This is a genomic window from Mesorhizobium sp. M0037 (genome assembly GCF_040323635.1).
GTDB lineage: Bacteria > Pseudomonadota > Alphaproteobacteria > Rhizobiales > Rhizobiaceae > Mesorhizobium.
This window is the reverse complement of the sequence record NZ_JAMYVB010000003.1, coordinates 112,928-167,190: the sequence shown is the minus strand read 5'-3', so window position 1 is coordinate 167,190 and position 54,263 is coordinate 112,928. Positions and strand designations below refer to the sequence as shown.

60 protein-coding genes (1 of these 60 cut by a window edge) are annotated in these 54,263 nt (G+C 63.4%); 17 read left to right on the top strand and 43 right to left on the bottom strand.

What is annotated here, in order from left to right; all coding sequences use genetic code 11:
- A protein-coding gene (locus NKJ78_RS07760; RefSeq protein ID WP_352459637.1) for an AMP-binding protein crosses the window boundary here: on the top strand, positions 1-440 show its final stretch. The gene continues 1,783 nt to the left of window position 1, outside the view; only the last 440 of its 2,223 coding nucleotides appear in the window; the start codon falls outside the window, past its left edge; its stop codon occupies positions 438-440.
- 160 nt (positions 441-600) lie between these two features.
- On the opposite strand, the gene pssA is transcribed toward NKJ78_RS07760, so the two are convergent.
- Together pssA and NKJ78_RS07750 are read right to left on the bottom strand one after the other, a co-directional pair.
- A complete protein-coding gene (gene pssA / locus NKJ78_RS07755; RefSeq protein WP_023672701.1) occupies positions 601-1,416 on the bottom strand; it encodes a CDP-diacylglycerol--serine O-phosphatidyltransferase in 816 nt (271 codons plus the stop codon).
- 3 nt (positions 1,417-1,419) lie between these two features.
- Positions 1,420-2,202 carry a phosphatidylserine decarboxylase gene (locus NKJ78_RS07750; protein ID WP_352562408.1) on the bottom strand — a complete coding sequence of 261 codons (783 nt, stop codon included), beginning with the start codon at positions 2,200-2,202 and terminating at the stop codon, positions 1,420-1,422.
- Positions 2,203-2,382: 180 nt separating this feature from the next.
- On the opposite strand from NKJ78_RS07750, the gene NKJ78_RS07745 reads away from it, so the two are divergent.
- A complete protein-coding gene (locus NKJ78_RS07745) occupies positions 2,383-3,048 on the top strand; it encodes a lysozyme inhibitor LprI family protein (protein WP_198018624.1) in 666 nt (221 codons plus the stop codon).
- A gap of 111 nt (positions 3,049-3,159) precedes the next feature.
- Entirely contained in the window at positions 3,160-4,032 is an 873-nt protein-coding gene (locus tag NKJ78_RS07740; protein WP_031253539.1) for an SMP-30/gluconolactonase/LRE family protein, read from the top strand.
- Here NKJ78_RS07740 and NKJ78_RS07735 read toward each other — a convergent pair.
- From NKJ78_RS07735 to NKJ78_RS07720, 4 genes are all read right to left on the bottom strand, one after another.
- A complete protein-coding gene (locus NKJ78_RS07735) occupies positions 4,011-4,346 on the bottom strand; it encodes an antibiotic biosynthesis monooxygenase (RefSeq protein WP_023685667.1) in 336 nt (111 codons plus the stop codon). The genes NKJ78_RS07740 and NKJ78_RS07735 overlap by 22 nt on opposite strands.
- Positions 4,347-4,631: 285 nt before the next feature.
- Positions 4,632-6,512, bottom strand: a complete 1,881-nt coding sequence (locus tag NKJ78_RS07730) for an ABCB family ABC transporter ATP-binding protein/permease (protein WP_023738590.1) — start codon at positions 6,510-6,512, stop codon at positions 4,632-4,634.
- A 24-nt stretch (positions 6,513-6,536) separates the two neighbouring features.
- The gene (locus NKJ78_RS07725) at positions 6,537-6,872 is read right to left on the bottom strand and encodes an ArsR/SmtB family transcription factor (RefSeq protein ID WP_352459640.1); all 336 of its coding nucleotides are present in this window, start codon (positions 6,870-6,872) and stop codon (positions 6,537-6,539) included.
- A gap of 231 nt (positions 6,873-7,103) precedes the next feature.
- Entirely contained in the window at positions 7,104-8,789 is a 1,686-nt protein-coding gene (locus NKJ78_RS07720) for a LysM peptidoglycan-binding domain-containing protein (protein ID WP_352459641.1), read from the bottom strand.
- A 125-nt stretch (positions 8,790-8,914) separates the two neighbouring features.
- Here NKJ78_RS07720 and NKJ78_RS07715 point away from each other — a divergent pair, with 125 nt between their 5' ends.
- Positions 8,915-9,526, top strand: coding sequence for an LOG family protein (locus tag NKJ78_RS07715; protein WP_023705376.1), 612 nt, complete (start codon positions 8,915-8,917; stop codon positions 9,524-9,526).
- Between the two features lie 31 nt (positions 9,527-9,557).
- Here NKJ78_RS07715 and NKJ78_RS07710 read toward each other — a convergent pair whose 3' ends face one another.
- From NKJ78_RS07710 to cysS, 9 genes are all read right to left on the bottom strand, one after another.
- On the bottom strand, positions 9,558-10,244 hold the full coding sequence (locus NKJ78_RS07710) for a glutathione S-transferase family protein (protein WP_023738589.1): 687 nt from the start codon (positions 10,242-10,244) through the stop codon (positions 9,558-9,560).
- An 11-nt stretch (positions 10,245-10,255) separates the two neighbouring features.
- The gene (gene rarD, locus NKJ78_RS07705) at positions 10,256-11,185 is read right to left on the bottom strand and encodes an EamA family transporter RarD (RefSeq protein ID WP_023743784.1); all 930 of its coding nucleotides are present in this window, start codon (positions 11,183-11,185) and stop codon (positions 10,256-10,258) included.
- Positions 11,186-11,323: 138 nt separating this feature from the next.
- Positions 11,324-12,940, bottom strand: coding sequence for a citramalate synthase (gene cimA, locus NKJ78_RS07700; RefSeq protein ID WP_023738587.1), 1,617 nt, complete (start codon positions 12,938-12,940; stop codon positions 11,324-11,326).
- 187 nt (positions 12,941-13,127) lie between these two features.
- Positions 13,128-14,084 carry a prolyl aminopeptidase gene (gene pip, locus NKJ78_RS07695; protein ID WP_023738586.1) on the bottom strand — a complete coding sequence of 319 codons (957 nt, stop codon included), beginning with the start codon at positions 14,082-14,084 and terminating at the stop codon, positions 13,128-13,130.
- 8 nt (positions 14,085-14,092) lie between these two features.
- Positions 14,093-14,569: a GFA family protein gene (locus NKJ78_RS07690; protein ID WP_023687309.1), complete on the bottom strand. Its 477-nt coding sequence runs from the start codon at positions 14,567-14,569 to the stop codon at positions 14,093-14,095.
- Positions 14,566-15,072, bottom strand: coding sequence for a GFA family protein (locus tag NKJ78_RS07685; RefSeq protein ID WP_023687308.1), 507 nt, complete (start codon positions 15,070-15,072; stop codon positions 14,566-14,568). The genes NKJ78_RS07690 and NKJ78_RS07685 overlap by 4 nt, the downstream gene beginning before the upstream one ends.
- A 22-nt stretch (positions 15,073-15,094) precedes the next feature.
- On the bottom strand, positions 15,095-15,481 hold the full coding sequence (locus NKJ78_RS07680) for a VOC family protein (RefSeq protein WP_352459642.1): 387 nt from the start codon (positions 15,479-15,481) through the stop codon (positions 15,095-15,097).
- On the bottom strand, positions 15,478-15,882 hold the full coding sequence (locus NKJ78_RS07675; RefSeq protein WP_023738584.1) for an endonuclease domain-containing protein: 405 nt from the start codon (positions 15,880-15,882) through the stop codon (positions 15,478-15,480). Before NKJ78_RS07675 ends, NKJ78_RS07680 begins: the two co-directional genes overlap by 4 nt.
- A gap of 283 nt (positions 15,883-16,165) precedes the next feature.
- Positions 16,166-17,599 (bottom strand): cysteine--tRNA ligase, encoded by a 1,434-nt coding sequence (cysS, locus tag NKJ78_RS07670; protein ID WP_023738583.1) that lies wholly within the window; start codon positions 17,597-17,599, stop codon positions 16,166-16,168.
- Positions 17,600-17,989: 390 nt separating this feature from the next.
- On the opposite strand from cysS, the gene NKJ78_RS07665 reads away from it, so the two are divergent.
- Entirely contained in the window at positions 17,990-18,145 is a 156-nt protein-coding gene (locus NKJ78_RS07665; protein WP_023673568.1) for a hypothetical protein, read from the top strand.
- A gap of 136 nt (positions 18,146-18,281) precedes the next feature.
- Here NKJ78_RS07665 and NKJ78_RS07660 read toward each other — a convergent pair whose 3' ends face one another.
- The gene (locus NKJ78_RS07660) at positions 18,282-19,040 is read right to left on the bottom strand and encodes an SOS response-associated peptidase (protein ID WP_352459643.1); all 759 of its coding nucleotides are present in this window, start codon (positions 19,038-19,040) and stop codon (positions 18,282-18,284) included.
- 125 nt (positions 19,041-19,165) lie between these two features.
- Between NKJ78_RS07660 and NKJ78_RS07655 the strand changes: the two genes are divergently transcribed.
- The 4 genes from NKJ78_RS07655 to NKJ78_RS07640 all read left to right on the top strand — a co-directional run bounded on the left by NKJ78_RS07655 (position 19,166) and on the right by NKJ78_RS07640 (position 21,514).
- Positions 19,166-19,573 carry an NUDIX hydrolase gene (locus NKJ78_RS07655; RefSeq protein ID WP_023698665.1) on the top strand — a complete coding sequence of 136 codons (408 nt, stop codon included), beginning with the start codon at positions 19,166-19,168 and terminating at the stop codon, positions 19,571-19,573.
- 67 nt (positions 19,574-19,640) lie between these two features.
- Entirely contained in the window at positions 19,641-20,018 is a 378-nt protein-coding gene (locus NKJ78_RS07650) for a TIGR02301 family protein (protein ID WP_023692875.1), read from the top strand.
- A 328-nt stretch (positions 20,019-20,346) separates the two neighbouring features.
- Positions 20,347-20,604 (top strand): hypothetical protein, encoded by a 258-nt coding sequence (locus tag NKJ78_RS07645; protein WP_023673564.1) that lies wholly within the window; start codon positions 20,347-20,349, stop codon positions 20,602-20,604.
- Positions 20,605-20,710: 106 nt separating this feature from the next.
- Positions 20,711-21,514, top strand: a complete 804-nt coding sequence (locus NKJ78_RS07640) for a hypothetical protein (RefSeq protein WP_023687301.1) — start codon at positions 20,711-20,713, stop codon at positions 21,512-21,514.
- Positions 21,515-21,535: 21 nt separating this feature from the next.
- On the opposite strand, the gene NKJ78_RS07635 is transcribed toward NKJ78_RS07640, so the two are convergent.
- The 3 genes from NKJ78_RS07635 to NKJ78_RS07625 form a co-directional block, all read right to left on the bottom strand.
- The gene (locus NKJ78_RS07635; RefSeq protein ID WP_023684480.1) at positions 21,536-22,264 is read right to left on the bottom strand and encodes a nucleotidyl transferase AbiEii/AbiGii toxin family protein; all 729 of its coding nucleotides are present in this window, start codon (positions 22,262-22,264) and stop codon (positions 21,536-21,538) included.
- A 62-nt stretch (positions 22,265-22,326) separates the two neighbouring features.
- Positions 22,327-22,554, bottom strand: coding sequence for a hypothetical protein (locus NKJ78_RS07630; RefSeq protein WP_027049982.1), 228 nt, complete (start codon positions 22,552-22,554; stop codon positions 22,327-22,329).
- 54 nt (positions 22,555-22,608) lie between these two features.
- On the bottom strand, positions 22,609-23,940 hold the full coding sequence (locus NKJ78_RS07625; RefSeq protein ID WP_023727576.1) for a dihydroorotase: 1,332 nt from the start codon (positions 23,938-23,940) through the stop codon (positions 22,609-22,611).
- A gap of 82 nt (positions 23,941-24,022) precedes the next feature.
- Between NKJ78_RS07625 and ygfZ the strand changes: the two genes are divergently transcribed.
- From ygfZ to NKJ78_RS07610, 3 genes are all read left to right on the top strand, one after another.
- Positions 24,023-24,883, top strand: a complete 861-nt coding sequence (ygfZ, locus tag NKJ78_RS07620) for a CAF17-like 4Fe-4S cluster assembly/insertion protein YgfZ (protein WP_023727575.1) — start codon at positions 24,023-24,025, stop codon at positions 24,881-24,883.
- Positions 24,883-25,521: an HD domain-containing protein gene (locus tag NKJ78_RS07615; protein ID WP_023727574.1), complete on the top strand. Its 639-nt coding sequence runs from the start codon at positions 24,883-24,885 to the stop codon at positions 25,519-25,521. Before ygfZ ends, NKJ78_RS07615 begins: the two co-directional genes overlap by 1 nt.
- A 67-nt stretch (positions 25,522-25,588) precedes the next feature.
- Positions 25,589-27,721, top strand: a complete 2,133-nt coding sequence (locus tag NKJ78_RS07610; protein WP_352459644.1) for a putative bifunctional diguanylate cyclase/phosphodiesterase — start codon at positions 25,589-25,591, stop codon at positions 27,719-27,721.
- On the opposite strand, the gene NKJ78_RS07605 is transcribed toward NKJ78_RS07610, so the two are convergent.
- On the bottom strand, positions 27,690-28,469 hold the full coding sequence (locus NKJ78_RS07605; RefSeq protein ID WP_050593978.1) for an AraC family transcriptional regulator: 780 nt from the start codon (positions 28,467-28,469) through the stop codon (positions 27,690-27,692). The two genes, NKJ78_RS07610 and NKJ78_RS07605, sit on opposite strands and share 32 nt — an antisense overlap.
- 160 nt (positions 28,470-28,629) lie before the next feature.
- Between NKJ78_RS07605 and NKJ78_RS07600 the strand changes: the two genes are divergently transcribed.
- Complete coding sequence (locus NKJ78_RS07600) at positions 28,630-29,796, top strand: amidohydrolase (RefSeq protein WP_023727571.1); 1,167 nt, start codon at positions 28,630-28,632, stop codon at positions 29,794-29,796.
- Between the two features lie 12 nt (positions 29,797-29,808).
- On the opposite strand, the gene NKJ78_RS07595 is transcribed toward NKJ78_RS07600, so the two are convergent.
- Positions 29,809-30,726: a fatty acid desaturase family protein gene (locus NKJ78_RS07595; RefSeq protein WP_023692868.1), complete on the bottom strand. Its 918-nt coding sequence runs from the start codon at positions 30,724-30,726 to the stop codon at positions 29,809-29,811.
- An 87-nt stretch (positions 30,727-30,813) separates the two neighbouring features.
- On the opposite strand from NKJ78_RS07595, the gene NKJ78_RS07590 reads away from it, so the two are divergent.
- Positions 30,814-31,713 carry a LysR substrate-binding domain-containing protein gene (locus NKJ78_RS07590; protein WP_023753089.1) on the top strand — a complete coding sequence of 300 codons (900 nt, stop codon included), beginning with the start codon at positions 30,814-30,816 and terminating at the stop codon, positions 31,711-31,713.
- Between the two features lie 12 nt (positions 31,714-31,725).
- Here NKJ78_RS07590 and NKJ78_RS07585 read toward each other — a convergent pair whose 3' ends face one another.
- The 8 genes from NKJ78_RS07585 to NKJ78_RS07550 all read right to left on the bottom strand — a co-directional run bounded on the left by NKJ78_RS07585 (position 31,726) and on the right by NKJ78_RS07550 (position 39,759).
- A complete protein-coding gene (locus NKJ78_RS07585) occupies positions 31,726-31,998 on the bottom strand; it encodes a DUF3303 domain-containing protein (protein WP_023727570.1) in 273 nt (90 codons plus the stop codon).
- A 38-nt stretch (positions 31,999-32,036) separates the two neighbouring features.
- A complete protein-coding gene (locus NKJ78_RS07580; RefSeq protein WP_023692866.1) occupies positions 32,037-33,500 on the bottom strand; it encodes a RimK family ATP-grasp domain-containing protein in 1,464 nt (487 codons plus the stop codon).
- A gap of 5 nt (positions 33,501-33,505) precedes the next feature.
- Positions 33,506-34,603 carry a peptidase C39 family protein gene (locus tag NKJ78_RS07575; RefSeq protein WP_023692865.1) on the bottom strand — a complete coding sequence of 366 codons (1,098 nt, stop codon included), beginning with the start codon at positions 34,601-34,603 and terminating at the stop codon, positions 33,506-33,508.
- 206 nt (positions 34,604-34,809) lie between these two features.
- Positions 34,810-35,601, bottom strand: a complete 792-nt coding sequence (locus NKJ78_RS07570) for an anti-sigma factor family protein (RefSeq protein ID WP_023687291.1) — start codon at positions 35,599-35,601, stop codon at positions 34,810-34,812.
- Positions 35,598-36,116, bottom strand: a complete 519-nt coding sequence (locus tag NKJ78_RS07565) for an RNA polymerase sigma factor (RefSeq protein WP_023670250.1) — start codon at positions 36,114-36,116, stop codon at positions 35,598-35,600. Before NKJ78_RS07565 ends, NKJ78_RS07570 begins: the two co-directional genes overlap by 4 nt.
- Positions 36,117-36,278: 162 nt before the next feature.
- Positions 36,279-36,695: a type II toxin-antitoxin system VapC family toxin gene (locus NKJ78_RS07560; protein ID WP_023692861.1), complete on the bottom strand. Its 417-nt coding sequence runs from the start codon at positions 36,693-36,695 to the stop codon at positions 36,279-36,281.
- Entirely contained in the window at positions 36,695-36,937 is a 243-nt protein-coding gene (locus tag NKJ78_RS07555; RefSeq protein WP_023670248.1) for a type II toxin-antitoxin system VapB family antitoxin, read from the bottom strand. The genes NKJ78_RS07560 and NKJ78_RS07555 overlap by 1 nt, the downstream gene beginning before the upstream one ends.
- Before the next feature lie 47 nt (positions 36,938-36,984).
- Positions 36,985-39,759 (bottom strand): DUF2339 domain-containing protein, encoded by a 2,775-nt coding sequence (locus NKJ78_RS07550; protein WP_023738569.1) that lies wholly within the window; start codon positions 39,757-39,759, stop codon positions 36,985-36,987.
- A gap of 247 nt (positions 39,760-40,006) precedes the next feature.
- Here NKJ78_RS07550 and NKJ78_RS07545 point away from each other — a divergent pair, with 247 nt between their 5' ends.
- On the top strand, positions 40,007-40,471 hold the full coding sequence (locus tag NKJ78_RS07545) for an NUDIX hydrolase (protein ID WP_023670246.1): 465 nt from the start codon (positions 40,007-40,009) through the stop codon (positions 40,469-40,471).
- 101 nt (positions 40,472-40,572) lie between these two features.
- Here NKJ78_RS07545 and recO read toward each other — a convergent pair whose 3' ends face one another.
- The 11 genes from recO to rpoZ all read right to left on the bottom strand — a co-directional run bounded on the left by recO (position 40,573) and on the right by rpoZ (position 49,975).
- Positions 40,573-41,364 (bottom strand): DNA repair protein RecO, encoded by a 792-nt coding sequence (gene recO, locus NKJ78_RS07540; RefSeq protein WP_023738568.1) that lies wholly within the window; start codon positions 41,362-41,364, stop codon positions 40,573-40,575.
- A 102-nt stretch (positions 41,365-41,466) separates the two neighbouring features.
- Complete coding sequence (locus NKJ78_RS07535) at positions 41,467-42,360, bottom strand: aminoglycoside phosphotransferase family protein (RefSeq protein WP_023738567.1); 894 nt, start codon at positions 42,358-42,360, stop codon at positions 41,467-41,469.
- Positions 42,361-42,404: 44 nt separating this feature from the next.
- Entirely contained in the window at positions 42,405-43,331 is a 927-nt protein-coding gene (gene era, locus NKJ78_RS07530; RefSeq protein ID WP_023670243.1) for a GTPase Era, read from the bottom strand.
- Complete coding sequence (gene rnc / locus NKJ78_RS07525) at positions 43,328-44,044, bottom strand: ribonuclease III (RefSeq protein ID WP_023738566.1); 717 nt, start codon at positions 44,042-44,044, stop codon at positions 43,328-43,330. The genes era and rnc overlap by 4 nt, the downstream gene beginning before the upstream one ends.
- Positions 44,044-44,793 (bottom strand): signal peptidase I, encoded by a 750-nt coding sequence (gene lepB / locus NKJ78_RS07520; protein ID WP_023670241.1) that lies wholly within the window; start codon positions 44,791-44,793, stop codon positions 44,044-44,046. The genes rnc and lepB overlap by 1 nt, the downstream gene beginning before the upstream one ends.
- Positions 44,794-44,883: 90 nt before the next feature.
- Entirely contained in the window at positions 44,884-45,297 is a 414-nt protein-coding gene (gene acpS / locus NKJ78_RS07515; protein WP_023738565.1) for a holo-ACP synthase, read from the bottom strand.
- Complete coding sequence (locus NKJ78_RS07510) at positions 45,294-45,878, bottom strand: DUF2062 domain-containing protein (RefSeq protein ID WP_023670239.1); 585 nt, start codon at positions 45,876-45,878, stop codon at positions 45,294-45,296. Before NKJ78_RS07510 ends, acpS begins: the two co-directional genes overlap by 4 nt.
- A gap of 264 nt (positions 45,879-46,142) precedes the next feature.
- Complete coding sequence (locus tag NKJ78_RS07505) at positions 46,143-46,523, bottom strand: VOC family protein (RefSeq protein WP_023692854.1); 381 nt, start codon at positions 46,521-46,523, stop codon at positions 46,143-46,145.
- An 11-nt stretch (positions 46,524-46,534) separates the two neighbouring features.
- The gene (gene pyrE / locus NKJ78_RS07500) at positions 46,535-47,113 is read right to left on the bottom strand and encodes an orotate phosphoribosyltransferase (RefSeq protein WP_023687283.1); all 579 of its coding nucleotides are present in this window, start codon (positions 47,111-47,113) and stop codon (positions 46,535-46,537) included.
- A 101-nt stretch (positions 47,114-47,214) separates the two neighbouring features.
- Entirely contained in the window at positions 47,215-49,446 is a 2,232-nt protein-coding gene (locus NKJ78_RS07495; RefSeq protein WP_023670236.1) for a RelA/SpoT family protein, read from the bottom strand.
- A 127-nt stretch (positions 49,447-49,573) separates the two neighbouring features.
- Positions 49,574-49,975 (bottom strand): DNA-directed RNA polymerase subunit omega, encoded by a 402-nt coding sequence (gene rpoZ / locus NKJ78_RS07490; RefSeq protein ID WP_023670235.1) that lies wholly within the window; start codon positions 49,973-49,975, stop codon positions 49,574-49,576.
- Positions 49,976-50,307: 332 nt separating this feature from the next.
- On the opposite strand from rpoZ, the gene NKJ78_RS07485 reads away from it, so the two are divergent.
- Entirely contained in the window at positions 50,308-50,889 is a 582-nt protein-coding gene (locus NKJ78_RS07485) for a LabA-like NYN domain-containing protein (protein ID WP_023670234.1), read from the top strand.
- On the top strand, positions 50,886-51,545 hold the full coding sequence (locus NKJ78_RS07480) for a uracil-DNA glycosylase (RefSeq protein ID WP_352459648.1): 660 nt from the start codon (positions 50,886-50,888) through the stop codon (positions 51,543-51,545). Before NKJ78_RS07485 ends, NKJ78_RS07480 begins: the two co-directional genes overlap by 4 nt.
- 266 nt (positions 51,546-51,811) lie before the next feature.
- Here the strand turns inward: NKJ78_RS07480 and NKJ78_RS07475 are convergent, their stop codons facing one another.
- The 3 genes from NKJ78_RS07475 to dapA form a co-directional block, all read right to left on the bottom strand.
- Positions 51,812-52,519, bottom strand: coding sequence for a glycoside hydrolase family 25 protein (locus tag NKJ78_RS07475; protein ID WP_502901618.1), 708 nt, complete (start codon positions 52,517-52,519; stop codon positions 51,812-51,814).
- Between the two features lie 82 nt (positions 52,520-52,601).
- Positions 52,602-53,081 (bottom strand): SsrA-binding protein SmpB, encoded by a 480-nt coding sequence (gene smpB, locus NKJ78_RS07470; RefSeq protein ID WP_023687280.1) that lies wholly within the window; start codon positions 53,079-53,081, stop codon positions 52,602-52,604.
- A 25-nt stretch (positions 53,082-53,106) separates the two neighbouring features.
- Positions 53,107-53,988, bottom strand: coding sequence for a 4-hydroxy-tetrahydrodipicolinate synthase (gene dapA, locus NKJ78_RS07465; RefSeq protein ID WP_023822747.1), 882 nt, complete (start codon positions 53,986-53,988; stop codon positions 53,107-53,109).
- Between the last annotated feature and the right edge of the window lie 275 nt (positions 53,989-54,263).

The following is a 54,263-nucleotide window of genomic DNA, read 5'->3' as shown; positions in this document are numbered from 1 at the left end:
GCTACATGACCGCTGACCGGCCCGGCGAATTGCAGCCGCTGGACGGCTGGCACGACACCGGCGACATCGTCTCGGTAGACCGCGAAGGCTTCATCACCATTCGCGGCCGGGCAAAACGCTTCGCCAAGATCGCTGGCGAGATGGTGTCGTTGGGCGCCGTCGAGATGCTGGTGCAGTCGCTGTGGCCGGAAGAGCGCCACGCCGCGGTGGCGGTGCCGGACAAGAGGCGCGGCGAGCGCATCGTGCTGGTCACCACCGCCGACGACGCCGATCCGGAAGAACTGCGCGCCTTCGGCAAGAAGGCAGGTGCGGCCGAACTGATGGTGCCCAACGACATCGTCAAGGTCGAGGAGATCCCGGTGCTGGGTTCCGGCAAGACGGATTATGTCTCGACGCGGAACCTGGCGATCGAGAAGCTGGGGCTGGGCCTGGCGGCTTAGCGTATCTCCCTCCTTGAGGGGGAGATGGCCGGCAGGCCAGAGGGGGTCGCCTCGCGTGAAGCGCCGACGTCCTCTTCGCTCAAACGAGGTCGCGTCCGGGGCGTACCGACCCCCTCTGTCGCCTTCGGCGACATCTCCCCCTCAAGGGGGGAGATAACAACTACCCAATATCCGACGGCGGCACTTTTTCGCCCTCGCGCTTGGCGCGCTTCGAATACGCCCGCACGCTGAAAGGCAGGAAGATGAGATAGCCTGCGACAGAGGCGGTCAGCGTGTACCAGGGATAGGTCATCAACAGCAGGACGTAGAGAACGACCGCCAGGATGATCGGCAGCACCTTGTCGCCCGGCACTTTCAGGCTTTTGCCGGAATAGACCGGCAGCCGGCTGACCAGCAGGAAAGCGACCAGCACAGTGAAGCCGGTGGCGACGAATGCCGTCAGGCGGTCCGGCTCGAGACCGAGCCGCAGGAAGGACAGATAGAGCGGCAGCATAACCAGCACGGCGCCGGCCGGCGCCGGCACGCCGACGAAGTATTCGCTCTGCCAGATCGGCCGGTCATGGTCTTCGTCGAGCACGTTGAAGCGCGCCAGCCGCAGGCCACAGGCGATGGTGAACAGAAGGGCTGCGATCCAGCCGAAGGAGCCGGCGCGGTCGAGCAGGAAGGCGTAGAGCACCAGTGCCGGCGCGACGCCGAAATTGACGATGTCGGCCAGCGAATCCATCTGCGCGCCGAATTTGGATGTCGCCTTCAACATGCGCGCCAGGCGCCCGTCTATGCCGTCCAGGAAGGCGGCGAGCAGCACCATCACCACGGCCGGCTCGAAACGGCCCTCGAAGCCGAAGCGGATGCCAGACAGGCCGGCGCAGATGGCAAGCACGGTGACCAGATTGGGCAGCACCATGCGCATCGGAATTTCGCGGATGCGCGGGCCGCCGCTGCCATGGGCCTCGAACTTTTTGAACGGCGCGCCCACCGCTTACGAAATCCTGACGAGCGGGGTTGCGGCGACGCCGCCGAATTCGGCGAGCACGGTTTCGCCGCCGACCGCCGTCTGGCCGACGGCGACGCGCGGCACCGCGGTCGACGGCAGGAAGACATCGACGCGCGAGCCGAAGCGGATCAGGCCAAAGCGTTCGCCGACTGCAATGGAGCCGCCGGTCTCGGCCCAGCAGACGATGCGGCGCGCCACCAGGCCGGCAATCTGCACGGCGACAACGATGCCGTTGGGACTGTCTATGACCAGCCCGTTGCGCTCGTTCTCCGAGCTTGCCTTGTCGAGTTCGGCATTGAGGAACTTGCCCGGCCGGTGCTCGATTTTGGTGATGCGGCCGCGCACCGGAGCGCGGTTCACATGGCAGGAAAAGACGTTCATGAACACCGAGATGCGGGTCATCTCGGTGTTGCCGAGGCCAAGCTCGCGCGGCGGCACGGCCGGGCCGACCGCCGAGATGACGCCGTCGGCGGGACTGACCACCAGCCTGTCATCGACGGGGGTGACACGCTCGGGGTCACGGAAGAAATAGACGCACCAGGCGGTCAGGATCAGGCCGATCCAGAACAGCACCGAGGAGAAATAGCCGAGGAACAGCGTGCCCGCACCAAAGGCGGCAATGAACGGATAGCCCTCGCGATGGATCGGAACGAAGGCATTCTTGATCGAATGGACAAGGCTCATCGGCTGGGGCTCATGGGATGGGGGCGGTCCCTGTTTCAGGTCCGGCCTCAATACCGGAAAGGCTCCGCTGCCGCAACGCAACATTGGGCAAGGCCGCATCGTCCGCAGCCGGCAGAAACGGTGACGTGCCTGCCTGTCGGCTGCTTTGCCGCCAGAATTCGGGCCAACGCCGGCTGAACGCGCGGCGAAAAGGCCGACTGGCATGGCGCCGAATTCAGGCAAAACGTATCTTGTTGCCATACGATCGTCAGCCGTGGGTGCCGTTTGACCGTACTTGTGGCAGCGAGCGACCACGCAGTTGCGCAAGGCAAGCCATCCTTCGACTGCGCCAAGGCCGCCAGCGTGGCGGAAAAGGCCATTTGCGCCGATCCGGTCCTGGCGCAAGCCGATGCCGACGTCGCGAAGAATTATACCGCGCTGCTGAAGAGGCTCGATGCTCATGCCGGCAAGGCGCTGCGGGACGACCAAAGCGATTTCATCGCCTATCGCGACCAGATCGCCGGCTTCAACGAAAGTTCGCCCAAGAACCAACAGACTTTCGATCTCGGCGAATTCCTGCGCGACCGCGCAACCTTCCTGTCCGGCATACGCAAGCCCCCCGATGCAGGTTTGATCGGCACATGGAGCAGCGTGCGCGGCAGCGTCGACATCAAGGCTGTTGGCGGAGGCAAGGTCGAAATCTCGGAAGATGTCGTTTCCAATCCAGTCTCGGGAAGTGGGTCATGCGAGATCGACGGCACGGTCGAGGAGCGCAACACTCTGCGGCTGGTCGACCGTGCCGTCGACAACGACAACCCAACCGGTTTTGTCTTTACCTTCCGACGCGACGGCGATGCGCTTGTCGTCGAGCAGAGCGACGCCGGCAAGGATGGCAGATCGGAGCCACCGTCATGCGGCGCCACGGCCATGCCGATGGAACGTTCCTCCTGAGCGAAAAACAGTAAACCTGCTGTCGGCAAAACCACCCCTCACCCGTCCTTGGTGAGACGGCGATCATGGTTCCTTGCCATGATTGCGCACCCAACAAGGAGTTACCTCAAAATGCTGAACCAGACGCGTCTCGTTGCCGCCGGCCTCGCGTTCGGGGAGTCGCCGCGCTGGCATGACGGACGGCTGTGGCTCTGCAATTGGGGCACCGGCGAGATCGTCGCCGTCGATGCAGACGGCGACAGCGAGATCCTGCTCAAGATACCAGCCACCCTGCCCTATTCCATCGACTGGCTGCCGGACGGGCGGCTGCTGGTCATCTCGGGGCGTGAAGGGCTGCTGCTGCGGCAGGAGGCGGACGGGACGCTCGCCACCCATGCCGATTTGAGAGAACTGTCAAAGAGCCCGTGGAACGAGATCGTCGTCGACGGGCGCGGCAACACCTATGTCAATGGCGGCGGGTCGGCGCCTGCACCGGGCGAGCATTTCGGGCCCGGCACCATCGTGCTGATCACGCCGGACGGCTCGGTTCGACAAGTGGCCGAGAACATCGCTTTCGCCAACGGCATGGCGGTGACGCCGGACAACAGGACACTGATCGTGGCGGAGTCGCATGCCAACCGGCTGACCGCCTTCGATATCGCGGAGGATGGCGGGCTTTCCAACCGCCGGGTCTGGGCCGATCTCGATGGCTTTCCCGACGGCATCTGCCTCGATGCCGAAGGGGCTGCCTGGTACGCGGATGTTCCCAACAAGCGCTGCGTGCGGGTGCGCGAAGGTGGCGAGGTGTTGCAGACAGTCGATGCCGATCGCGGCTGCTTTGCCTGCATGCTGGGCGGGCCGGATGGCACGACACTGTTCATCGTCGCCGCCGAATGGCGTGGTTTCGAGAACATGATCAGCGATGCCCGCACCGGCCAGGTGCTGAGCGTCGAGGCGCCAGCACCTGGCACGGGCTGGCCCTCCTACATCTCAGGCAGACGCTGATAGTTGGCGATATCGGCCTTCACACCCAACCGGGCAATGGTCTCCTGCGGGTTGAAGCCCGCCCGCTCGTGGGCCGCCTTGACGATCGGCACGACATTGTCGACGGCCGCCTGGTTTTCCCATTCGACAATGGTGACCAGGTTGAACTCACCCGGACCCGAAAATTGCTCGAGCACGAAATCCTGGACGAAGCCTTGCTGCAGACGCAGCAATTCATGAGTCGCCCTGACCTTGCGAAGGATTTCTTCACGGGCCTCGGCAGGAACGACGAATTTGTCGACCCTGAACACGGCTGCCTCGGCAAGTTTATCCATTTGAATCTGTCTCCGTTCTTGAACGACTTGGGTTCGGTGGCTCAGGAAAGGGTTTGCGATCTCAACTTAGGTTGAGGTCAAGGGGAAATTTTCGGTGGTGATGATGGCGACGACGCTGCGTATCTCCCCCCTTGAGGGGGAGATGGCCGGCAGGCCAGAGGGGGTCGGTTCGACTGGATGCGCCCCCCTTGCGACCGATGAAGGTTAGCGCTCCACGCGCGGTGAGCCCCTCTGTCGCCTTCGGCGACATCTCCCCCTCAAGGGGGGAGATCGGCGCTCCGCCGCCTAGCTCACCTCCGAAGTCCTTCTGCGCACAACCACACCCAACTCATCGCTCTCCCTGGCAATCCGAAGCCTCTCTTCGGCTTCCGTCGCCTCGCGCTGGCGATCCCACATCGAGGCGTAGAGGCCATGTTGGCGCATCAGCTCGGCATGGGTGCCGCGCTCGGCGATCTCGCCGTCCTTGAGTACGATGATCTCGTCGGCGGTGATCACCGTCGACAGGCGGTGGGCAATGACGATGGTGGTGCGGCCCTTGCTGACTAGGTCGAGGGCGGCTTGGATCTCCTGTTCGGTGTGGCTGTCCAGCGCCGAGGTCGCCTCGTCGAGCATCAGGATCGGCGGCGCCTTCAAAATCGTGCGGGCAATCGCCACGCGCTGCTTTTCGCCGCCCGACAGCTTTAGCCCGCGCTCACCGACCATCGAGCGATAACCTTCCGGCAGCCGTTCGATAAACGGGCCGATCTGGGCAAGCTCGGCGGCTTTCTGCATATCCTCTTCGCTGGCACCGATGCGACCGTAACGGATGTTGTAGGCGATGGTGTCGTTGAACAGCACGGTGTCCTGCGGCACCATGCCGATGGCGCCGCGCAGGCTCGCCTGCGTCACATCACGGACATCTTGGCCGTCGATCAGCACCTGACCGCCCTGGACGTCGTAGAAGCGGAACAAGAGCCGCGAAATCGTCGACTTGCCGGCGCCGGACGGGCCTACGATGGCCACCGTCTTGCCGGCCGGAACCTCAAAGGAGACGCCCTTCAGAATCTTGCGGCTGGGGTCGTAGGCGAAGTGCACGTCGCGGAACTCGACCTTGCCGGCTGTAACAGCGAGCGGCTTGGCATCCGGCTTGTCGGTGATTTCCTGCGGCACATCGAGCAGGTCGAACATCTGCTCGATGTCGGTCAGCCCCTGGCGGATTTCGCGGTAGATGAAGCCGATGAAATTGAGCGGCACCGAAAGCTGCATCAGCATGGCGTTGATGAAGACGAAGTCGCCGACCGTCTGCGTGCCGGCCTGCACCTCCAGCGCCGACATGCACATGACGATGACGGTGCCGAGACCGAAGATGATGCCCTGGCCGAAATTCAGCCAACCGAGCGAGGTCCATATCCTGGTCGCCGCCATTTCATAGCGCGCCATCGAACGGTCGAAGCGCTCAGCCTCCATACCCTCGTTGTTGAAGTATTTGACGGTCTCGTAGTTGAGCAGCGAGTCGATCGCCTTGGTGTTGGCGTCGGTGTCGCTGTCGTTCATGTCGCGGCGGATCGAGATGCGCCAGTCGCTGGCGCGCACCGTGAACCAGACGTAGAGCCACACCGTGGCCGCCACCACGACCACATATTTCCAGCCATAGGTGTAGGCGAAGATGCCGGTGGTCAGCGCGAATTCGAGGATGGTCGGCGCCGTGTTCAGCATGATGAAGCGCACGATCGTCTCGATGCCCTTGGTGCCGCGCTCGATGATGCGCGACAGGCCGCCGGTGCGGCGCTCGAGGTGAAAGCGCAGCGACAGCTGGTGCATGTGAACGAAGGTGCGGAACGCAAGCTGGCGCACCGCATACTGGCCAACGCGGGCAAACAGCGCATCGCGCAGCTGGTTGAAGCCGAGTTGCACCAGCCGCACGACATTGTAGGCGACGACCAGCATCACCGGCGCCAGCAGGAAGGACGGCAGCGGCGGCGGCGATTTGGCGTCACCGGCCAGAGAATCGGTCGCCCATTTGAAGAAGTACGGCCCGGCAACCAGTGTCAGCTTGGCAACGACCAGAAGCAGCGTTGCCCAGGTGACGCGTGCCCTGAGATCGGCGCGGTCGGCCGGCCACATATAGGGCCACAGATTGCGCAAGGTGCTGAAGGTCGAGCTATCGGAAACGGTTTTTTCTGCCACTTGTCTTGCCTTTTGGGTGAGAAATCAGCGGCCGGAGCAGCAGGAATTGACGAGTGCGGTCAGCGATGCGGAAACGTCGGCGAGCGCGGCGCGGTCGACTTCGTAGCGCGAGCGCTGACGGTCGGATTGGAAGCGGACCAGCCCGGCTTCGACCAGGATCTTCAGATGCTGGGACACGGTGGACTGCGCCAGATCGAGATGATCGACCACCTCGCGGCAGCAGCAGGAATTGCTGGCCGAGAGATGTCTAAGGATCTCGATGCGCGCCGGATGCGAGAGTGCCGCGAAGCGGGCGGCAACGGCGCGGCTTTGGGGCGGTGCGCAGTTTGCGTGGTCTGGTTCAGCGAGCGAGTCTGCCATCGTTCATCGGCGATAGACGATGAACGGGTGCGTGGCAAGCTAACCCGATGGGTAGAGCGACCTAATCTCCCCCCTCGAGAGGGAGATGTCGCCGAAGGCGACAGAGGGGGTCGGTACGTCCTGACGCAACGTCGTTTGCAGCAAAGAGAAGGTCGGCGTTCTATGCGCGGCGACCCCCTCTGGCCTGCCGGCAATCTCCTCCACTCGGGGGGAGATTAGCCAATCGCCAAACTACTGCGTCTTCGTCTGCGCCGTCGTCGCTTGCTCGCCCATCGCCTTGAGGTCGGCGGCTTCGCCTTCCTTGGACTTTTCCGGAACCTTGAACACCTGCCCCGGCCAGATGCGGTCGGGATCGCTGATCTGGTCCTGGTTGGCGAGATAAATGGTCGAGAAGCGCACGCCGTGACCGTAGACGCGCCGCGAGATCCGCCACAGCGTGTCGTGCCTGCGGATGATGACCGCGCCGTCGGCATGTTCGAGCTTTGGCGCCACCGTCTCGGGCACGTCGGGCGTTGCCGCCGCGACGACGGCTGGAGCCTCAGCGGCGGGCGCTGCCGGTGACGCAGGTGCCTCGGCAACCGCCGGGGCAGCCGGAGCCGGGGCTTCAGCCGCCGGTGCGGCTGGTGCGGATGCGGCAGCAGCCGGTGCGGGCTTTGCAGGGGCAGCCGCGACATTGGCTGGCGCAGGCTCCGGAGCGGCTGGTGCTTCGGCAGCAGCCGGTGCGGCCGGCTCAGCAAGCTTTGCTTCGGCGGGCTTGGTCTCGGCGGGCTTGGCCTCCGCGGGCGCCACGGCGGCGATCGCCTCGCCGGGTTCGCGCTCGAACGGCACGGCGGCACGCGCTACCACCTTCACGCCGTCCGCATCGAGACCGTCGACATGGATGGTGTAGTTGCCGACCGGGATATCGCGCGTCGCCTCGACCAGGAAATGACCGTCGGGCGAGGTCACCGCATCACCAAGCAGGATATCGTTGGCATAGGCGCGCACCTTGCGGCCGGCGTCAGCCAGACCGGCAACGAAAATTTTGTCGCCGTCGATCTCGACCGCTTCGACGACGATCTTGGGTTCAGCCACGGCGGCAGCCGGCGGCGTCGCCGGTGCCGGCACCGGTGTTGCCGGAGCGGCGGCGGCTTCCACAGCCGGAGCTGCAGGCGCGGTTTCAGCGGGAGCGGCGGGTGCGGTCGCGGCAGGTGCATCGGCGGCCGGGGCAGCAGCCTGATCGCCGGCGGCCGGTGCCGCGGGCTTGGTCTCAGGCGCCGGGACGCTAAGCAGCTCGGCCGGCTTGCCGGGTTCCTCGACCATCGCCAGCACCTGGCCGGCGGCGTCCTTGGGAACCGAAACGACGGCGGTCTGCACGGAAGGGGTAACCACATCGTCGGCCGTCGCGCGCAACGCAATCGTATAGTCGCCGGGCTTCAGCGGATCGTCGAGAACGATGACGAAGGCGCCGTCCGGACCGGCGACAGTCGAGCCAAGCACCGAGGAGCCGTTGAGGATCTCGATCTTCGAATTGGGCGCAGCATTGCCGGCAACGACGATCGAGCCGTTGCTTTCGACGCGCACGACGTCGAAGCTCGGCGCAACCGGGCCGGCCGCGGCCGGCGCTGGGGTTGTTGGGGCAGCAGCGGGCGCGGCAGGTGCCGCCGGAGCCGCAGCTTCGGTCGCGGGAGCCGTTGCGTCGGCAGGCGCGGGTGCTGCGGGAGCCTTGGCATCGGTGGGCGCGGCGGGCGCCGGCGGCAGCCTTCCCTCGGTCCCCGGATCGGCCGGCTTTTCAGCCGGCGGCGTCAGCGATGCAATCGCCGCAGGCGGCGTGGGATTCAGATACGGGTCGAGTGCGCCCGATACATAGGCGGTTCCGACGACCGCGACGGTCCCACCGGCCGCGAACAGAAACGCCTTCAATGGATTAACAGCCATATTTCCCCTACCCCTTAGCCACCTGAAGCCGGTCTAGCGTGTTTTGCCGGCACCGACAAGAAAAAGCCCGGGCTTGTCAGCCCTTGGGGCTTGACCCCGCATTCAGACCCAATCACCAATCACGAATGAACACGATTCGATCCGTCTGCGTCTATTGCGGCTCGTCTCCGGGCCGCGATGAAATCTATGCCAAGGCCGGGCACCTGCTTGGCCGCTCGCTCGCCAAAGCCGGCCTGCGGCTGGTCTATGGCGGCGGCACCAAAGGCATTATGGGCGCAGTCGCCGAAGGCGCGCTCAAGGCCGGCGGCAAGGTAACGGGCATCATTCCGCGCTTCCTCATCAACAAGGAGGCGACCGAAACCGCGCTTGACCGGCTCGACGAGTTGCTGATCACCGACAACATGCACGAGCGCAAGCACAAGATGTTCGAGAAATCCGACGCCTTTGTGGCGCTGCCCGGCGGCATCGGCACGGTCGAGGAAATCGTCGAGATCATGACCTGGGGCCAGCTCGGCCATCACCGCAAGCCGATCGTCTTCGCCAACGTTCAAGGGTTCTGGGATCCGATGCTGGCGCTGCTCGACCATATGGCCAGCGAAGGCTTCATCCACACCGCACAGCGGGTCAGGCCGCTGGTGGTCGAAGACCCCGAGGCAATCGTCGCCGCCATCATGGTGGCGGGGTCGTCGGTCGATGCCCCGACGGAAGGCGTGCAGTCGGTGATTGATAAGATGTGATAGTGAATAGTGAGAGAGGCCCCGCTGCCCATCACGCCGTAGCGCGAAGATCCTCGACGATAGTGCCGGAGGCAGCGACCTCCGCTTCATGGTCCGGCTCCCGCCAGGTCTCGGCGAGACCCGCCGCATACCAGTCCTGCATCGCCGGCAGGCCGAGCAATTGCGCGGGATAGGCGGCAGCAGCACCTTCGAAAGACAATCCATAGGACTGGACGCGGAACGCCACCGGGGCGAAGAAGGCATCGACTGCGGTGAAATGGCCGCCGGCAAGGAACGGCCCGCCGAACCGGGCAAGGCCATCGTTCCAGAGATCGCCCAAACGGAACAGATCCTGCTTAAGCGCGTCCGACATCGGCAACGGTTTTACCCGCAAGCCGCAATTCATCGGGCATGCGCCGCGCAAGGCCGTGAAACCAGAATGCATTTCGGCGGCGGCCGAGCGCGCCCAGGCTCGCGCCTTGGCCTCGGCAGGCCACACGCCATGGTGGCGCTCGGCGAGATACTCGGCAATAGCCAGCGAATCCCAGACAGCCCAGCCGTCATCCACCAGGCAAGGCACGCGCCCGCTGGGCGAGAACGCCCGGTAGAGATCGAAACTGGGCCCGGTCGGAAACGGCGTCAATTGCTCCTCGAACGGAATGTCGAGGGTGCACATCAGCACCCATGGCCGCAGCGACCATGACGAATAGTTCTTGTTGGCGATATGCAGCACGTACATCGAAAGGCTCCCTACTTCGGGGCCAACGCCACCGGGCGGATTTCACGGCCACGAAACATCGACCAGGAATACATCGCCAATGCCGCCCAGATCAGCGCAAAGGCAATTGCTTGCGTGGTGCCGAACGGCTCGTCGAAAATCAGCACGGCGATCAGGAACACCATGGTCGGTGCGATGTACTGCATGATGCCGATGGTGGAGAGGCGCAGAAGCTTGGCGCCGAAGGCGAACAGAAGCAGCGGCACCGAGGTGACTGGCCCGCAGCCGATGAGCAAAGCCATATCGGTGCCGTTGCTGGAGATGAAATGGTCCTGGCCGTTGACGACTAGGAAGACGATGTAGGCAAGCGCCGGCACCGACAGCAAAAGCACTTCGAGCAGAAAGCCCTGGCTCGGGCCGATCGGCAGCGTCTTGCGGAAGAACCCATATGCAGCGAAGGAAAACGCCAGCGCCAACGATACCCAAGGCAATTTGCCGGCATCGACGGTCAGAACGGCAACTGCGACCGCCGCCAGCAACACGGCCGCGATCTGCAGCCGGTCGAGCTTCTCGCCGAGCAACAACGCGCCGACGACGATGCTAACTAATGGGTTGATGTAGTATCCGAGCGCGGTCTCGACGGTGCGGTCAACCGAGATCGCCCAGACATAGATGGCCCAATTGACGGAGATCAGGGTCGCCGTCAACGCCGCCATGGCGATGCTGCGTGGTGAGCGGATTGCCCCCTTGAAATCGGCGGTCCGACCGGCCCAGACCAGCACTGCAGCAGCAATCGGCACCGACCAAACGATGCGGTGGGCGATCACCTCGATCAGCGGCAGATGCGCAACCGCCTTCATGTAGAAGGGCAACAGCCCCCATAGCAGATAAGCGCCGAGCGCGAGGAGAAAGCCGTTGCGGGCTTTGGAGTCGGCGTCGGGCTGGATCGTGTCGCTGGCCATGGCAAACGCTATGGCCCAGTGGGCCATCCAAAACCATCGCAAAATTATGATGGATCAATGGACTTCCGCTGATGGTTCAAGGGGCGGCGCCAGTTCCTCGCCCCACTTCGGGGGGCGAGAAACCCACGTCTTGCAACCCTACTCCGCCGCCACCAATCCCGCCATGTCGCGGTTCTTCATCAGCTTGTAGACAATCGAATCCATCAGCGCCTGGAAGGAGGCGTCGATGATGTTTTCCGAGACGCCGACCGTCCACCAGCGTGCGCCGGTGCCGTCATGCGATTCGATCAGGACGCGAGTGATCGCCTCGGTGCCGCCATTGAGGATACGCACCTTGAAATCGGCGAGCTCCATGTCGGCGATCTCGCTCTGGAACTTGCCGAGGTCCTTGCGCAACGCGATGTCGAGCGCGTTGACCGGGCCGTGGCCTTCGGCCACCGACATTTTCTCCTCGCCCTCGACCATCACCTTGACGATGGCTTCGGAGACCGTCTTCAACTGGCCGTTGGCATCGAAGCGGCGCTCGACCATGCAGCGGAACGAAGTGACGTTGAAGAACTCCGGCAGGCCGTGCAGCATTTTGCGCGCCAACAGCTCGAAGGAGGCATCGGCCCCCTCATAGGCGTAGCCCTCGGCCTCGCGCTCCTTGACCACCGAGATCAGCTCATCGAGACGATGGTCGTCTCTGGGCACATCGATGCCGCGCCGCTTCAGCTCGGCGAGGAAATTGGCCTTGCCACCCTGGTCCGAAACCATAACGCGGCGGCGGTTGCCTACCGCCTCGGGCGGCACATGTTCATAGGTCGCCGGCTCCTTGGCCAGTGCGGAGGCATGGATGCCGGCCTTGGTGGCGAAGGCTGAGGCGCCGACATAGGGCGCCTGCGCTTCCGGAGCGCGGTTCAGCAATTCGTCGAAGGCGCGGGAAAGCCGGGATATCCCGGTCAGCGCCTCGGCCGAGATGCCGGTTTCAAACCGATCGGCGAAGGCCGGCTTCAGCGCCAGCGTCGGTACGATCGAGACCAGATTGGCGTTGCCGCAGCGCTCGCCGATGCCGTTCAGCGTGCCTTGGATCTGGCGCACGCCGGCCTCGACGGCGGCGAGCGAATTGGCCACCGCTTGGCCGGTGTCGTCATGGGCATGGATGCCGAGATGGCCGCCCGGAATACCTGAAACAATGACCTTGTCGACGATGGCGCGCACTTCCGAGGGCTGCGTGCCACCATTGGTGTCGCACAACACCACCCAGCGCGCGCCGGCATCATAGGCGGTCCTGGCGCAGGCCAGTGCGTAGTCCGGATTGGCCTTGAAGCCGTCGAAGAAATGCTCGCAATCGACCATCGCTTCCTTGCCGGCGGCAACAGCTGCTTCGACCGACGCGTTGATCGAGTCGAGGTTTTCCTCATTGGTGCAGCCGAGCGCGACGCGGACATGATAGTCCCAGCTCTTGGCGACGAAGCAGATGGCGTCGGACTTGGACTGCACGAGCGCTGCCAGGCCCGGGTCGTTGGATGCCGACACGCCTGCCCGCTTGGTCATGCCGAAGGCGACGAACTTTGCCTTCGCCGTGCGCTTCTGCTGGAAGAAGGCGGTGTCGGTCGGATTGGCGCCGGGATAGCCGCCTTCGACATAGTCCATGCCGAACTCATCGAGCAGCTTGGCAATCGCGATCTTGTCCTCGACGGAAAAGTCGATGCCCGGCGTCTGCTGGCCATCGCGGAGGGTTGTGTCGAAGAGATAGAGGCGTTGTTTGGTCATTGTTCTGTTGGCGCGCGAGCACCCCCCTCTGGCCTGCCGGCCATCTCCCCCTCAAGGGGGAAGATCGGCAGCTTTAGCGTCGGATCGTTTCCTGCAGCGACGGAGATTTGCGAAAGCGCCGATGACAGCCAATCTCCCCCCTTGAGGGGGAGATGTCCGGCAGGACAGAGGGGGGTGCCACGCGCTGTCATTTCCCCGCAAACCCATCCGTCGCGCGTATCAGCCGATCCAGAATCCCCGGCTCCGAATAGGAATGGCCGGCGCCTTCGATGAGGTGGAAATCCGCCTTCGGCCAGGCCTTGTGCAGGGCCCAGGCATAGCGCGCCGGGCACGGCATGTCGTAGCGGCCGTGGACGATTGTGCCGGGAATATCCGCGAGCTTATGGGCATCGCGCAGAAGCTGCCCCTCCTCCAGCCAGCCGGCGTGGACGAAATAGTGGTTCTCGATGCGGGCAAAGGCGATGGCGAAGTCGTCCTCGCCGAACTTGTCGCTGGTCTCCGGCTCCGGTAGCAGCGTGATCGTCTCACCTTCCCACAGGCTCCAGGCAAGGGCGGCTTCCAGCTCCGCCTTGCCATCGGCGCCGACCAACCGCCTGCGGTAAGCGGCCATCATGTCGCCGCGCTCGGCTTCAGGAATTGGCGCCAGGAAACGCTCCCATTTGTCGGGGAACATCTCGGAGACGCCGAACTGATAGTACCATTCGAGTTCGGCGCGGGTCAGCGTGTAGATGCCGCGCACGACAAGCTCGCTGACGCGATTAGGATGCGTCTCGGCATAGCCCAGCGCCAGCGTCGAGCCCCACGAGCCGCCGAACACCAGCCATTTTTCGAAGCCGCACATCTCACGCAGCCGCTCGATGTCGGCAACCAGGTGCCAGGTGGTGTTGGCCTCGAGCGAGGCGTTGGGTGTCGATTTCCCGCAGCCGCGCTGGTCGAACAGGATGACGTCGTAAAGCTTCGGGTCGAACAATTGCCGATGTTTTGGCGAGAAGCCGCCGCCGGGACCGCCATGCAGGAAAACGGCCGGCTTGGCGCCCCTGGTTCCGGAGCGCTCCCAGTAGATATGATGGCCGTCGCCGACATCGAGCATGCCGGACTCGAACGCCTCGATCTCTGGATAAAGAGTACGAAGTTCACTGTTCATTTCATTGCTCATATTTTCAGGCCGTGCGCGGGCCAGTCCGTGGTTTCGTGGTCGGGATGCTGGAAGGAGATGATCTGCTCCTGGCGGGAGTAGAAATCCGGATCCTGATGCATGGGCTGGTCAAAGATCGTTTCCACCCAAGGCAATCGGACCGCGTAGTTGACCTGGATCTGCGGCGCCAGATCGGAGCGGTCGTCGAAGGCGCCGATGGCGATCTCCAGTGCGCCAGGTTGGCGATAGGTCAGCGGTGTACCGCAGCGGGCACAGAAGCCGCGATCGATGTTGACCGACGACTGGAAATAGGTGGGCTCTTCGCGCATCCATTCGACGCCATCCTTGGGCACTGTCACCAGCGCGCCGAAAAACGAACCGAACTGTTTCTGGCACATGCGGCAATGGCAGATGGACGCCCGGCCGAGCTTGCCCTTGATGCGGAAACGCACGGCACCGCACTGGCAGCCGCCGGTTCGAACTTCATCGGTCATGATTTTCCCTCTGGCGGCCGGTGTTCGGTGTCCCATTGTTCGGTGTCATGGTCGGGATGCTGGTAGGAGACGAGCTCGGCGAGATAAGGCGCCGACGACATGTCGGCCATGGTGTCCTCGCCCGGCAATTGCGGGATGGTATCGACATAGGGAAGTTTTGCCTCCGTGCCCCACTGGATCAGCGGCACGATATCAGCCGGATTGTCGAAGGCGCCGATGGCGAGGCCGATGCCGTCGGGCGCGGTAAAGGTCAGCGGCGTGCCGCAATTGGCGCAAAAGCCACGATCGACATGGCTGGACGAGGCGAAATATTTCGGTTCGCCGCGCGTCCAGTCGAGTTTGGCGCCACGCACCGAGACCAGGGGCGCGTAAAATGAGCCGAACGCCTTCTGGCACATGCGGCAATGGCAGATCGAGGCGTCACCCAGCGCACCCTCGACGCGAAAGCGCACCGCGCCGCACTGGCAGCCACCGGTGTAGATCGGCCGGTTGTCGAGGCTCATGGCGTCTCACTCCGTTTCATAGTCATTCGGGCGCATGGCAGACGGCCTCGACATTGTTGCCGTCGGGATCCAAGACGAAGGCGCCGTAATAGTCCGGGTGATAATGCGGGCGCAGCCCCGGCCCGCCATTGTCCTTGCCGCCGGCGGCGAGCGCCGCGGCATGGAAGGCGTTGACCTCGGCGCGGCTGCGCGCGGTGAAGGCGACGTGCTGATGGGTCCTCGGCTTGTCATCGCTGGCCTGCAGCCAGAACACCGGCCGGTCGCGGCCATAGCCACCGACCTTCGCGCCGCCGGTATATTCCAGTGGCACCATGTAGATCAGCGAGGCGCCAAGCGGCGCTATCGCCTGGTCATAAAAGGCTTTCGACGCGTCGAAGTCGGCGACATTGATGCCGAGATGGTCGATCATGAAACAAGCTCCTCCCTTGCTGGCGCCGGCACGTCGGCGCCGGCCAAGCCGGCCCCGATGACGATGTGCTGGCAGGCATTGTCGATATCGCGGATGACGTCGTCGTTCCAGAAGCGCAGGATGGTCCAGCCACTGGCACTCAATTGAGCGCTGCGTGCCTTGTCGCGTTCTGCATCTTCTACGTCGGCATGCTGACTGCCATCAACCTCGACTACGAGGTGGTGGGCCGAACAGGCGAAGTCGACAATGTAGGGTCCAATCGGTACCTGTCGGCGAAAGCTCATCCCGATCAGCCGGTGAGCCCGCAACTCATTCCACAGTTTCAGCTCGGCATCGGTCATGACGCGACGCATGGACTTTGCATTCTTGCGCTGACGCGATGGAACGAGGTCGTGACCCATGCTCAGGCCACTCCGCGCTGGCGATTAGCGAAAACCGAGGCGAGGGCTGATCTCCCCCCTTGCGGGGGAGATGTCCGGCAGGACAGAGGGGGGTGCTGTCCCGCCAGCGTCTCAACCGGCAGCCATTGCGTTCTCAGAAAGTGGCCTAAATGAAAGTGGGCAAGAAGGAACGCTGGCGTTCCTTCGAACCCCCCTCTGTCCTGCCGGACATCTCCCCCGCAAGGGGGGAGATTGGCTGTCGCTGCCGCCTTCGCCAATCTTACAACGGTGTCTCGCGCCACCCTCACCGCTTCACCTCCCACGTCGTCACGCGTTCGTTGGTGACAGGATCCTTGCCGTCCTTCAGCTGCACGCCTTGCTCCAGAAGCTCGTCGCGGATGCGGTCGGCCTCGGCCCAGTTTTTCGCTGCGATCAGTTCCAAGCGCTTGGCGATCGCCTTGGCGATCGCTGCCTCGTCGACCTTGGCCGCGCCGATATCGAAGCCGAGGAACAACAGCGATGCCTTCAGCGATGCGGCCGCTTCGTTGCCCTCCGCGGCCTCACCGGCAAGCTGCGTGAGCTGCTGGAAGGCGGCATAGGTGGCGAGGTCGTCAGACAGCGCCGCCACAATCTCCGCCGGGACTTGCCCTGCCGACGGCGCCAGGTCAGCCGCGCGTTTCCATTTGCGCAGCGTGTTCTCGGCTTCCTCCAGCTTGCGCACGGAGAAATCGATCGGCTCGCGGTAATGCGTCATCAGCATCGCCAGACGCAGCACCTCGCCCGGCCATTTGCGGCCGCCGAAAGTTTCGGTCTCCAGCAGTTCGGCGATCGCGTAGAAATTGCCGACGCTCTTCGACATTTTCTGGCCCTCGACCTGCAGGAAGCCATTGTGCATCCAGATATTGGCCATGACGTCGGTGCCGTGGGCGCAACGCGACTGGGCGATCTCGTTCTCATGGTGCGGGAAGATCAAATCGAGGCCGCCGCCATGGATGTCGAAGACATCGCCGAGATAGGCGGCCGACATGGCCGAGCATTCGATGTGCCAGCCCGGCCGGCCCCTGCCCCATGGGCTGTCCCAGCCGGGCTCTTCCGGTGACGACAATTTCCACAGCACGAAATCGCCCGGGTTCTTCTTGTGAGCGTCGACGGCAATTCGCGCACCGGCCTGCTGTTCGTCGAGATTGCGCTTCGACAGCTCGCCATAATCCGGCATCGAGGCGGTGTCGAACAGCACTTCGCCGGCGGCGACATAGGCGTGGCCGCGTTCGATCAAACGTTCGATCAAGGTGATCATGTCAACCTTGCCGTCGGCGCGGCGCGCGACGAACTCGGTGGCGCGTGGCTCGACCGTCGGCGGCAAGCAGCCGAGTGCGGCGACATCCTTGTGATACTGGTCGGCGGTTTTTTCGGTGACGCGGCGGATCGCCTCGTTGAGCGTCAGGCTTCCCGACGCGATCTCGGCGCCGAAATCGCGCAGCGCGCGGGCGTTTATCTTGTCGTCGACATCTGTGATGTTGCGCACATACGTGACACCAGCCTCGCCATAGAGGTGACGCAGCAAACGGAACAGCACGTCGAAGACGATCGCCGGACGCGCATTGCCGATATGGGCAAAGTCGTAGACGGTTGGGCCGCAGACATACATGCGCACATTCGACGGGTCGATCGGGAGGAACACGTCCTTCGTCCGCGTTAGCGTGTTGTAGAGGCTGAGACCCTTCGATGCGTCAGACATGCGTGCCCTTCCGGTCCGTTAAGTTCTGGAGAGAGCCTTACCTGTGCCAAGGCACAAATCGGGCTCCAGCCTGCTGGCCGGGGCGTTTGTCCACTCTGGGGAAAGATGAGGCGAAAACGTCCGGACCAGCGCGAAGCTAGCCAATAATGCAAATGCCACAAATGGCGAAAAACGTTTTCATCGGCGGCTTTATCGCCTTGGCCGGTGTTGCCGTCAAGTCGCAACTTCCGGCAAAAGCATCGCTGGTTCATAGGTCAGGAGCCGCTGAAACATTTTATTAAACATGTCGGCACAGTCATGAAACATTCGCCGGCTAGTTCACCATAGGTCACGATTCGGTCAGATTCGGCCGGCAAACGCAGACACGGAAATGTTACAGGGAAGAGATCGATGTCACGAACCAAGCAGGAATCGAGCCGCGCCAAGCAACCGGCGCTCGCCAACCACTACCGTGCGATCGGCCCGGCCGCGATCGTCGCCGCCCTTCTCCACACCGCGAAGAATAAAAAGCCGGCGCCGAAAATCACTTCGCCCCGCGCTGCCTGAACAGGCATCGTGCCGCCGCCGACAAGGCGTGCGCCGGAACGGAAGGCTGAGGCCCCATAGCGCGCCTGAAAACAACAGCTCTTCCTATTGAGCAGGTTCTTCCCGAAGACCGGACATGGCTTCTTGGGAGCGCGCTCTAAAACAGCGTCATCTGACTGTCGTCCGCGCCGGGCTTCTGGCGCCTGACCTTGCCGGGCTCGACGATGCCCATGTCCTGTATCTCGGGCCCGATGTTGGCGACCTTGTTGACGAGGTCGGAGACCGGAATTGCCTCGAAGAAATCGGGCAGCGCGGGCTTGAGCAGGTCGGCCACATCGCGCGGTTCGAGCGTGCGGCAGTCCAGCCAGCGGGCAAAATCTTCAGGCGCGATCACCACCGGCATCCGGTCATGGATATGGGCGGTGCCGGCATTGGCGTTGACGGTAAGAATAGCGCCGGTGTCCATTTCCGAACCGCCCGGCTCGGCATAGGTTTCGATCAGCCCGGCAAAGGCGATCAACCCGCCATGCCTCGGCCGTATCCAGTAGGGCTGGCCCTTCTTGCCGCTCCCGGATTGCTGCCACTCATAGAAGCCGGAGGCCGGCACCAAGGCACGGCGATGGCGCATGGCGGCTCTGAACGAGGCTTTTTCAATAGCGCCTTCCGAACGCGCGTTGATGAGCAGCGGAAATTCCCTGGTGTCCTTGACCCAGGTGGGGATCAGTCCCCAGCGCACCAGCATCGCCTGGCGATCCGGGAAATTCGAGCCCGGCATGCGCGGCGGCCCCGACAGCGCCATCAGCACCGGCTGCGTCGGCGCGATGTTGTAGCGGGCCGGAAAATCCTCCAGCTCCGCCAGGCCGAGCAAGGCGGCAGTCTGGTCCGGCGTGGCCGTCAGGGCAAAGCGTCCGCACATGGGAAAGCTCGATGAAATGATCCGATCGCGAAAGTGGCGATGGAACCGGCGTTGCGCAACCGCTAAAGCTCAATGCCGCCGGCCGGTCCACAAGGGTCGGCCTCAAATAGGCGAAAACGAGATCGATGAACGAGCAGCGCAAGACACTTCCCGCAGTCTCGGTCGCCGTCGTGCGCGGCAGGACGGTGCTGCTGGTCAAGCGGGCGCGGCCGCCGTCGCAGGGGCTTTATGCCTTTCCCGGCGGCAAGGTCGAGCCCGGAGAGACGCTGCAAGAAGCAGCAGTGCGCGAATTGCTGGAGGAAACCGGGCTGCGGGCGCAGGACTATCGTCCGCTTCGCGACATCCACATCGACGGCAGCGGCGAGAATCACCCGGTCGACTATCTGCTGACCGTGTTCGGCGCCGTTTATGCCGGCGGCGAAGCGACGGCCAGCGACGATGCCGAGACCGCCGCCTTCTATAGTCTTGATGAAATGGCGACGCTGCCGCTCGCGGGTGACGTCATGGAGGTGGCTGAAGAGCTTTTGGCCTGAAGCAGGCCCATATCTGCCGCTCCGAGAATCGCCTTGCAGGCGACAAAATGTTTCGTCAGATAGACTTATGACCCGCACCTCGCTGTTCCTTGCCGCATGCATCGCCACCGCCACGGCTTTTGCCGTGCAGCCGGCGCTGGCCGCCGAGTCGCCGTTCGAGCCCGGGCTGATGCGACTGGCCGAGGTGCTGGGGTCGCTGCATTTCCTGCGCAATCTGTGCGGCGAAAAGGGCGACCAGTGGCGCACCGAGATGGAAAAGCTGATCGATTCGGAAAATCCCGATCCGGAGCGGCGTGCCCGCTTCATCGCCAGCTTCAACCGCGGTTACCGTTCCTTCGGCGGCACCTATACCCAATGCACGCCGTCAGCGACCGAAGCCATCAGCCGCTACATGAAGGAAGGCGAGACGCTGTCGCGCGACATCGCCTCGCGTTACGGCAACTGACGAGCGCCAGACGGCGTTTAGCGAACGCCTTTTCGAGCACCCGCCTTGTATCCACGGCACGTTGATGCAATCTTGGTGTTGCACTTGCGCAACAGTATTAACGAAACGTTAGCGCGCGAATGCGGAATTAACTCAAACTGAAGGTTTTCATCCCGCTCACCGGTCTAATCGGCTAAGTTTGAATCGGACCGAACGCACGCGACGAAGTTTGTAAAGACGATCAAAAAAATGTCGTATTTACAGATACTTACTTAGCCTGCGTGAGATAGGGGCAGCCCAAGCCGGATCCGACCCGTCGGACCGCCGCTTGAAAAGGTGGACATCGCAAATGGAACATGGCGTCAACGACATCGACGCGCTGGTCAGGGAAGAAAAGCGCCTGACCGCGGTGGAAAGCCATAGCGAGGCCTGGGCGGAAGGTCTGTCGGCCGGCATAGAACCTGAAATCATCGCCGAGGCAGCGCTTGAAACCGCGTTCGGCGAGATGCTGCGAGCCAATGGCGAAACCTCGGCCCTTGCCCTGCTCGATCGCATGCGTGAAAAGGTGATCGCCGGCGCCTTCGAGCCGGAGCGGTTTCGGCACTAGGCGTCGCGCGTCTCAGAGGGTGCATCGCCAGCTTACCGGTTCTTTGACGACGGCGCGCCGTTTGGGCATCATGCCTGAACAGCCTAGGCCCAAGGAGAGGCAAGCGGTGAATTTTTCGATGTCAGGCCGGCCTCGCGGCGTGGTCCTCAGCATCTGGCTTGCCGCCTCTTGCGCCGCGGTTCCGCTGGCGCTTGTCCTGACCAGCAACCCTGCCTATGCGCTGAGCGAGATCAAGCGCGAGGAGCTTCCAGCTCCTGCCGGGCCACCAGCCAATGGTGAGACGGCGCCGTCGGAAAATTCAGTGCCAATGCCCGATCTGCCCGGCACGGCGCCACCGGCCGCTAGCCAGCCGAAATCGCCCACGGAGCCCGAACAAAGCCAACCGGAAGCCCCCGCCAACGATGGCGGCGTGGCCAACCCGCGTGCCGATCCAGAAGCGCCGGTGCCCGAAGTCGTCTATGACCTTTCCAAATTGCCCGAGCCCGTCAGGCGCATGCGCGATCTGATGGTCGAGGCCTGCGTAAGCGGCGACATCGAGAAGCTGCGGCCGCTGATCGGCAAGGGCGACACCATGACCCAATTGTCGCTGGGCGAAATCGAGGGCGACCCGATCGCCTTCCTGAAAGGGCTATCGGGCGACAAGGAAGGTCAGGAAATCCTCGCTATCCTGGAAGAGGTGCTCAATGCCGGCTATGTCCATGTAGACGTCGGCACACCGCAGGAACTCTATGTCTGGCCATATTTCTTCGCCCTGCCGCTGGACAAGCTCAACGCCAGGCAGCGGGTCGAACTGTTCAAGATCGTCACCGCCGGCGACTATGACGACATGAAGCAGTTCGGCGCCTACATCTTCTACCGCGTCGGCATCACGCCGGCCGGGCAGTGGACATTCTTCGTCGCCGGGGATTGAACGGCGATTCCCCTGGGATGGCTACTGGCTAGGGCTAGAAAGCTCGAGGCCTGTGTCAGGCCATATGCGGATACCTTCATTTCGAAGGGCCGAAATCGCTTCGACCGCCGCGTTGGGATCCATTTGCAGCACCTCGGCGGCATGCCGCAATTCTTCCTTGTCCCGCAGCCTGTTTACCACCCAAGCCACCTTGCGCTCGATATCCACGCCATAGGCCGCCTTCGCCTTGCCAACAGCGTCGCTCGGGATTTCCTTATAGATGCCAACCAGCACTCCAAGATCGATGGCATCGCGATATGCAATTGCACGGTCCTGACATCGATCCGCGTTCGCCAGCAACTTCTCGGCAAACATATCCGCCGGGACCAGGGCGGATACATTCAGATCGTCGTCGAAATGGCCTCGCAGTTTTATGCGGCCTTCGCGGATGACTTCAAACTTGATCGTTTGGCCTTTCAACCGCACGATCGTCCGCAAGCCATATTGATCGATCTGGAAGTCCCGAACAGCCTCGACCGGCTCAGGAAAGAATGCTCTGACGCCACGTTCGGCTGCGGAGGTCCGCAATTCGCGATAGCCATCACTGTCCGCACACAGGAAGTCCACATCCAGTGAGCGGCGATATTCCCCGAATTTCATAACGATCGCAGTGCCACCGCCGAACCAGCACTGGTTTGCGGTCAGGAAATGGCGATCCATCAATCCGAGCGCTTCGGCAATGATCTGGTGCTCGGGCCTCTTGAATTCCATCATGACGCTCGCGGTGTGTCCTGTTGATATTCCGGCTGCGAGGAACGATCAGGTGAGGGAAATCAGCCGGCGGTCAAGAGCACGCCGTGACCGAATTTGTCTGCCAAACTTTGGATAAGCATCTTCTCACGCACAGTAAGACGCTTTTGATCGACAAACCGCCAATTACGCTCATACAGCGCAAATGCCTCTTCGGCCGGAATCGGGCGTGCCGCATCGCGGTTCCAGGCGAGCGCCTGGAGCTCCGGAAACTCCGCAGGGACAATCATGGGCGCGATATCTGCGTTCATAATGCCCTTAACGTAGTGGATAGCGCTTAAAAAATCCAACGCAGCAAGAAACCGCTAAGCCGGCAGCGCCTCGGAAAACTCTACCGGCCTGCCCTGCCCGGGCGTGACGATCTCGCCTTCCCACATCACGCGACGACCGCGCACGATGGTGCCGATCGGCCAGCCGGTGACTTCCTTGCCGTCATAGGGCGTCCAGCCGGCCTTGGAGCCGGCTTGCGCATTGGTGATGGTCTCGCGCCGCTGGAGGTCGACAATGGTGAAATCGGCGTCATAGCCTGCGGCGATACGGCCTTTCCGGGCCATGCCGAAGATGCGCTGTGGGCCATGGCTGGAGAGGTCGACGAAGCGCTGCAGGGTCAGCCGGCCTGAATTGACGTGGTCGAGCATGATCGGCACCAGCGTCTGCACCCCGGTCATCCCCGACGGTGAGGCCGGATAGGGCTTTGCCTTTTCGGCCAGCGTGTGGGGGGCGTGGTCGGAGCCGAGCACATCGACGATGCCTTGCGCAATGCCGTGCCAGACGCCGTCGCGATGGCGGGCCGCGCGAACCGGCGGATTCATCTGGATCAGCGTGCCCAGCCGCGCATAGTCGTCGGCGGTGAGCGTCAAATGGTGCGGCGTCGCCTCGCAGGTGGCGACATCCTTGTGCTGTTCGAGGAACACGATCTCTTCGGCAGTGGAGATGTGCAGGACATGGATGCGGGCGCGGGTGCTGCGCGCGATGCGCACCAGCCGCTCGGTGCAGCGCAAGGCCGCGATCTCGTCGCGCCAGACGGGATGCGATGACGGGTCGCCCTCGACGCGCAGGCCCAGGCGCTCGCGCAGCCGGAACTCGTCCTCCGAGTGAAAGGCGGCACGGCGGCGGGTGTTGCGCAGGATCGATGCGACACCCTCGTCGTCCTCGACCAGCAGATCGCCGGTGGACGAGCCCATGAACACCTTTATCCCGGCAGCACCGGGCAGCCGCTCGAGCTCACCGACATCATCGGCATTCTCGCGCGTGCCGCCAACCCAGAAGGCGAAGTCGCAATGCATCCGGCTGGTGGCGCGGCGCACCTTGTCGGCAAGCGCCGCCTCGCTGGTGGTCAGCGGATTGGTGTTGGGCATTTCGAAGACGGCGGTGACCCCGCCCAGAACAGCGGCGCGAGATCCACTCTCGAGATCTTCCTTGTGCTCCAGCCCCGGCTCGCGAAAATGCACCTGGCTGTCAACGACGCCGGGCAGGACGTGCAGCCCGCGACAGTCGATCGCTTCGCCGGCCGAAGCTTGGCGAAGATCGCCCATTGCGACGATGCGACCACCCTTGACGCCGACATCGCGCGCGCCCTCGCCATCATGGTTGACCACCGTGCCGCCTGTCAGGATGAGGTCGTAGGTGGTGGCCATGGGCGTTCGGTCTCTTGCGGGGGGAGTATCGTCGGCTTACGTAAAGGCCGACCGTTTTGCAAGATCAGGTTCTTTGCCGCCCATGCCTTTTGCCCTGCTCAAAGACCGCGCTCTCATTTCTGTGTCAGGCCCGGATGCCGAGCATTTTTTGCAGAACATCCTCACCACCGACCTCGACACGCTGGGCGCCGGTGCGGCAAAACCCGGTGCGCTGCTTTCGCCGCAAGGCAAGATCCTGTTTGATTTCCTGATCTCGCGTAGCGGCGAGGACGGATTCCGGCTGGATTGCCGTGCCGACGTCGCAGACGACTTCCTGCGCCGGCTGATGCTTTACAAGCTGCGCGCCAAGGCCGAGATCGCGAAGCAGGATCAAGTGCTTGTGACGGTTGCGTGGGGCGATGATTCAAGCGCCTCACCTTCTGATTCAACGACACTTGCCGATGCCCGCTTCCGCGATGTGGTTGTGAGCCGTTTCTATGGCGGCGCATCCGCAGGTGGCGACCCGGCTGCGTGGAAGGCGCTCCGCATCGCCAAAGGCATTGCCGAAAGCGGTTCCGATTATCAGCTCGGCGATGCCTTCCCTCACGACGTGCTGCTCGACGAGACCGGCGGCGTCGGCTTCAAGAAAGGCTGCTATGTCGGCCAGGAAGTGGTCTCGCGCATGCAGCATCGCGGCACCGCCAGGCGCCGCGTGCTGATCGTTTCGGCCGACCGCGCCTTACCCGCGCCCGGCACGGAGCTGACGGTTGCGGGGCGGCCGGTCGGCACGCTCGGCTCGACCGCGGGCACGGCCGGCCTCGCCATTGCCCGCATCGACCGGGTCAAGGCGGCGCTCGACGCTGGCCAGCCGGTACTGGCCGGTGATGTCACCGTCTCACTCGCCATCCCGTCCTGGGCGAAGTTCAGCTTTCCCAGGGAAGCCATCGGCGCGGAGGACGCCTGATGGCTGCCGATCGCGTCGGAGCGCCACCCCGCGCGTGGCAGCGCATGCTGTCGGGACGGCGGCTCGACCTGCTCGACCCCTCGCCGCTCGACATCGAAATCTCCGACATCGCCCACGGGCTTGCCCGAGTCGCCCGCTGGAACGGCCAGACCCGCGGCGATCACGCCTTTTCGGTCGCCCAGCATTCGCTGCTGGTCGAGGCGCTGTTCAGCGAGTTGCAGCCGGGCGCGTCGGCCAATGCGCGGCTGGCAGCACTGCTGCATGACGCGCCGGAATATGTCATCGGCGATATGATCTCGCCGTTCAAATCGGTGATGGGCGGCTCCTACAAGGAGTGCGAGCTGCGCCTCCAGCGCGCCATCCATCAGCGCTTTTCGCTGCCGCCCGAACTCGGCGTCGGCTTGCGCAAGGAGATCAAGCGCGCCGACCAGATCGCGGCCTATTACGAGGCGACGCTGCTTGCCGGTTTCTCCACCGCGGAAGCAACCGAGTTCTTCGGCCGGCCGCGCGGCTTCAATGCCGACCGCTTCGACTTTAAGCCGCACTCGGTGACCTCGGCGCAAGCTGCCTTCCTAAAACGCTACGCAACGCTTGAAAAGCAACGCCAGGCAACGGTTGCCGTGCATTCGGCGCAGTGAACATACGCTAAATTAACCAGCGGTAACCACAGTACCGGGTTTCGATCACGGTCAGCAGGCACGCCTCATGTCCGTTGCGCACGTCAAGGGTGGTTCGCCCGTCCGCAGACGGGGAGCCGGAGGCGTCGCCGCGCCACGGCAGATCGCCGACGAACTGCGCCACCAGAACGAGCGCTTTTCGGCGGCCGTCGAGAATATGTCGCACGGGCTGTGCATGTTCGACGCCGACGAGCGGATGATCATCTGCAACGGCAACTATATCAGCATCTTCTCCCTCGACGCGAAGATCGTGCGGCCCGGCATCGCGTTCCTGGACATTCTAAAGCACAGCGTCGACATCGGTGTCGCCTCACAGAGCGCCGAAGACCTGTATGCCATCCGCAAGCCCTATATCGAGCGCGCGCAAGCCTCGACCTACGAGGAAATACTGTCGGACGGACGCATCGTTTCCATCACGCACCGGCCGCTGGCCTCAGGCGGCTGGGTGTCGATCTATGAGGACATTACGGAGCAAAGGCGGGCCGAGCAGGAACTGAAGGAGCAGCACCGCCGCTTCGATGCGGCGCTCGCCAACATGTCGCAAGGCCTGTTGATGTACGACGCCGAAGGCACGCTGATCGTGCGCAACCAGCGCTTCCTCGACCTCTACAAGGTCACGCCTGACGACTTCCCGCTCGGCATGAGCCAGCGCGCCCTGCTCGAACAGATGGTGCGACTGCGCATCTATCCGTCGATGGACATCGACGGCGAGATCGCCAACACCAGAGCCAGCCTGCAGGCCGGTGAGGAGCGTTCGACCGACCGCAGCCTTGCCGATGGCCGAACGCTGCTGGTTGCGCGCCGGCCGCTTACCGGTGGCGGCTGGGTGGCGACCTTCGAAGACATCACCGAGCGCCGGCGCGCCGAAGAGCGCATGAGCCACCTTGCCCATTACGACACGCTGACCGACCTGCCCAACCGCTCGATGTTTCGCGAACGGCTCGACCAGGCGATGGCCGGCGATACACCGTTGGCGATCTTCTCGCTCGACCTCGATCGCTTCAAGGCCGTTAACGACACCTGGGGACACCCGGCCGGTGACTGGCTGCTGAAATGCGTGGCGGAGCGGTTGCGGCACAGCCTGCGCAGCGACACCGATGTGGTCGCCCGCCTCGGTGGCGACGAGTTCGCCATCCTGCAGTTCAATCCCAAAGGCGCCACCGATGCGGAACAACTGGCAAAACGCATCGTCGCTGTCGTCAGCCAGCCGTTTCGCGACAAGGGCCGCGACATGCATGTCGGCATCAGCCTTGGCATCGCGCTGTATCCCGGTGACGGCAAGGACGCCGACACGCTTTTGAAGAACGCCGACATGGCGCTTTACAGCGGCAAGAGCGAAGGCCGCAACGTCTACCGCTTTTTCGAGCCCGGCATGGATGCCTTGGTGCGGGCGCGCCTGGCGCTCGAAACCGATCTCGAGACGGCACTGAAACGGCGGGAGTTCGTGCTGGAGTTCCAGCCGATCACCAACATCGCGTCGGGCAAGATCGTCGGCGCCGAATCGTTGATGCGGTGGAATTCACCGACGCGCGGCCTGGTGGCGCCCGACAATTTCATCGCAGCCGCCGAAGACAGCGGGCTGATCATTCCGCTGGGCGAATGGGCGCTGAAACAGGCCTGCAGTGTGGCCGCCGGCTGGCCGCCTGGAATGCGCATCGCCGTCAATGTCTCGGCAGTGCAGATCAGAAGCGCCGACTTTGCCCGCAGCGTGATTTCGGCGCTGGCCGTTTCCGGTGTGCCGGCCAGCCGGCTCGAACTGGAAATCACCGAGACCGTGCTGATGGATGAGAGCGAGACGGTGCTGAAGACGCTGAGGCAGCTGCGCGAACTCGGTATCCGCATCGCGCTCGACGATTTCGGCACCGGCTATTCGTCGCTCGGCTATCTCAGGCGTTTTCCCGTCGACAAGATCAAGATCGACCGCTCCTTCATCCACGATATCGACAACAAGGACACGGCGGCGATCGTGCGCACGATCATCGGGCTTGGTGCCGAACTTGGCATCACCGTCACCGCCGAAGGCGTCGAGACCGAAGCGCAGCTCGACATATTGCGCAAGGCTAGCTGCGTCGAGGCGCAGGGCTTTCTGATCGGCATGCCGTCAAAGGCCGCCGACATGGCTCGACTTCTCAAGACGAGGGCAGCGTCCCGGCGCGCCTGAACATCCCCGGCGTCATTCCATGCGCGGCGCGGAAGGTGCGCGAGAGATGGCTTTGGTCGGAGAAGCCGGCCGCAAAGGCGGCACCGGCGAGATCTGAACCTTGCCGGATCAGCAGATCGGCACGGCGCAGCCTGCGGTCACGGATGAAGGCAGCAGGGGTGAGACCCAGCACTTTCCTGAAATCGCGGATAACTTGAAAGCGCGTCACGCCTGCGGCTTCAGCGAGCCGCTGCAAATCGAGGCCCGAGTTCAGATGGTCTTCGATGACCTGTTCATAGACCCGGAGCCGGCTTTTCGATCCGAAGCTTTCGACCGCCTCGCGCCGCCGGCCGCCCCAATCGCCATGGCGCAGGATGAGCTTGCGCAAGGCGATCAGCATGGATGTTTCGGCGCTCGTGGCATCACCCAATGTCGAAGCCAAGTGCGCGACGCCTACTGCCTGGACGAGATCGGCATCATCTACGATCGCTTGTGAAAACAACGGCGGGCGATCCTGCCCGAGTTCGTCCGCGATCGCACCCACGAGCGAGGCCGAGGGATAGAAGGTGCGGTAAGCCCAGCCCTGGTCGGCGCCCGCCTCGCCGTCATGCCATATCTCCGGATTGACGAGCAGAACCGTGCCCGACGGCGCGAGGACAGTCTCGTTGCCGATGCGGACACGCTCGCACCCTTGCGTGATCAGGGCGACGACATAGGTGGGGTGCGTGTGCAGCTGGTAGCGATGCCGCGTGAAGCGCGCCTTGAGCATGCCAAGATCGCGAAAGCGCGGATGACGCCAGAACTGCGTCGTCTCCTGAGGCTGTTGAATTCCAGACACGGTCAATCCTGTTCAAGACGCCGCCGGCGCAAATCCTCTACGTGCTGGCATCGACAAGGCCGAATTTACGATAGCCGGCAAGGAGAGCGCAATGCTGCACAACGACCCCATCGCCGCCCTAACCCCGCAGGTGGTGGAATGGCGGCATCACATCCACGCCAACCCCGAACTCGGTTTCCAGGAGTATGAGACCGCGCGCTTCGTTGCCGACAAGCTGCGCACCTTCGGGCTCGACGAGGTTCATGAAGGCATAGGCGGCACCGGCGTCGTCGGCGTTCTCAGGGGACAGCCAGGCGTGCGCGCCATCGGGCTTCGGGCCGAACTCGATGCCTTGCCCGTGCTGGAAAAGACCGGACTGTCCTACGCGTCGAAAAAAGACGGCGTGATGCATGCCTGCGGCCACGACGGGCACACCGCGATGCTGCTCGGCGCCGCCAAGCTGCTCGCCGACAACAGAGCCTTCGACGGCACCGTCTGTTTCATCTTCCAGCCGGCGGAAGAAAATGAAGGCGGCGCCATGCGGATGATCGAGGACGGACTGTTCGAGCGCTTCCCCGTGGAAGCCGTCTACGCCGTCCACAACTGGCCGGGGCTGCCGCTCGGAAAGATCGCGGCCCGTGCCGGGTCGATGATGGCGGCCGTCGACACTTTCGAACTGAACTTTGAGGGGACCGGCGCGCATGCCGCCATGCCGCAGCTAGGCGACGATCCCGTGCTCGCGGCCGGCGCCTTCGTTCAAGCCGTGCAGCGCATCGTCAGCCGTTCGGTCGACCCGCAAATGGCGCTGGTCGTTTCGATCACCCAGATCCATGGCGGCAATGTCGGCAACATCGTGCCGGGCAAGGTCTGGCTGCAGGGAACCTGCCGCTTCTTCGAGCCCACTTTGTCGGACCATTGCGAAAGGCTGATCGGCGACATCGCGCAAGGCACTGCCTCGGCGCATGCACTCACCGCCAAGCTCGCCTACAAGAAAGGCTACCCGCCGCTGGTCAACACGTCGGCTGCCACTGACCGGGCCGTCCAGGCGGCAACCGCGGTTGTCGGCCGCGAGCAGGTCGAGACCGCATTCAACCCGAGCCTCGGCTGCGAGGATTTTGCCTACATGGTCCGCGAAGCCGGCGGCTGCTATGCCTGGGTCGGCGCAGGAGCGGTCAGACTGGGCGAAGGGCTGCACGGCGATCGCTATGTCTTCAACGACGCCATCGTCCCCACCGTGCTCCGCTATTTCGTCACGCTCGTTGAGCAGACGCTACGCTGACGGCCGAGCGCCTCAGCGCAAGGTCTCGACGTATTTCTCGTGGAAGCTGACATAGCCGGGTTCGACGACTTTGAGATGGCGCTCGATCAGCTGGTGGAAGGCCGGCAGCTGATGGAAGGGCACGCCGGGATAGGCGTGGTGCTCGGCGTGATACGGCATGTTCCAGGCGACTTTGCGCACCAGCCAGTTGGTCAGCGTGGTGCGGGTGTTTTCCAGCATGTTGGCGACAAGCGGGCAGCGGCCATGCTCGGCCAGCAGATAGAGCCTGAGGAAGGGCTGGCCGAGCAGCGCCGGCACGATCCAGACATAGAGCAGTACACTTGCCTCGAACCACAGGGCTAGCGCGGCGACCACGACATAGAAAGCGATCATGGCGCGGGCTTCAGTGCGCACCTTGGGCAGGCCTTTCGGCGGCACGTAGCTGTCGTGGCAGCCGCCAATCGCGTTGGTGTAGAGTGTCTGCAAATGCCCCCACCACACCGGCAGGCCCGAGACGTGGACGATGTATTGCCGCATCGTCTCCGGTTTCGGGAAGGCGAGTTCCGGATCGTTCTCGGGATCCTGGGTGAAACGGTGATGGGCGAAGTGGAAATAGCGAAACCAGTCGGCGGGCAGCGCGATCGCCAGGCTGCAGACCCTTGCGGCGGCATCGTTGAGCCACTGCGTCTCGAACGCCGTCCTGTGCACCGTCTCATGCAGCAGCGTGAACAGGAAGACGATAAGAATGCCTTGCGGCAACATCAACAGCGGCCAGTACGACACCTTGGCCGCAATCAGCCCGCCGATAGCCACAATCGCGCCGAGATGGAAGGCGAGTTGGACCAGACCCGGCCCGTCCGACTTGCCGGTCAGGCGGCTGCGCTGCTCATTGGTCAGGAACGCGATGACGTCGCGATGGTCTCTGGGTTCAAACTGGGCCGATACGGTCATGGCGCCAAGCTACTCGAATAAGAAAGCTTTCGAAAGACGAGGATTTCTGCGACACAGATAAGCTGACCTTACCTATCGGATCACCCAATGACCGCGCTTCCTTCGCTGAGAGGACTTCAAGCCTTCGAGGCGGCGGCGCGCTCGGGGAGTTTCGCCGCAGCGGCGGATGAGCTCTCGATCTCGGCGGCTGCGGTCAGCCAGCTCATTCGCACCGTCGAGGAGCAGATGGGTCGAAAACTGTTCCATCGCGTCAACCGCCGCGTGGTGCTGACGGAAGCCGGCGTCGAGATGCTGCCCCGGCTGACCCTGGCTTTTCGGGAGATCGGCAGCATCGCGCGTGGCAGCGATGCCTTCCGCCCGCGGCTTGTCGTATCGGTGCCGCCGTCCATGGCGATGGGCTGGCTTTCCGAACGCCTCGCCGGCTTTGTCGCCAGCCACGGCGCCGTCGACATATCCCTGCGCGGCGATGACGATCCGGTGCCGTTCGACCGCGAACTGATCGACATCCGGCTGTCCTTCGGCCCGCACTATCGTGAACACCCGAGCGAGGAGATCGTCAGGGACGCCGTCTACCCCGTCTGCGCGCCAGAACTCACCGCCAAAACCGACAGCCTCGCCGGCCTGCCACTGATTCACACCGACTGGGGACCGACCGGCGCGTCGTTTCCGTCTTGGCGCACATGGTTCGAGGCGGCGGGCATAGAGCCCGGCCGCACAGTGCAGCGCGGCCTGTCGGCGAACTCGTCGCGGGCAGCGCTCGACCTTGCCATTTCAGGGCTGGGCGTGGCGCTGGCGCAAGGCATTTATTGCGCCGGGGCGCTGGAAGAGGGCCGTTTGGTCCGGGCTAATGCCCTATCGATCGCGCTGCGTCAGCCATATTGCCTGACGATCCCGGAACGCAGTGCAAGGCGCGACCTGGTGGCGGCGTTTCGCAATTGGCTGATTGAGGAATGCCGGCGGTCGGTGGGTTCGCCGGTGCTCCTATGATGGTCAGCAGCGTCAGAGATGCGCAGCCAGCGCCGCTGTCATGTCCTTGTTCGTCGCCACGGGAATGATCTCGAACTCCACCAGGTCAGACCATTCGATGACCCAGCGCTGCAGCAGAGTGACGTCATCGGCCTCGACCAGCAGGAAGCAGCGGCTCATATCAGCCGCGATCCAGGAGTGGTGCACGACAAGCGCGTCCGGCTTCAATCTGCCGCGCTCGCCGAAACGGCGGTAGATCTCCTTGCGGTCGCAGCCGGTGAAATCCTCGATGACGATGAACTGCATTTTTCCCCCTCGGTTGAATTACCGCCCGGGACGGCAAACTAACGCCCGGGACGGTCCAGCCGCTCCAGGAACCATTGCGTCAGCCGCACCCAGACTTCGTCCTTTTCGCCGGAATCCTCCCAGCCATGGTCGAGGTTCGGGTTGTCGTTGACCTCGATGACGAAGACGCCATCCTTGGTTTCCTTGAGATCGACGCCGTAAAGCCCGTCGCCGATGCAGCGCGCCGCCTTCACCGCGGTGTCGACGACATGCGGCGGCGTCTCTTTCAGCGTGAAGGTCTTGATGCCGCCCTGGTCGGGCTTGCCGCTGGCCTTGTGGTTGACGATCTGCCAGTGTTTTTTCGCCATCAGATAATGCACGGCAAACAGCGGCTGCCCACCGAGCACGCCGACGCGCCAGTCATATTCGGTCGGGATGAATTTCTGCGCGATCAGGAGATCGGAATCCTCCAGCCACTCGGTGGCGAGCGTCTTCAGTTCTTCGAAGTTGCCGCATTTCTTGACGCCGCGCGAGAACGATGAATCCGGGATCTTCAGCACCAGCGGAAAGCCCAGCGTCTGCGCCGCCAGTTCGAGGTCCGAGGTGCCGGCTATCATCACCGTCGGCGGCACCGGCACCTTGTTGTAGGCCATCAGTTCGTTGAGATAGACCTTGTTGGTGCAGCGGATCATCGACAGCGGGTCGTCGATCACCGGCATGCCTTCCTGCTGGGCGCGGCGCGCGAAGCGGTAGGTGTGGTTTGAGATCGAGGTGGTCTCGCGGATGAACAGCGCGTCGTAATTGGCGAGCTTGGCCAGGTCCTTCCTGGTGATCGGCTCGATTTCGACGCCCATCTTTTCGGCGATCTTGGCCCAGTAACGCAGCGAGGAAATCTCCGACGGCGGCAGTTCCTCATGCGGATCGACCAGCGTGGCGAAGGTGTAGCGTGCCGGCGTACGGCCCTTGGTGTCGCGCCACTCGCGGTTGGTGTACGTCTCGAGCGCCTGCACGAAGAGGGCTTCTTCCTCCTCGGCCATCCTGGCCAGCGGCAGGAAGCCGATCTTGCGGATCGAAGCCCATTCGGCGCTGTCCTTGATGTGAACCTCAAGCGCCGGAGCGCGGAACCAGTCGAACAACAGCTTGGCGAAGCGGTCCCAGACCTTCGACGGTCCGATGCCGAAGAAGATGCAGATTTTTTGCGGGAATACGCCACCGAGATCCTTGCGACATTTGTTGAGCGCCAGCTCCAGTTCCGGCAGCGCGTGCTCGTAGAGCTTGCGCTCGGACAGGTCGATCATCGTCTCGACCGTCGGGATGACCTTGTGGCCGCGCGAACCGGCGAGCAGAGAGGCATAATAGCCGCGGCTCTGGTAGGCGTAATTGTTCGACAGGTTGATGACCTTCGGCTGCTGGCCGCGAAACAGCGCCGGATGCGCAAGATAGTCACGGTTGGTGATGATCTTGTGCGGCGTCGCCGCCGGGTCGAGATCGTTCTGACGGCCGGTGAGGATGACCCAGGTCATTGTTATCAGCGTTTCCCAAGAGTGATGGCAGCACGCAGTCCGTCGCGGCCGAATTGCGCCATGTTCATGAAGATGCCGTGCGGCACGGGAATGTTGGCGGCATCGAGGATGGTCTCCTGTCTTTCGTCCTCGACCCAGGGATCGTGGATCAGGATGTGGTCGCCATCGTCGCCGATAGCCAGCACCCAATGCGGCACCTTCTTGCCGAACATCAGGAAGCCGCTGATCAGCACCAGCACCAGTTTTCCCTGAGCCAGGGCGCCGCGGATATCATCGATGGTGAACGGACGGTAATTCACCGGGATGCCGTAAAGTTCCGCGCGGCGGCGAAAGTCCACCTGGGCAAGTTCCATCACCCGGCGCTTGTCGTCGCTGCGCACCGATTGCAAGAACAGCGCGCCATAGAAGGACACGAAGATTTCCGCCGCAAGCCCGCTTTCGTAGCCGGAAACCGCAAGGCCGAAGGGCTCGCAGCCGCCCGGGCCGGACATCATGAACACGGTCGTTGCCTCGCGCCATAGGCGGATTTCCATGACCGGATCGGGCACGAAGCCGGAATCGAAATTGGCCATCGCCATCATCAGGCAGCATGGACCGCAGGTGAACTCGCAGGTCTGCTGGTAGAATGGGACTTTGGTGGCGACCGGAATATCGCCGCGCAAGGTCTTTTCGTAGCGCAGCGCGGTGGCGCCATCCTCGTAATAGTGGGGCTCGCGACCGATCTTGCGGTAGCCGCTCTGCTCATAGATGCCGATGGCGCGAAGATTGTCCTCGCGCACTTCGAGGCGCAACATCATGCGGTCGTGCTCGAAGGCAGCTTCTTCGGCCGCTGCAAGCAGCATGCGGCCAATGCCGCGGCCGCTGAAAAACGGGCTGGTGGCAAGCGAATAGAGCCGGGCGACGCCGCTGCCCTTGCGAAACAGCACGATGGCGTAGCCGGCGACACGGCCATCGCTTTCGGCGACCAGCATCTCGGCTGTCTCGCGTTCGATCAACAGGCGGAAGGAGCGCCGGGAAATGCGGTCACTGGAAAAAACCGCCTTCTCGATGGCGGCGAGGTCATCGACGTCGGACGCGCGGGCCTTGCGAATCTCGGCAGGCATGCGGGTTTGGAAAACCTCGATTGGGTGGAGGAAAAGGCCGCGGTCAAAAACGTCGCAAACATCAGCCGAAACGCCGATATCAGCCAAGCGCTATCGCACCTTGAATAGGGCCGAATTGTGACAGTTCCACCGCGAGTGGCGGGCGGTGACCGCGGCACCGCCAGGTGCGGCGCCGCCTCGGCGCATGACGCCAAAACCGAATGTGCTCAACTGGCGATACCGGCCAGAAGCTGACCGTAGGCGCGCTTGGCGACCGCAGCCAGCTGCTCTCGCGGCAGCGAGCCGACGACGGCGCAGGCATAGCCCTTGTCCAGCCAGTAGACCGCCTCGGGACCGTCGGCGTCGGCCATGTAGGTGCCCTTGGACTTGGCTGAGGAATCAGCGGTAACGAACAAGGAGATGCGCTGACCCTTGGCGTCCTCGTAAAGCAGCATCGCTGCCTTGCCCTGGCCGGCGGGCAGCAGCCGGCCGCCAACCAGCTGGAAGCCTTCCGCCACCAGATCCGGCGCCACCAGTTTCAAGCCGACGCGGTTGGACAGCCAGGTCTGCAGGTGATCCTTGTCGCTTGCCGGCACTTCCACCGCATGGCGCTGTTCGGCGGCATAGATGACATGGGCGGCGATAGCCTCTTCGGCCAGTTGGTCATCGGCGCCATCTTCCCTGCCGATGCCGTCGATGCCGGCAAAATAGCCGCCAAGACCGCCGATGACGAGCACTGCGGCCGCCGCGGCCGCAAGCCACCAGCGCGACTGCCGCGCCGCCGCCTTGGTCGCGCCTTCACCGCTAACGATCTGCTTGAACAGCACCGGCACGGGCTCGTCGAGCACACCGGCAAAGGCGGCGCGCAACGCGGCGCGGTCGGCGGTGTAGCGGGCGCTTTTCGCCTTCATTTCGGGATTGGCGTCGATCCAGGCGTCGTAGGCGGCGCGCTCGTCGCCCGGCAGCTCGCCGTCGAGAGCCATGTGGATATCGCGTTCGGAAAAATCGCGGCGGGTCATTTCTCGACGATCCTTATCGAGCGGCGGCGCGCCGTGTCATCGAGCAGGCTGCGCAGCTCCTCGCGTCCGCGCGCTATGCGCGACATCAGCGTGCCGGCGGGCACGCCGAGAATGTTGGCGGCTTCGGCATAGGAGAATCCTTCGATGGCGACCATGACTAGAGCGGCGCGGCGGTCGGGGCTGATCGCCTGCAATGCGTCGATGATCTCGCGCGAGGCGGCGTTCTCGGCCTGCTCGGCGGGGACTGCCTGCGCCTCGTTTGCGTCAAGCGGCAGGATCGCCGCCTCACCGCGCCGGTTCACCTTGCGCATCTGATCGATGAACAAATGATGCATGATCGTAAACAGCCACCTCCGGGGGCTTTCTCCCGTCTGCCAGCTTTCAAGCCGCAAGAGCGCTCGTTCGAGGCAATCCTGGACGAGATCGTCAGCGGATTCGCGGTCGCGCAGAAGCGAGCGTGCGTAGCGGCGCAGGCGCGGTATTTCGCCAAGGATTGCTGCCTTCTTTTCGTCCATGACCGCTGGTTCTGAGGTCGCCCTTGTTTAACCCGATTGAACGCGCCTTCCCGGCGCGGCGCAAGCGGCCAGCGCGAAGCGGTCTGCCGCCCCGGTCACCCAAGCAGTGAGATAACGAGTTGATCGGCTAAATTATTCCCGGCAATCAACAAAAGGGCCGAATTATCCTAAATCGGTCAGTGCGAAATCATGGCCTTTGTACAGCAGTGGAAGATCGCGGCTTTTCGCGCAGGCGTAAGCAAAACAGTCCCCGAGATTCAGATCCGCCTTGTGGCCAACGGCTTTGCCGTAACGGGCGCTCGCGTCAATGGCCCGAGAGCCGATGTTGTCGTCAATGGCCAGACTCTCTCCCATGATCTCCACAATGAACTCATCGATCAGATCGCGGGCATGGAGAAGGGCTTCAGCGCTGGGTCTGCGCGGGCCGGCGCCGGCCCTTGCCAATGCCTGTGTTGCTTCGAAGTGAACCAACGGAGAAACCCAGACCTGCCCGGAAAAACCGGATAGCTGCTTCAGCAATTCCTCCCACCCAGGTTCCTGGTTGAGAATGGCGACGATCACCGACGCGTCGACAAACATCAGTCTTCCCACATCTCGTCGGTGAACTTCTTCATATCGAAATCGGGATTGGGCAGGCCAAGCTTCCTGGCCCTGTCCTGAAGACTGGCGATCCGATCGCGCAGCGGCACCTTCGCCCGATTGCGCTCAAGTTCGTGCACGAGCGCGACCCGCACCGCCTCCGTTTTGCTCGGAGCGTTCGTCTCGCGTTGCAATCTGCTGGCCAGCGCATCCACTTCGTCGTCGCGGATATAGAGCGGCATCGAATATCCTCCGTTGGATATTCATATATTCCATCCCGTATATCACTTCAAGTTGCAGCGTTGGCCTCCCTCGCCGCCCGCGTCAGCAGCCGCTGGTAGAACAGGCCGATGCCGATCAGCACGGCGCCAAGACCGATGAAGGACAGCGCCCTGAGCACGCCTTCCAGTTCCGACATGTCGAACAGGAAGACTTTTACCACGGCAATCGCGATCAGCGCCGCCGAGGCGATGCGCAGCACCTGCGACTTCAGCCAGACGCCGGCGGTGAGCAGCACGACGCCAATGACCAGCCAGAGCGCCGAATAGGTGTAGGTCTCGAGCTGGCCGAGGCCGCTCCACAGGCCGATGAACTCGCCCTTGAACACGCGCCTGACCGACAGTGTGGCGTAGGCGAAGACAAGCAATGCCGCCACCACCGCCAGCATCTGCGCATACCATGGCGGCCGCTTGTCCCTGGCATAGAGCGCCAGCCCGCCGACAGCGATGGCCGGCAGGAGATAAGCCAGGAACAAGAGGTTGAACACCGGGATCTGGCCGGTCGATTCGTCGGTGAACAGCGGATTGAGCACCAGGAAATGCTGGAGGACGATGAAGGCGACCGAGAGCACGCCGGCAGCCATCGAGCCGTAGCGCAGCACAGAGCTTGGCGAGCGCATGTCGATGGCCACCAGTATCGCGCCGGCGCCGATGGCGATCAGCGTATAGATCGCCTGTTCGGCGAGCGTCACCGGGCCGGTGTCGATGACGCCGCCATGCATGGCGTGGCGCACCAGCATGGCGACGGTGAGCAGCGCAAACAGGGCTGCACCCGCCTCCATCGCTAGGCGCGGCCGGCCATTACCAGTTGTTGGTAGTGCGGGGGTGGTACGCGCGAGTTGCCAGGCGGCAAAGCCGAAGGCTAGCGCCGGTACGCCGTATCCCGGCAGCAGCCAGTTGAACACCCGCGTCGTCGTCAGGAACTCGGCGCCGACGATGGTCGGATCGAAGGCGACGCGGCCGAGCACGGCGACGACCGCGCCGACCGAAATCCAGCCCAGCACCGGATAAGAACGCCAACGCGTCGCCAGCGCCGGCACGATGGCGGCAACGCCGGCAAGCAACGTGGTCCAGCCGGAACCGAAGGCCATGTGCAGCATCAGGAGCCCGGCCAGAGCCGAGCCGCAAAGCGCGAAGGAGACGGCGACGTCGCCCTTGAGCGGCGGCTGTTCGGCGCGCGCAATCCATTCGCCGCCGGCGGCGAAGACGACGACCAGAAGGGCAGCTATCGCTGCGTAGACAAGGTCGCGGTCGGGATTGCCGTAGGCGAGCCACAGCGTCAGCAGAATAAGCAGCGGCGCAGCGACGCCCCATGCCGCCCAGCATGCCGCGCGGACCCGTGCTGAGGCGGCGAAGCGGCGTGCGGCCCAGAAGCCGGCGCCGATGAAAACCAGGCCGAGGGCAATGCCGATGCGCAGCGTCAACGGATTTCCGGCCGCCACCGGCATGCCGTCAAAGCCGATATTCCCCTGGGTTATGTCGGAGCCGATGGTGGTGGGCGGAATGATGCCGAGATGGATCATCACGCTCACCACGCCGGCGGCATGCAGCAGCGGCAGCGCGCGCGGCCGGTAGAGTGCGGTGGCGACAAGGGCGACGAGGACGAAGGCGCCCGGCAAGGCGCCACCGGCGGCGACCAGCGTCGTGTCGACGGACAGGCCTAGCGCTGAAAACGCAACGAAAACGCCTGGCACGATCGAGGGCCAGTCGAAGCCGGTCTTCGCCGTCTCCGCTTCGCTGTCACGTGTGCCCAGCCAGACAAAGGCAAGCACCGCCAGCGTCACCGCGTCGATGAACAGGATGACGGCAAGGTCGGCGACTAGCGTGCTCATCATGTAGACGATGGTCCAGGCGCCGGTGCCGAAGAAGGCCGCCGCAATCAGGAATTTCCAGTCGCGAATGCGGGCGATCACGGCTGTAGCGGCAAGCACGATCGCCAGGTAGACGAACAGCGCCCATGGGTTGGGCGCCTGCGAGGACACAAGCGCCGGCGTCGCCATCGAGCCGACGAGACCGATGCCGGCCAGGGCCTGGCCGTGGACGAGGGCGGCGGCAATGGTCGCCACGCCGATGGCGCCGAGCACGGTGAAGGCGAAGGCCGGCCCGACGAAACCGTAAATGGCATGCGCGGCATAGACCGTACCGAACAGGATGAAGGCGCCGGCAGCCGTCAGGATCGCCGGAATATAGGCGCCTGCAGCCCCTTGCACCGGCACCTTGAAGCCGGTGCGGCGGATGAACTCGCCGCCGCCGATCAGCACCAGGCCGAGCAGCGCCGCCAGGGACAGCCGCACTTCAGGGCCGAAAATGCCGGCCTCGATGGTGTAGCGGATCAGGAACAGGCCGCCCAGGGCCAGCGCGACGCCGCCGACCCAGACCGCCCAACGGGTGCCGAGCGCCGTTTCGACCTCTGACTGGCGGGCTGCCTTCGACGTGGCGGCAGGCGCGGATCCGGTGAATGCCGCCTTGGCCGCGGCCGACAGTTCTGGCACGGCCTCGCTGGTGGCCGCATCGGCTTCGGCGGCCGGTGCCTGGGCATGTGCCGCGTCTGCTGTTGTTGGCGAAGCTATGTCGGCAACTGGTGCGCTAGCGTGAGCGGCATCCGCCGGTGCGCTTGCAGCCTGCTCGGCCGGTTTGGCAACGGGCGGTGTCGCATGCACTCCGGACAGAACCAGGCTGCGCAGCGCTCCGAGCTCGCGCTCGATCAGACTGACGCGGCCCTGCTGGCGCAAGACGAGGACAAAAAGCACGATAACGACGACGGCGCCAATCAGGCTTTCAAACATGGCGGTTCCCCCAAACCAGGCCAGTTTTCACTGACAATTGCGGCGGCCACACGGCCACCCCAGACGGCTATTCAAGTCACGCCACCGCAATGGTGGCCGAAAAGAAGTTATCGAGCATGTTTCCTCGGCAAATTCCAGCGGCCTACGGTCTTTATCCTCACCCATCATCTGAGATAGCCAGGAATGGCATGCCGCCGCCACTTGCCCAGGAGCCATGCTATCCTCGGATGAACTACGAGGAAATCGAATGCCGAAACGAAGTGCAGGGCTGCTGATCCACCGGACAAGGGCCGGCATTCTCGAATTTCTGCTCGTCCATCCCGGCGGCCCGTTCTGGGCAAGGAAGGATGAAGGCGCTTGGTCGATCCCCAAGGGCCTCGTCGAGGACAATGAAGATGAGTTGGCCGCCGCCCGGCGCGAGGCTGGGGAAGAACTCGGAGTCAGCATCGATGGCGATTTCGAACCTGTCGGCAGCTATCGGCAAGCCGGCGGCAAGATCGTCATCGCCTGGAGTGTCGAAGCCGATTTCGATCCCGATGCCGTTAAAAGCAACATGTTCACGATGGAATGGCCGCCCAGGTCAGGCGTGACGAGGGAATTTCCCGAAATCGACAGGGCCGGCTGGTTTTCCTTCGCCGAGGCCAGCCTCAAGATCCTCGGCGGTCAGCGCGCCATCCTCGATGATTTCATGGAGCATCGCAAAGCCGGCTGAGGCTCTTGCCCTACGAGTACCCCCACCCTAACCCTCCCCACAAGGGGGAGGGAATGCTGCCGCATGCAGCTTTTGGTGTGAACCTGGACGGTTTGCGGAGGTCAGCACCCACCGAGTCTCCCTCCCCCTTCTGGCGCAGCGTCTGCCGTAAGGGCGGCCTTGCCGCCCGAATGATGCTTGCGCAAGGCGGCGAGGAAGCCGGCACGGGCATCGGGCTGTTCGATGCCGCGCGGCTCGTAGACATGGCGGGTGAAAAAGAAACCGGTCAGATGGAAGGCGTCCTCGAGTGCCGCGTGGTCCGCCCGCAAGCCGGAGCCGCGCCGCAGGAAGGCCGGCAGCGCCAGCATCTTGTCGCGCCATGGCGCGCCGGCCTGGCGCGAAACCGCGCGGCCGGATTTCGGCGAGACATAGGCCAGATCCTGCCTGGCGCCGGTCGCCGCGCACTGGCTGAGATCGAGGCCGAAGCCGAGTTCGTCGAGGATGAGCAGTTCGAAGCGCGCCACCAGTTCGCCGGCGGCATCCGAATCGTCCAGATGGGCGATCATCACGGCAAGCGTCTCATACAGGCTGCCATGGGCGTCGCGCTCCGGCAGGAGCCTGAGATGCGCGGCCATGGTCTGCAGGCCGTAGACGGCGACTGCGCTGTCCATCAACCGGGCGGCATTCATCTCGATCGCCTCGGCCTGGAAGGTGCCGAGATGCTCGTCGAGGCGTGCCCGCCACAAAAGGTCGACGCGGTTGCCGGGCTGCAGCACCGGCTGCTGCTTGCGCGAGCGCCCGCCGCGCACCAGGCCGAGATGGCGGCCATGCGCACGCGTCATTACCTCGAGAATGGCGCTGGTTTCGCCATGCTTGCGGGTGCCGAGTATGATTCCCTCGTCGCGCCATTCCATGGCAGGAGCTTGTCACCGGTTGCGTGGCTAAATCAAGATTTTGGCGCGCCGCGTGCGATCTGTGCTGACATTGGATCCCCACACATCGTCGAAAGGCTCTGATCACGCGAATTCCCGGTGATCGGCCAGGACGTCGTCGATGACGCGGCGCGATCGCTCGGCTTCGGCTTGGTTGGCGTCGTGTCCGGCAACCGTGATCAGCGCCTTCCACAGCGTCCAGCCGCGGCCGCGCGCCCAGGTCGCTTCATCGACGTCGATGGCGGCGCGGAACGCCTCCCGGCTCTCGCCCTGGAAGAACGTCCAGGCGATCGCCAGGTCGCAAGAGGGATCGCCGATGCCTGAGGTGCCGAAGTCGATGATGGCGCTCAAACGGCCGTTTTGGACCAGAAGGTTGCCCCAGGCGACGTCGCCGTGAAACCAGACGGGCGACCCTTGCCAGGTGGCGGCAAGGGCCGCATCCCAGACAGCGGTGGCCGCCTGGGTGTCGATCTGCCCCTCCAGCGCCTGGAGTGCTTCCCTTGTCTGGTTGTCATACACGCTCGGCGTTCCGCCGCGGAAGAAATTGTGCTGGCCCGCGGGCGGCCCGCCCGCCGGATCGATCCGCCGGAGCGCAATGAGGAACTTAGCGAGATCGACCGCGAACTGTGGGCGATCGGCGATTTCGGCGGTCTTGGCTGTTTCGCCGTCGATCCAGCGGTAGACGGACCATTGCCAGGGGTAGTCCTCCCCAGGCTCGCCCATCGCCAGTGGATCCGGGATCGGCAGCGGCAGAAGCGGCGCCAGCCTGGGCAGCCAGCGGTGCTCTTTTTCGACCTGCAAGGAATATGGTGCGGCACTCGGCAGCCGCACAGTCATATCATTGCCGAGGTGGAAGGTTCGGTTGTCCCAGCCGCCAAACGCCACCGGCCTCACCGGCAGATGCCGCCATTGCGGAAATTGCGCGGCGATCAACCGGCGCACGAGATCGGTATCGATGGTCGGTTTTGGATCAGGCATGTCATCGTCTCAAACTGCCGGGCGGCATTTCTAGACGATGAAGCTCAATGGGGAAACTCAAGCCCCATCTCGCGGTAGCGCTCGGGGTCGTCGCCCCAGTTTTCACGCACTTTGACAAACAAGAACAGGTGCACTTTCTGCTCGAGAATGCCGGCTATTTCCATGCGCGCCGACTGGCCGATGGCACGGATCGTCTCGCCCTTGTGGCCGAGCACGATCTTCTTCTGGCTGTCGCGCTCGACATAGATGGTCTGGTCGATGCGTACCGAGCCATCCGGTTTCTCTTCCCATTTCTCGGTCTCGATATGCGAGGAATAGGGCAACTCCTGATGCAGCCGCAGATACAGTTTCTCGCGGGTGATCTCGGCCGCCAGCTGGCGCATCGGCAGGTCCGAGATCTGGTCTTCCGGATAGTACCAGGGGCCGACCGGCAGCGCTTGCGCGAGATAGTCGAGCAAATCCTTGCAGCCGGAGCCGGTCAGCGCCGAGACCATGAAGGTGCGCTTGAACGGCACCTTTTCGTTTGCTGCCGCGGCCAGGGCCAGCAGCGCCTCGTGCTTGACCCGGTCGACCTTGTTGAGGATCAGCACCATCGGCTGGCGGACGTCCTTCAGCCGCTCGAGGATGGCGTCGGCGTCGCCCCTGATGCCGCGCTCGGCATCGATCAGCAGCAGCACGATATCGGCGTCCTTGGCGCCACCCCAGGCGGTGGTCACCATCGCGGTGTCGAGCCGGCGCTTCGGCTTGAAGATGCCGGGCGTGTCGACAAAGACGATCTGCGCGTTGTCATGCGTGGCGATGCCGCGCACGATGGCGCGGGTGGTCTGCACCTTGTGAGTGACGATCGACACCTTGGCGCCGACCAATTGGTTGACCAGCGTCGACTTGCCGGCATTGGGCGCCCCGATCAGGGCAACGAAACCGGAATGCGTGGCCTCCGCTGCCGGAGGGAGATCTTCGCTGCCGGTCACGCCGCACTCCCTTGGTTGGCCCAGATGCCCTCGCGCATAAGAAACGTCGATGCCGCCGCTTCTTCGGCTGCGCGGCGAGAGCCGCCCGTGCCGCTTGCCGGCGCAAAACCGCCGACCTTCACGGACACCGTGAAAACCGGTTGATGTTCAGGTCCCTCGCGTTTCTCGATCGCGTATTCGGGCCTGACATCGCTGGTCTTGGCGATCCATTCCTGCAGGTCGGATTTCGGATTGGGCGGCTTGGCCACCACCTTTTGCGAGCGCGGCTCCCAGTAGCGCAGGACGAATTGCCTTGCCGCATCGAGGCCGCCATCGATATAGACCGCCGCGATCAGCGCTTCGACCGCATCCGCCAGATAATTTCCGCCCGAGCCGCGCGAGCGCGCCTTCAAGGCAGCGTCGGCCCGAACCAGATCTTCGAGCTGCATTTCAATGCCGATCTCGGAGCATGTCCGCGCATCGACCAGGGCATTGAAGCGCGGGGCGATTTCACCTTCCGGCGCCTCAGGAAACTTTTCGAAAAGCAGGTCGGCAACGATCAGGCCGAGCACGCGGTCGCCAAGGAATTCGAGGCGCTGGTTGTTGCTGCTCGCCTTGACCGCACTGGAATGGGTCAGCGCGGTCTCGAGCAAACGGACGTCCCGGAAGGAATGGCCGGTTTTGGCTGTCACCAAATCGGCCAGAGTTTCACCCGTCGGGCGCTTCAAAGCCATCAATTCACGAAATGGAACAGGCGCGACAGGCGCACGAGCGACGGCCATTTCCAGATCTCGAGGGGGCTCGCCTTCCCGGCGATCGAGAAGAAGACGATGTTGGCGCGGCCGACAAGGTTCTCCGCCGGCACGTAGCCGACGCTGAGGCGGCTGTCGGAGGAATTGTCGCGGTTGTCGCCCATCATGAAATAGTTGCCGGGGGGCACGACGAACTCGCGGGTGTTGTCGGTGATCGAATTCGGTGTCAGGTCGAGCGTGTCGTAGCTGACACCGTTGGGCAGGGTCTCGCGATAGACGTCGACCGGCTCAGGCACTTCCGTGATATCAGGATTTTGGATCTGGCCGGTTTTCACACGAGGCACGCCCTGGCCGTTGATGAACAATTGGCCGTCCTTCATCTGGATCTTGTCGCCGGGCAGGCCGACGACGCGCTTGATGTAGTCGAGCGACGGATCCGGCGGGAACTTGAAGACCACCACGTCGCCGCGCTTCGGATCGGAACCCCAGATGCGGCCGGAAAAGATGTCGGGGCCGAATGGCAGCGAATAACGCGAGAAACCATAGGACCATTTGGTGACGAACAGATAGTCGCCTTCGAGCAAGGTCGGCCGCATAGAGCCGGACGGAATCGAGAAGGGCTGGAACAACAAGGTGCGGATGACCATGGCCAGCAGCAAAGCCTGGATGATGACGCTGACGATTTCGCCAAGCCCGCCGGATTTCTTCTCGGATTTTTCAGCCACGCTCATGTCGTCCTCGATTGTGCGTTGGATGGTATAGAGTCTCGGCGCGCGCTGGGCAACGTCAAGTCGGCGTTAGATAGCGGTCGTCTGATGCAATCAATGTGGCGCTTGTTCGGCGGGCAACGCCTCGATGATCACAAAGGCTTGAGCAAGCGGGAAATCATCGGTGATTGTGAGGTGGATCGCCGCTCTGTGCCCGTGTGGCAGGATTTTGGCCAGCCGTGCCGCCGCTCCCCCGGTCAGCGCCATGGTCGGCGCGCCGCTGGGCAGGTTGGCGACCCCCATGTCGCGCCAGAACACGCCCTGCGCCAGCCCGGTGCCAAGCGCCTTGGCGCAGGCCTCCTTGGCGGCGAACCGCTTGGCATAGGAGGCGGCGCGGCCCTTGCGGCCTTCCGAGCGGACCTGTTCGACCTCGGTGTAGATGCGCTGGATGAAGCGCTGACCATGCCGTTCCAGCGACTTTTCGATGCGTCTGATGTCGATCAGGTCGCTGCCGATGCCGATGATCATTCCGCCGGAACTTCCCGTCCGCGGTGCCCGGCCTTATGCGCCCGCTCTGCCATGCGCTTCCTGCGCTGCTCGCGAAAGGCTGTCATCCCCCAGCGGGTGATACCGTAGAAGATCAGCCCGAAGATCAGGCCGAGCGGCACAGCGCCGATCAGCATCGGCTCGAGCACCGGATGCCACAGTTTTGCAAACGACAGCGTGTGCATCATCTCACCAAGATGCGCAGGCGGTCCGTTCTTGGGCAGGCGTTCATGCAGGATCAGCTTGCCGACTTCCCAGGACGCTCCCCACAGCAGCGGGAAAGTCAGCGGATTGCCGAAGAATACCGCGCCGAGGGCGGCGGCCACCAGATTGCCGGCGACCACCCAGCAGAGCACGGCGGCGACGGCAAAATGGAAGCCGAGCGGAAAGAAGGAGGCGAAAACGCCGGCCGCGACGCCGGCCGCGACTGCATGCGGTGTCGCCTTCAGCCGCAGGATGCGCTTGGAGAAATATTGCAACGAGCGCGAAAACGAGCGGCGCGGCCACAGATAGGTACGCACCCGCTCCAGAATGCCATCAGGCTTTCGGCGTCGAAAAAGCACTCTGTTCCAGTTCCCGGTTCATCACGCCCAAATTGCAACCATCCCTGGCCGGGCGCGGTCGCTCCATCTTGCGCTTCGAGGGCGCAGAAAGGCAACAACGACTTTGATATAGCGACTGCCTTGCGGCGGAACAATGAAACGCCGCCGCGATGGTCTGCCGCAGGCGGGTAACAAGAGCGCCATTGGGGCGAAACTGAGGACAATATCGATGAAAGCTCCCCGACGACGGCAAGGCCCGCGCGAGACGACGCCGAGGCGGATAGATTATTCCCGATATTCGCTGACTTCGACCAAATTGCTGTCCGGATCGCGGAAATAGACCGACATCATCTTACCGCGGGCGCCGGTGCGCTCGACCGGACCGACTTCGATGGCAACGCCATTGGCTTCCAGACGGGCGCAAATCTCGGCAAGCGGCCTTGCGGCGACCAGGCAGAAATCGCCGGACCCAGGCATCGGCACCTTGGCCTTGGGCTCAAAGGTGCGGCCCACCTGATGCAGATTGATCTTCTGCGATCCGAACAGCAACGCCGTCGGCCGGTTCGGCTCGTCGAGGCGCTTGAGGCCAAGCACCCGCTGGTAGAAGGCGCAGCTGTCCTCCACAGAGCGGACCGTCAGCACGAAATGATCGATGCCGGCGATCATGGTGATGTCCCCTAGATGTTGCGGCTTCCTGGCTTAACGGCGGGAATGGCGGCAAGTTCCGGCGGCAGGCGGTCGGCGGGATAGGCCGGGACCTCGTATTCGGCAAGCGCGATCAGCGGCACGCCGACATTGGTCTTGCCGGCCGAGCGGTCGATGATGCAGGCCGCCGCCACCACCTCGGCGCCAATCGCGCGCAGGCAGTCGATGGTTTCGCGGATCGAGAGACCAGTGGTGACGATGTCCTCCACGATGACGACGCGCGATCCCGGCGCGATCTCGAAGCGGCGCAGCCTGAACTCGCCGCCTTCGCGCTCCACCCAGATTGCTGGCACACCGAGATGGCGCGACGTCTCATAGGCCGGGATCAGGCCGCCGATCGCCGGGCCGACGACGTAGTCGATCTTGCCCGGCACCGCCTTGCGGATCTTTTCGGCCAGCGCCTTGCAAAGCCGCTCGGTCTTGTCGGCATGCATGAAGACGCGCGCCTTCTGCAGGAAGACCGGGCTGCGCAGACCCGACGTCAGGATGAAATGTCCCTCCAGAACAGCGCCTGCCTCGCGGAAAATGCCCAGAACTTCATCGGTATTCATAACTCGCCCCATGTCCATGGTGAATGGTGAATGGTGAATGGTGAATGGTAGTGAGAACGCCTTCTTTCACTATTCACTATTCACTATTCACTATTCACTATTCACCCATTCACACGCCGCGCATCGCTGACGCTCGAATTATCCTTGAGCTGCGACAGCAGCCGGTTGAGGTGCTTCAGATCCCAGACTTCGAGATCGATCAGCATTTCGGTGAAGTCGGGCGCGGTGCGCACCATCGACAGCGTATGAATGTTGGCGTCGTTGGAGGCAACGACCTGGGCGATGTCGGCGAGCGAGCCCGGCGCGTTGATGGCGGTGACCGAGACGCGCGCCGGAAAGCGCTCCTTGGTCTGCTCGTCAATGTCCCAGCGCACGTCGATCCAGCGCTCCGGCTGGTCGTCGAAGGCCTGCAGCGCCGGCGACTGGATGGGATAGATGGTGATGCCGGTGCCCGGCTGGACGATGCCGACGATGCGGTCGCCAGGCACGGCCCCTTCCGGCGCGAAACGCACCGGCAGGTCGCCGCGCACGCCGCGGATCGGCACCGCGCCATCGCGCGGCTGGTCCTTGTCCTTGCGCGCGGCTCGGGTGCCGGGCATCTGGAACAGCATGCCGGCGGCGTTGCGGATCTTCGACCAGCCCTCCTCGCGCTGCTTGGGGGCGCTGACGGTGACGCGCTCGTCCTTGTAGTCTGGAAAGACCGCCTTCATGACGTCAGTCGAGGCAAGTTCGCCGCGCCCGACCGAGGCCAGCACATCTTCGATGTCCTTGCGCGCCAGCCGGTGCAGCACCGGCTTCAGGCTTTCCTTGGTGAAGGTCTTGCCGGCGCGCTCGAAGGCGCGCTCGAGAATGCGGGCACCAAGACCTGAATATTGCTTGCGAATGGCGTTCTTGGTGGCGCGGCGGATGGCTGAACGCGCCTTGCCGGTGACCACCACCGACTCCCAGGCCGCTGGCGGCACTTGCGCCTTGGAGCGGATGATCTCAACCTCGTCGCCGTTCTTCAGTTCCGTCATCAGCGGCATGATGCGGCCGTTGACCTTGGCACCGACGCAGGTATCGCCGACATCGGTGTGCACGGCATAGGCGAAGTCGATGGGCGTGGCGCCGCGCGGCAGCGCGATCAGCATGCCTTTCGGCGTGAAGCAGAATACCTGGTCCTGGAACAGCTCCAGCTTGGTATTTTCGAGGAAGTCTTCCGGGTTGTCGCCTTCTGCCAGTTGCTCGATGGTGCGCCGCAGCCAGGCATAGGCGTTGGTCTCCTTCGAGATCGCATGGGCGGCACCGTTCGTCTTGCCGCCGGTGTCCTTGTAGATCGAATGGGCGGCGACGCCATATTCGGCGATCTTGTTCATCTCGCGGGTGCGGATCTGCAGTTCGACGCGCTGGCGCGATGGGCCGACAATGGTGGTGTGGATCGAACGGTAGTCGTTCTGCTTGGGCGTCGAGATGTAATCCTTGAAGCGGCCAGGTACCATCGACCATGTGGTGTGAATGGCGCCGAGCGCGCGGTAACAGTCTTCGACGCTGTCGACGACGACGCGGAAGCCGAAGATGTCCGAGAGCTGCTCGAAGGACAGCGCCTTGGCCTCCATTTTGCGGAACACCGACCAAGGCTTCTTCTGCCGGCTCTTCACGCCGGCGTTGATGGCATGCTTTTCGAACAGCGCCGACAGCGCCTTTTCGATGTCGGTCAGCACGCCCTTGTTGCGCTCGAATATCTCGGCAAGCCGCGCGGTGACGGCGCGATAGGCTTCCGGATTGATGAAGCGGAAGGCGATCTCTTCCAGTTCCTCGCGCATACCTTGCATGCCCATGCGCCCGGCGAGCGGCGCATAGATGTCCATCGTCTCCTCGGCGATGCGCAGGCGCTTGGCCTCGGGCATGTGGTCGAGGGTGCGCATGTTGTGCAAACGGTCGGCGAGCTTGACCAGCAGAACGCGGACATCCTCCGAGATGGCCAGCAACAGCTTGCGCAGGTTTTCTGCCTGCTCGGCCTTCTTGGAGACGAGATCGAGCTTCTTCAGCTTGGTTAGGCCTTCGACCAGCTTGCCCATTTCGGGGCCGAACAGATCGTCAATCTCGGCCCTCGTCGCGGTGGTGTCCTCGATCGTGTCGTGCAGCAAGGCGACAGCGATCGTCGCCTCATCCATGTGCATTTCGGTGAGGATGGCGGCGACTTCGAGCGGATGCGAGAAATAGGGATCGCCGGAAGCGCGCTTCTGGTGGCCATGCTTCTGCATGGCGTAGACATAGGCCTTGTTGAGCAACGCCTCATTGACGTCAGGCTTGTAGCGCGCAACGCGCTCGACAAGCTCATACTGACGCATCATGGGCGGGTTCTCACGGTGCTGAAATGATTGATGCGCCGCACTGATGTACGGCGCATCTCATAGATAGCCACCAAACACACGGGACGGAAGTGCCGGAACCATATTCCCGGCAGGTCCAGGGCAGCGATTAGTAGTCGTCGCTCTTTTCCGGGGGAACCAGGCCCTCGATGCCGGCCAAAAGGTCTTCCTCGGTCATGCGATCGAAGGTGACGTTTTCTTCCGCGTCGTCGGCGTCGGTAGCTGCAACTGCGTTGCCGGTCTGGTCGGCGATCGCCTCGCCGTCGGCCTCGGGCTCGTCAACCTCGACATGCTTCTGCAGCGAGTGGATCAGATCTTCCTTGAGGTCGTCGGGCGACAGCGTCTCGTCGGCGATCTCGCGCAGCGCCACGACCGGGTTCTTGTCGTTGTCGCGCGGCACGGTGATCGGCGCGCCCTGGCTGATCTGGCGGGCGCGATGGCCGGCAAGCAGCACGAGCTCGAAGCGGTTGTCGACCTTGTCGATGCAGTCTTCAACGGTTACGCGGGCCATTGATTGCCCCTTTCATGCCTGGATTTGATGGAAAACAGGCGCGGTCCATAACCCGAACGCCGCCAAAATACAAGCATTATGGCTCTGTGGCCCCATGGGCTGGCGAATGCCAGCTTCTGGCGCCGCTGAATGCCTTGCCGGCGAAGCCCGCCTACCGGGCGACGACACGGCTCCGATCACAATTGCTTGCAGTGCGCCCCGGCACCCTTGGATTGCCGTAAAACTGGCGCTATCTCGGTTGACGAAAGGTCAGCCGGTTTATTTACGAGCCGAGCGATATAAACGACCCATTTCGATTAGTCCGCCACCTATTTCGAAAAAGGAATATTGCCATGTTCGACCCCCGTGAAAAAATCGCTCTTTTCATAGACGGCGCCAATCTCTACGCCACCTCGCGCGCACTCGGCTTCGACATAGACTACCGCAAACTGCTGTCCAGCTTCCAGAAGCGCGGCTATTTGCTGCGGGCCTATTACTACACCGCTCTGGTCGAGGATCAGGAATACTCTTCGATCCGTCCCCTGATCGACTGGCTCGACTATAATGGCTTCAAGGTGGTGACCAAGCCGGCCAAGGAGTTCACCGACTCGACCGGCCGCCGCAAGATCAAGGGCAATATGGACATCGAACTGACCGTCGATGCGCTCGAACTTGCCGATGTCGTCGACCACTATGTCATCTTCTCCGGCGACGGCGATTTCCGCACACTGGTCGAAGCGCTGCAGCGGCGCGGCCGCAAGGTCTCGATCGTCTCCACCATGGCCTCGCAACCACCGATGATCTCGGACGATCTGCGCCGCCAGGCCGACCATTTCATCGATTTGACCTCGCTGAAGAACGAGGTCGGCCGCGATCCCTCCGAGCGACCGGTGCGCAGGCCCGAGCCGGCCGAGGTCGAAGAGGAAGACTATTGACGGCGGCGGCCTTGGTCGCCGAACCCGACCGCGACTGCCCGCTCTGCCCGCGCCTGCATGATTTCATCGCAGACTGGCGGCAGCGCGAGCCGTCGTGGTTCAACGCGCCGGTGCCGACCTTCCTGCCGCCTGATGGCGAGGACGCCGTCGAACTGCTGATCGTCGGGCTGGCGCCCGGCCTGCGCGGCGCCAACCGCACCGGCCGACCGTTCACCGGCGACTATGCCGGCGACCTGCTCTACTCAACGATGATCGCTCACGGTTTTGCCCGCGGCGAGTTCAAGGCGCGGCCGGATGACGGGCTCGAACTGATCGGCACCGCGATCACCAACGCGGTGCGCTGCGTGCCGCCGGAGAACAAGCCGGTCGGCGCCGAGATCGCCACCTGCCGCAGCTTTCTGGTGCCGACGATTGCACGCTTTCCCAGATTGCGCGCCGTGCTGGCGCTGGGCTCGATCGCCCACCAGTCGACCGTCAGGGCGCTCGGCCAGCGCGTCGCTGCCTATCCGTTCAAGCACGGCGGTCGGTTGCCGGCCGGCGGCGTCACGCTGTTTTCCAGCTATCACTGCTCGCGCTACAACACAAACACCGGTGTTTTGACCGAACCCATGTTTGTCAAGGTGTTCAGCGACATCGCCGCCTTCCTGCGCAATTAACGCCTTCAGAACCCCGCCAGCACGATCTTGCCCTTGGCTTGCCCGGGCGGATGACGAAGCTTGCCGAAAGGCAGGCATGACGAGACAGGCGCTCTCCAAAGCCTTGAGCGGCGACGGGAACCCGGAATTGCGACAATCATGAAAGTCCCGGAAGCGCTCGGTCTGAAACCGACCTTCGTTAGCGCGCAGACTGGCCGGAACGCTGGGTAGGGCCGATCAGCGCCGCGATGTTTGGTTCCAATCTCGCGCCGGTCGAGCACGCCAGGTCAAGGCGCGGCAAACAACTCAGCCAGCTTCTCCTGCCCGCCCTTCAGCACATTCAGATCGACATCGCCAGTGATGCCGTCGACGCGGCCCATATTGTGGTACTGCCAGTAGATCCAGTCGTTGCGACCTGGCTCCAGGAGCAACGAGCGACGCCAGAGCGGGCGAACCTCGATTTTCCCGGCATAGGCGTCCTCAGCCTCGTCGGTCAGGTAGATGATCGCCGGCTTGCCGAACGCAGCTTCAACCGGTCCGAGGAAGGCCTGGAGTTCCGCGCTCAGCTGTTCCGGCGACGGGCGTTGCGGGCAGTTGCCGCCGAATTCGATGTCGACGACCGGTGGCAGCAGCGGCTGGTCGTGCGGCACCACCGCGATGTAATTTTTCGCCTGGTCGGCGCCCGGCCGGCAGAAGGTGAAGAAGTGATAGGCGCCGACGGCGAGGCCGGCCGCGCGCGCCTCGCGCAGATTCTTGGCGAAGTCATCGTCGACATGGTCGCCGCCCTCGGTCGCCTTGATGACCGCGAAGGCGACATCGTCGGCGGCAACGCGCCGCCAGTCGATCTCACCCTGATGATGGGAAACGTCGATACCTCTGACCGGATAGCTGTCACGATCCGGCGAGAAGGCCCGGAAATAGAAGAAGCCGCCTGCCGCGACAAGACCCGCAAAGACCAGACTGGCCGCACCCCACAGGATGATCCGGTTCTTCAAGCCTTCCCCCATCGTGTTTTGCTGCTGCAGCTATTCGAAACTTGAAAGCCGAGGTCTGGCTTTTCTGGGACTGCCCGAGGTTCTAGCCGCGCTCCTTCATAAGCCGGCCCTTTTCGCGCGACCAGTCGCGCTGCTTTTCGCTCTCGCGCTTGTCGTGCAGTTTCTTGCCGCGGCCGACCGCGAGCAGCAGCTTGGCACGGCCCTGGTCGTTGAAGTAGATTTTCAGCGGCACCAGCGTCATGCCTTCGCGGTCGATGCTCTGCGCCAGTTTTGCCATCTCGCGCTTGTTGAGCAGCAGCTTGCGGCGCCGTCTGGGCTCATGGTTGAAGCGGTTGGCCTGCAGATATTCCGGCAGATAGGAGTTGATCAGCCAGATCTCGCCGCCCTCGACCGAGGCGTAGCTGTCCTGGATGTTGGCCTGGCCCTGGCGCAGCGACTTGACCTCGGTGCCGGTCAGCACAAGGCCGGCCTCGACGGTGTCGAGCACCTCATAGGAAAACCGCGCCTTGCGGTTTTCCGCAACGGTCTTGTTGTTGGGATCGGCTTTTCTGACTTGGTTCATGATGTGGAGAGGTGGCGCCTCATCCCTAGTTTATCAAGCCGGCGTGCTTCATCGCCGCATCGATCTTCTCGGCGGTCGATGGCTCGATCGTCACCAGCGGCGAGCGCACCACGTTCTCGACCTTGCCAATTTTCGACAGCGCGTATTTGACGCCGCACAGGCCGGGCTCGAGGAAGATCGCCTTGTGCAGCGGCAGCAGACGGTCCTGCAATTCCAGCGCCTTGGCGCTGTCGCCGGACAGTGTGGCCTCCTGGAACTCGGCGCACAGCCGCGGCGCGACATTCGACGTCACCGAGATGCAGCCGACGCCGCCATGGGCGTTGAAGCCGAGCGCCGAGGCATCCTCCCCTGAAAGCTGGATGAAATCCTTGCCGCAGGTGGCGCGCTGTTCGGACACGCGCTCGACCTTGCCGGTGGCATCCTTGACGCCGACGATGTTCTGGAAGTCGTGCGCCAGCCTGCCCATCGTCTCCGGCATCATGTCGATCACCGAGCGCGGCGGGATGTTGTAGATGATGATCGGCAGCTTGGTCGCCCTGGCGACAGCGGCGAAATGCTCGTACAAGCCGCGCTGTGTTGGCTTGTTGTAGTAAGGCGTGACCACCAGAGCGGCATCGGCGCCCGCCTGCTCGGCATATTGCACCAGACCGACCGCTTCCGCGGTGTTGTTGGAGCCGGCGCCGGCGACGACCGGAGCGCGGCCCTTGGCCACATCGATGCAGACCTTGACGACATGGCGATGCTCGTCATGCGACAGCGTCGGCGACTCACCGGTGGTGCCGACCGGGACGAGGCCCGTCGTGCCCTCGCCAAGTTGCCATTCGACGAAAGCGCGAAAGGCTTTCTCGTCGAAACGTCCGCTCTTTTCGAACGGCGTCACGAGCGCAGTAAGCGAGCCTCTCAGCATGTCGTCCAACTCCTTGGGACTTGTTTGTTTATGCATGTCGTCGTCCCAAAACCGGTTCCCACTTTTGGGCGACTGCATCGGGCGCCTTCTAGCCGAAAGCGAAGCCGCGCACCATAGTCTCGACACTGTTGCGCGGCAACCATGCCGATGGTGCCAGCAAGCGCAATTCGAACGGCCTGCATAACCCTTTGTTTACGGGCTCTTCACGACCTAAGTCTAGGCTCTCGGGCACCTGGGCTTGCCATCTAAAGTGCCGCAACAGGGAAAGATCAGGA

Excerpts from the sequence above, each read along its gene's own strand:
- NKJ78_RS07750 (WP_352562408.1), bottom strand. The coding sequence starts at position 2,202 with ATGTTGCGTTGCGGCAGCGGAGCCTTTCCGGTATTGAGGCCGGACCTG.
- NKJ78_RS07740 (WP_031253539.1), top strand. The coding sequence starts at position 3,160 with ATGCTGAACCAGACGCGTCTCGTTGCCGCCGGCCTCGCGTTCGGGGAG.
- NKJ78_RS07735 (WP_023685667.1), bottom strand. The coding sequence starts at position 4,346 with ATGGATAAACTTGCCGAGGCAGCCGTGTTCAGGGTCGACAAATTCGTC.
- NKJ78_RS07725 (WP_352459640.1), bottom strand. The coding sequence starts at position 6,872 with ATGGCAGACTCGCTCGCTGAACCAGACCACGCAAACTGCGCACCGCCC.
- NKJ78_RS07720 (WP_352459641.1), bottom strand. The coding sequence starts at position 8,789 with ATGGCTGTTAATCCATTGAAGGCGTTTCTGTTCGCGGCCGGTGGGACC.
- NKJ78_RS07715 (WP_023705376.1), top strand. The coding sequence starts at position 8,915 with ATGAACACGATTCGATCCGTCTGCGTCTATTGCGGCTCGTCTCCGGGC.
- NKJ78_RS07710 (WP_023738589.1), bottom strand. The coding sequence starts at position 10,244 with ATGTACGTGCTGCATATCGCCAACAAGAACTATTCGTCATGGTCGCTG.
- rarD (WP_023743784.1), bottom strand. The coding sequence starts at position 11,185 with ATGGCCAGCGACACGATCCAGCCCGACGCCGACTCCAAAGCCCGCAAC.
- cimA (WP_023738587.1), bottom strand. The coding sequence starts at position 12,940 with ATGACCAAACAACGCCTCTATCTCTTCGACACAACCCTCCGCGATGGC.
- pip (WP_023738586.1), bottom strand. The coding sequence starts at position 14,084 with ATGAACAGTGAACTTCGTACTCTTTATCCAGAGATCGAGGCGTTCGAG.
- NKJ78_RS07690 (WP_023687309.1), bottom strand. The coding sequence starts at position 14,569 with ATGACCGATGAAGTTCGAACCGGCGGCTGCCAGTGCGGTGCCGTGCGT.
- NKJ78_RS07685 (WP_023687308.1), bottom strand. The coding sequence starts at position 15,072 with ATGAGCCTCGACAACCGGCCGATCTACACCGGTGGCTGCCAGTGCGGC.
- NKJ78_RS07680 (WP_352459642.1), bottom strand. The coding sequence starts at position 15,481 with ATGATCGACCATCTCGGCATCAATGTCGCCGACTTCGACGCGTCGAAA.
- NKJ78_RS07675 (WP_023738584.1), bottom strand. The coding sequence starts at position 15,882 with ATGGGTCACGACCTCGTTCCATCGCGTCAGCGCAAGAATGCAAAGTCC.
- cysS (WP_023738583.1), bottom strand. The coding sequence starts at position 17,599 with ATGTCTGACGCATCGAAGGGTCTCAGCCTCTACAACACGCTAACGCGG.
- NKJ78_RS07665 (WP_023673568.1), top strand. The coding sequence starts at position 17,990 with ATGTCACGAACCAAGCAGGAATCGAGCCGCGCCAAGCAACCGGCGCTC.
- NKJ78_RS07660 (WP_352459643.1), bottom strand. The coding sequence starts at position 19,040 with ATGTGCGGACGCTTTGCCCTGACGGCCACGCCGGACCAGACTGCCGCC.
- NKJ78_RS07655 (WP_023698665.1), top strand. The coding sequence starts at position 19,166 with ATGAACGAGCAGCGCAAGACACTTCCCGCAGTCTCGGTCGCCGTCGTG.
- NKJ78_RS07650 (WP_023692875.1), top strand. The coding sequence starts at position 19,641 with ATGACCCGCACCTCGCTGTTCCTTGCCGCATGCATCGCCACCGCCACG.
- NKJ78_RS07645 (WP_023673564.1), top strand. The coding sequence starts at position 20,347 with ATGGAACATGGCGTCAACGACATCGACGCGCTGGTCAGGGAAGAAAAG.
- NKJ78_RS07635 (WP_023684480.1), bottom strand. The coding sequence starts at position 22,264 with ATGGAATTCAAGAGGCCCGAGCACCAGATCATTGCCGAAGCGCTCGGA.
- NKJ78_RS07630 (WP_027049982.1), bottom strand. The coding sequence starts at position 22,554 with ATGAACGCAGATATCGCGCCCATGATTGTCCCTGCGGAGTTTCCGGAG.
- NKJ78_RS07625 (WP_023727576.1), bottom strand. The coding sequence starts at position 23,940 with ATGGCCACCACCTACGACCTCATCCTGACAGGCGGCACGGTGGTCAAC.
- ygfZ (WP_023727575.1), top strand. The coding sequence starts at position 24,023 with ATGCCTTTTGCCCTGCTCAAAGACCGCGCTCTCATTTCTGTGTCAGGC.
- NKJ78_RS07615 (WP_023727574.1), top strand. The coding sequence starts at position 24,883 with ATGGCTGCCGATCGCGTCGGAGCGCCACCCCGCGCGTGGCAGCGCATG.
- NKJ78_RS07610 (WP_352459644.1), top strand. The coding sequence starts at position 25,589 with ATGTCCGTTGCGCACGTCAAGGGTGGTTCGCCCGTCCGCAGACGGGGA.
- NKJ78_RS07605 (WP_050593978.1), bottom strand. The coding sequence starts at position 28,469 with ATGCTCAAGGCGCGCTTCACGCGGCATCGCTACCAGCTGCACACGCAC.
- NKJ78_RS07600 (WP_023727571.1), top strand. The coding sequence starts at position 28,630 with ATGCTGCACAACGACCCCATCGCCGCCCTAACCCCGCAGGTGGTGGAA.
- NKJ78_RS07595 (WP_023692868.1), bottom strand. The coding sequence starts at position 30,726 with ATGACCGTATCGGCCCAGTTTGAACCCAGAGACCATCGCGACGTCATC.
- NKJ78_RS07590 (WP_023753089.1), top strand. The coding sequence starts at position 30,814 with ATGACCGCGCTTCCTTCGCTGAGAGGACTTCAAGCCTTCGAGGCGGCG.
- NKJ78_RS07585 (WP_023727570.1), bottom strand. The coding sequence starts at position 31,998 with ATGCAGTTCATCGTCATCGAGGATTTCACCGGCTGCGACCGCAAGGAG.
- NKJ78_RS07580 (WP_023692866.1), bottom strand. The coding sequence starts at position 33,500 with ATGACCTGGGTCATCCTCACCGGCCGTCAGAACGATCTCGACCCGGCG.
- NKJ78_RS07575 (WP_023692865.1), bottom strand. The coding sequence starts at position 34,603 with ATGCCTGCCGAGATTCGCAAGGCCCGCGCGTCCGACGTCGATGACCTC.
- NKJ78_RS07570 (WP_023687291.1), bottom strand. The coding sequence starts at position 35,601 with ATGACCCGCCGCGATTTTTCCGAACGCGATATCCACATGGCTCTCGAC.
- NKJ78_RS07565 (WP_023670250.1), bottom strand. The coding sequence starts at position 36,116 with ATGGACGAAAAGAAGGCAGCAATCCTTGGCGAAATACCGCGCCTGCGC.
- NKJ78_RS07560 (WP_023692861.1), bottom strand. The coding sequence starts at position 36,695 with ATGTTTGTCGACGCGTCGGTGATCGTCGCCATTCTCAACCAGGAACCT.
- NKJ78_RS07555 (WP_023670248.1), bottom strand. The coding sequence starts at position 36,937 with ATGCCGCTCTATATCCGCGACGACGAAGTGGATGCGCTGGCCAGCAGA.
- NKJ78_RS07550 (WP_023738569.1), bottom strand. The coding sequence starts at position 39,759 with ATGTTTGAAAGCCTGATTGGCGCCGTCGTCGTTATCGTGCTTTTTGTC.
- NKJ78_RS07545 (WP_023670246.1), top strand. The coding sequence starts at position 40,007 with ATGCCGAAACGAAGTGCAGGGCTGCTGATCCACCGGACAAGGGCCGGC.
- recO (WP_023738568.1), bottom strand. The coding sequence starts at position 41,364 with ATGGAATGGCGCGACGAGGGAATCATACTCGGCACCCGCAAGCATGGC.
- NKJ78_RS07535 (WP_023738567.1), bottom strand. The coding sequence starts at position 42,360 with ATGCCTGATCCAAAACCGACCATCGATACCGATCTCGTGCGCCGGTTG.
- rnc (WP_023738566.1), bottom strand. The coding sequence starts at position 44,044 with ATGGCTTTGAAGCGCCCGACGGGTGAAACTCTGGCCGATTTGGTGACA.
- lepB (WP_023670241.1), bottom strand. The coding sequence starts at position 44,793 with ATGAGCGTGGCTGAAAAATCCGAGAAGAAATCCGGCGGGCTTGGCGAA.
- acpS (WP_023738565.1), bottom strand. The coding sequence starts at position 45,297 with ATGATCATCGGCATCGGCAGCGACCTGATCGACATCAGACGCATCGAA.
- NKJ78_RS07505 (WP_023692854.1), bottom strand. The coding sequence starts at position 46,523 with ATGATCGCCGGCATCGATCATTTCGTGCTGACGGTCCGCTCTGTGGAG.
- pyrE (WP_023687283.1), bottom strand. The coding sequence starts at position 47,113 with ATGAATACCGATGAAGTTCTGGGCATTTTCCGCGAGGCAGGCGCTGTT.
- NKJ78_RS07495 (WP_023670236.1), bottom strand. The coding sequence starts at position 49,446 with ATGATGCGTCAGTATGAGCTTGTCGAGCGCGTTGCGCGCTACAAGCCT.
- rpoZ (WP_023670235.1), bottom strand. The coding sequence starts at position 49,975 with ATGGCCCGCGTAACCGTTGAAGACTGCATCGACAAGGTCGACAACCGC.
- NKJ78_RS07485 (WP_023670234.1), top strand. The coding sequence starts at position 50,308 with ATGTTCGACCCCCGTGAAAAAATCGCTCTTTTCATAGACGGCGCCAAT.
- smpB (WP_023687280.1), bottom strand. The coding sequence starts at position 53,081 with ATGAACCAAGTCAGAAAAGCCGATCCCAACAACAAGACCGTTGCGGAA.
- dapA (WP_023822747.1), bottom strand. The coding sequence starts at position 53,988 with ATGCTGAGAGGCTCGCTTACTGCGCTCGTGACGCCGTTCGAAAAGAGC.